The organism is Longimicrobium sp. (genome assembly GCA_036387335.1).
Classification (GTDB): Bacteria; Gemmatimonadota; Gemmatimonadetes; order Longimicrobiales; family Longimicrobiaceae; genus Longimicrobium.
On record DASVTZ010000007.1, the window covers coordinates 1 to 57,215 of the forward strand.

At 67.9% G+C, this 57,215-nt stretch carries 54 protein-coding genes (1 of these 54 running past the window's edge); 25 read left to right on the top strand and 29 right to left on the bottom strand.

The genetic code is table 11. The features are described 5' to 3' along the window. Window positions 1-120 precede the first annotated feature (120 nt). The 3 genes from VF647_00405 (at window position 121) to VF647_00415 (ending at window position 3,124) form a co-directional block, all read left to right on the top strand. The gene (locus VF647_00405; protein HEX8450517.1) at window positions 121-1,257 is read left to right on the top strand and encodes a glycosyltransferase family 1 protein; all 1,137 of its coding nucleotides are present in this window, start codon (window positions 121-123) and stop codon (window positions 1,255-1,257) included. Continuing rightward, a complete protein-coding gene (locus tag VF647_00410; GenBank protein HEX8450518.1) occupies window positions 1,254-2,330 on the top strand; it encodes a lysylphosphatidylglycerol synthase transmembrane domain-containing protein in 1,077 nt (358 codons plus the stop codon). The genes VF647_00405 and VF647_00410 overlap by 4 nt, the downstream gene beginning before the upstream one ends. Before the next feature lie 95 nt (window positions 2,331-2,425). Continuing rightward, a complete protein-coding gene (locus tag VF647_00415; GenBank protein HEX8450519.1) occupies window positions 2,426-3,124 on the top strand; it encodes a sigma-70 family RNA polymerase sigma factor in 699 nt (232 codons plus the stop codon). Between the two features lie 223 nt (window positions 3,125-3,347). Here the strand turns inward: VF647_00415 and tnpA are convergent, their stop codons facing one another. Continuing rightward, the gene (gene tnpA / locus VF647_00420; GenBank protein HEX8450520.1) at window positions 3,348-3,767 is read right to left on the bottom strand and encodes an IS200/IS605 family transposase; all 420 of its coding nucleotides are present in this window, start codon (window positions 3,765-3,767) and stop codon (window positions 3,348-3,350) included. A gap of 324 nt (window positions 3,768-4,091) precedes the next feature. Between tnpA and VF647_00425 the strand changes: the two genes are divergently transcribed. The 14 genes from VF647_00425 (at window position 4,092) to VF647_00490 (ending at window position 19,613) form a co-directional block, all read left to right on the top strand. Next, a complete protein-coding gene (locus VF647_00425) occupies window positions 4,092-5,519 on the top strand; it encodes an NAD(P)/FAD-dependent oxidoreductase (GenBank protein ID HEX8450521.1) in 1,428 nt (475 codons plus the stop codon). Further along, window positions 5,516-6,361: an alpha/beta fold hydrolase gene (locus VF647_00430; GenBank protein HEX8450522.1), complete on the top strand. Its 846-nt coding sequence runs from the start codon at window positions 5,516-5,518 to the stop codon at window positions 6,359-6,361. Before VF647_00425 ends, VF647_00430 begins: the two co-directional genes overlap by 4 nt. Further along, entirely contained in the window at window positions 6,358-7,323 is a 966-nt protein-coding gene (locus VF647_00435; GenBank protein ID HEX8450523.1) for an amidohydrolase family protein, read from the top strand. The genes VF647_00430 and VF647_00435 overlap by 4 nt, the downstream gene beginning before the upstream one ends. Window positions 7,324-7,535: 212 nt before the next feature. Further along, a complete protein-coding gene (locus VF647_00440; protein ID HEX8450524.1) occupies window positions 7,536-8,954 on the top strand; it encodes a tyrosinase family protein in 1,419 nt (472 codons plus the stop codon). After that, entirely contained in the window at window positions 8,947-9,717 is a 771-nt protein-coding gene (locus VF647_00445; GenBank protein HEX8450525.1) for a DUF2182 domain-containing protein, read from the top strand. Before VF647_00440 ends, VF647_00445 begins: the two co-directional genes overlap by 8 nt. Window positions 9,718-9,750: 33 nt before the next feature. Further along, window positions 9,751-11,535 (top strand): M4 family metallopeptidase, encoded by a 1,785-nt coding sequence (locus tag VF647_00450; GenBank protein ID HEX8450526.1) that lies wholly within the window; start codon window positions 9,751-9,753, stop codon window positions 11,533-11,535. 173 nt (window positions 11,536-11,708) lie between these two features. Beyond that, entirely contained in the window at window positions 11,709-12,926 is a 1,218-nt protein-coding gene (locus VF647_00455) for an AAA family ATPase (GenBank protein ID HEX8450527.1), read from the top strand. Beyond that, window positions 12,920-13,528 (top strand): DUF4276 family protein, encoded by a 609-nt coding sequence (locus tag VF647_00460; GenBank protein ID HEX8450528.1) that lies wholly within the window; start codon window positions 12,920-12,922, stop codon window positions 13,526-13,528. The genes VF647_00455 and VF647_00460 overlap by 7 nt, the downstream gene beginning before the upstream one ends. 17 nt (window positions 13,529-13,545) lie before the next feature. Then, a complete protein-coding gene (locus VF647_00465) occupies window positions 13,546-14,364 on the top strand; it encodes a hypothetical protein (protein HEX8450529.1) in 819 nt (272 codons plus the stop codon). 13 nt (window positions 14,365-14,377) lie between these two features. Then, a complete protein-coding gene (locus tag VF647_00470) occupies window positions 14,378-15,787 on the top strand; it encodes an ectonucleotide pyrophosphatase/phosphodiesterase (GenBank protein HEX8450530.1) in 1,410 nt (469 codons plus the stop codon). 31 nt (window positions 15,788-15,818) lie between these two features. Then, complete coding sequence (locus VF647_00475) at window positions 15,819-16,445, top strand: hypothetical protein (protein ID HEX8450531.1); 627 nt, start codon at window positions 15,819-15,821, stop codon at window positions 16,443-16,445. After that, a complete protein-coding gene (locus VF647_00480; protein HEX8450532.1) occupies window positions 16,438-16,809 on the top strand; it encodes a transcriptional regulator in 372 nt (123 codons plus the stop codon). Before VF647_00475 ends, VF647_00480 begins: the two co-directional genes overlap by 8 nt. An 88-nt stretch (window positions 16,810-16,897) precedes the next feature. Continuing rightward, on the top strand, window positions 16,898-17,584 hold the full coding sequence (locus VF647_00485) for a di-trans,poly-cis-decaprenylcistransferase (protein ID HEX8450533.1): 687 nt from the start codon (window positions 16,898-16,900) through the stop codon (window positions 17,582-17,584). Between the two features lie 7 nt (window positions 17,585-17,591). Continuing rightward, on the top strand, window positions 17,592-19,613 hold the full coding sequence (locus VF647_00490; protein ID HEX8450534.1) for a DUF4173 domain-containing protein: 2,022 nt from the start codon (window positions 17,592-17,594) through the stop codon (window positions 19,611-19,613). Between the two features lie 354 nt (window positions 19,614-19,967). Here the strand turns inward: VF647_00490 and VF647_00495 are convergent, their stop codons facing one another. The 3 genes from VF647_00495 to gluQRS form a co-directional block, all read right to left on the bottom strand. Further along, entirely contained in the window at window positions 19,968-21,179 is a 1,212-nt protein-coding gene (locus tag VF647_00495) for a hypothetical protein (GenBank protein ID HEX8450535.1), read from the bottom strand. 274 nt (window positions 21,180-21,453) lie between these two features. Beyond that, window positions 21,454-21,840 (bottom strand): hypothetical protein, encoded by a 387-nt coding sequence (locus VF647_00500; protein HEX8450536.1) that lies wholly within the window; start codon window positions 21,838-21,840, stop codon window positions 21,454-21,456. A gap of 79 nt (window positions 21,841-21,919) precedes the next feature. Continuing rightward, window positions 21,920-22,912 (bottom strand): tRNA glutamyl-Q(34) synthetase GluQRS, encoded by a 993-nt coding sequence (gluQRS, locus tag VF647_00505; protein HEX8450537.1) that lies wholly within the window; start codon window positions 22,910-22,912, stop codon window positions 21,920-21,922. A gap of 105 nt (window positions 22,913-23,017) precedes the next feature. On the opposite strand from gluQRS, the gene VF647_00510 reads away from it, so the two are divergent. Beyond that, the gene (locus tag VF647_00510) at window positions 23,018-23,458 is read left to right on the top strand and encodes a hypothetical protein (protein ID HEX8450538.1); all 441 of its coding nucleotides are present in this window, start codon (window positions 23,018-23,020) and stop codon (window positions 23,456-23,458) included. 110 nt (window positions 23,459-23,568) lie between these two features. Here the strand turns inward: VF647_00510 and VF647_00515 are convergent, their stop codons facing one another. Continuing rightward, on the bottom strand, window positions 23,569-24,126 hold the full coding sequence (locus tag VF647_00515) for a hypothetical protein (GenBank protein ID HEX8450539.1): 558 nt from the start codon (window positions 24,124-24,126) through the stop codon (window positions 23,569-23,571). A 214-nt stretch (window positions 24,127-24,340) separates the two neighbouring features. Between VF647_00515 and VF647_00520 the strand changes: the two genes are divergently transcribed. The 4 genes from VF647_00520 to VF647_00535 all read left to right on the top strand — a co-directional run bounded on the left by VF647_00520 (window position 24,341) and on the right by VF647_00535 (window position 28,673). Further along, entirely contained in the window at window positions 24,341-27,226 is a 2,886-nt protein-coding gene (locus VF647_00520; GenBank protein ID HEX8450540.1) for an FAD-binding and (Fe-S)-binding domain-containing protein, read from the top strand. A 141-nt stretch (window positions 27,227-27,367) separates the two neighbouring features. Then, the gene (locus tag VF647_00525; GenBank protein ID HEX8450541.1) at window positions 27,368-27,646 is read left to right on the top strand and encodes a hypothetical protein; all 279 of its coding nucleotides are present in this window, start codon (window positions 27,368-27,370) and stop codon (window positions 27,644-27,646) included. Then, complete coding sequence (locus VF647_00530) at window positions 27,643-28,071, top strand: HNH endonuclease signature motif containing protein (protein HEX8450542.1); 429 nt, start codon at window positions 27,643-27,645, stop codon at window positions 28,069-28,071. The genes VF647_00525 and VF647_00530 overlap by 4 nt, the downstream gene beginning before the upstream one ends. Window positions 28,072-28,097: 26 nt before the next feature. After that, window positions 28,098-28,673, top strand: coding sequence for a DUF4126 domain-containing protein (locus tag VF647_00535; protein HEX8450543.1), 576 nt, complete (start codon window positions 28,098-28,100; stop codon window positions 28,671-28,673). A gap of 226 nt (window positions 28,674-28,899) precedes the next feature. On the opposite strand, the gene VF647_00540 is transcribed toward VF647_00535, so the two are convergent. The 4 genes from VF647_00540 to VF647_00555 all read right to left on the bottom strand — a co-directional run bounded on the left by VF647_00540 (window position 28,900) and on the right by VF647_00555 (window position 31,153). Beyond that, complete coding sequence (locus VF647_00540; protein HEX8450544.1) at window positions 28,900-29,277, bottom strand: hypothetical protein; 378 nt, start codon at window positions 29,275-29,277, stop codon at window positions 28,900-28,902. Between the two features lie 138 nt (window positions 29,278-29,415). Continuing rightward, entirely contained in the window at window positions 29,416-29,688 is a 273-nt protein-coding gene (locus VF647_00545; GenBank protein ID HEX8450545.1) for a hypothetical protein, read from the bottom strand. Further along, window positions 29,663-30,034, bottom strand: a complete 372-nt coding sequence (locus VF647_00550; protein HEX8450546.1) for a hypothetical protein — start codon at window positions 30,032-30,034, stop codon at window positions 29,663-29,665. Before VF647_00550 ends, VF647_00545 begins: the two co-directional genes overlap by 26 nt. Window positions 30,035-30,226: 192 nt before the next feature. Further along, a complete protein-coding gene (locus tag VF647_00555; protein HEX8450547.1) occupies window positions 30,227-31,153 on the bottom strand; it encodes a prohibitin family protein in 927 nt (308 codons plus the stop codon). Between the two features lie 372 nt (window positions 31,154-31,525). On the opposite strand from VF647_00555, the gene VF647_00560 reads away from it, so the two are divergent. Beyond that, complete coding sequence (locus tag VF647_00560) at window positions 31,526-32,689, top strand: hypothetical protein (protein HEX8450548.1); 1,164 nt, start codon at window positions 31,526-31,528, stop codon at window positions 32,687-32,689. A 20-nt stretch (window positions 32,690-32,709) separates the two neighbouring features. On the opposite strand, the gene VF647_00565 is transcribed toward VF647_00560, so the two are convergent. The 3 genes from VF647_00565 to VF647_00575 form a co-directional block, all read right to left on the bottom strand. After that, the gene (locus VF647_00565; protein ID HEX8450549.1) at window positions 32,710-33,213 is read right to left on the bottom strand and encodes a hypothetical protein; all 504 of its coding nucleotides are present in this window, start codon (window positions 33,211-33,213) and stop codon (window positions 32,710-32,712) included. Window positions 33,214-33,320: 107 nt separating this feature from the next. Next, window positions 33,321-34,535 (bottom strand): DNA polymerase IV, encoded by a 1,215-nt coding sequence (locus VF647_00570; protein HEX8450550.1) that lies wholly within the window; start codon window positions 34,533-34,535, stop codon window positions 33,321-33,323. Between the two features lie 113 nt (window positions 34,536-34,648). Beyond that, the gene (locus VF647_00575) at window positions 34,649-35,395 is read right to left on the bottom strand and encodes a DUF72 domain-containing protein (protein ID HEX8450551.1); all 747 of its coding nucleotides are present in this window, start codon (window positions 35,393-35,395) and stop codon (window positions 34,649-34,651) included. 185 nt (window positions 35,396-35,580) lie between these two features. Between VF647_00575 and VF647_00580 the strand changes: the two genes are divergently transcribed. Then, the gene (locus VF647_00580) at window positions 35,581-36,171 is read left to right on the top strand and encodes a hypothetical protein (GenBank protein HEX8450552.1); all 591 of its coding nucleotides are present in this window, start codon (window positions 35,581-35,583) and stop codon (window positions 36,169-36,171) included. Window positions 36,172-36,285: 114 nt separating this feature from the next. On the opposite strand, the gene VF647_00585 is transcribed toward VF647_00580, so the two are convergent. The 5 genes from VF647_00585 to VF647_00605 form a co-directional block, all read right to left on the bottom strand. Then, a complete protein-coding gene (locus VF647_00585) occupies window positions 36,286-37,575 on the bottom strand; it encodes an amidohydrolase family protein (protein HEX8450553.1) in 1,290 nt (429 codons plus the stop codon). Between the two features lie 168 nt (window positions 37,576-37,743). After that, window positions 37,744-38,529 (bottom strand): M48 family metallopeptidase, encoded by a 786-nt coding sequence (locus tag VF647_00590; GenBank protein ID HEX8450554.1) that lies wholly within the window; start codon window positions 38,527-38,529, stop codon window positions 37,744-37,746. 826 nt (window positions 38,530-39,355) lie between these two features. Then, window positions 39,356-39,631 carry a DUF2277 domain-containing protein gene (locus VF647_00595; GenBank protein HEX8450555.1) on the bottom strand — a complete coding sequence of 92 codons (276 nt, stop codon included), beginning with the start codon at window positions 39,629-39,631 and terminating at the stop codon, window positions 39,356-39,358. Between the two features lie 81 nt (window positions 39,632-39,712). After that, entirely contained in the window at window positions 39,713-40,054 is a 342-nt protein-coding gene (locus VF647_00600; GenBank protein ID HEX8450556.1) for a type II toxin-antitoxin system PemK/MazF family toxin, read from the bottom strand. Then, window positions 40,048-40,296: an AbrB/MazE/SpoVT family DNA-binding domain-containing protein gene (locus VF647_00605; GenBank protein ID HEX8450557.1), complete on the bottom strand. Its 249-nt coding sequence runs from the start codon at window positions 40,294-40,296 to the stop codon at window positions 40,048-40,050. The genes VF647_00600 and VF647_00605 overlap by 7 nt, the downstream gene beginning before the upstream one ends. A gap of 758 nt (window positions 40,297-41,054) precedes the next feature. Here VF647_00605 and VF647_00610 point away from each other — a divergent pair. Beyond that, complete coding sequence (locus VF647_00610; protein HEX8450558.1) at window positions 41,055-42,101, top strand: hypothetical protein; 1,047 nt, start codon at window positions 41,055-41,057, stop codon at window positions 42,099-42,101. A 439-nt stretch (window positions 42,102-42,540) separates the two neighbouring features. Here the strand turns inward: VF647_00610 and VF647_00615 are convergent, their stop codons facing one another. From VF647_00615 to VF647_00670, 12 genes are all read right to left on the bottom strand, one after another. Further along, window positions 42,541-42,945 carry a hypothetical protein gene (locus tag VF647_00615; GenBank protein ID HEX8450559.1) on the bottom strand — a complete coding sequence of 135 codons (405 nt, stop codon included), beginning with the start codon at window positions 42,943-42,945 and terminating at the stop codon, window positions 42,541-42,543. Window positions 42,946-43,832: 887 nt separating this feature from the next. Further along, a complete protein-coding gene (locus VF647_00620; GenBank protein HEX8450560.1) occupies window positions 43,833-44,345 on the bottom strand; it encodes a hypothetical protein in 513 nt (170 codons plus the stop codon). Window positions 44,346-44,687: 342 nt separating this feature from the next. Beyond that, window positions 44,688-45,935 (bottom strand): hypothetical protein, encoded by a 1,248-nt coding sequence (locus tag VF647_00625; GenBank protein HEX8450561.1) that lies wholly within the window; start codon window positions 45,933-45,935, stop codon window positions 44,688-44,690. Window positions 45,936-47,027: 1,092 nt separating this feature from the next. Next, complete coding sequence (locus VF647_00630; protein HEX8450562.1) at window positions 47,028-47,759, bottom strand: hypothetical protein; 732 nt, start codon at window positions 47,757-47,759, stop codon at window positions 47,028-47,030. Window positions 47,760-48,016: 257 nt separating this feature from the next. Beyond that, entirely contained in the window at window positions 48,017-48,391 is a 375-nt protein-coding gene (locus VF647_00635; protein HEX8450563.1) for a DUF5615 family PIN-like protein, read from the bottom strand. After that, window positions 48,392-48,622, bottom strand: a complete 231-nt coding sequence (locus tag VF647_00640) for a DUF433 domain-containing protein (GenBank protein HEX8450564.1) — start codon at window positions 48,620-48,622, stop codon at window positions 48,392-48,394. Between the two features lie 316 nt (window positions 48,623-48,938). Beyond that, window positions 48,939-49,508 (bottom strand): Swt1 family HEPN domain-containing protein, encoded by a 570-nt coding sequence (locus VF647_00645; GenBank protein HEX8450565.1) that lies wholly within the window; start codon window positions 49,506-49,508, stop codon window positions 48,939-48,941. Then, window positions 49,505-50,137 carry a DUF5343 domain-containing protein gene (locus tag VF647_00650; GenBank protein ID HEX8450566.1) on the bottom strand — a complete coding sequence of 211 codons (633 nt, stop codon included), beginning with the start codon at window positions 50,135-50,137 and terminating at the stop codon, window positions 49,505-49,507. Before VF647_00650 ends, VF647_00645 begins: the two co-directional genes overlap by 4 nt. Window positions 50,138-50,319: 182 nt before the next feature. After that, the gene (locus VF647_00655) at window positions 50,320-50,883 is read right to left on the bottom strand and encodes a hypothetical protein (GenBank protein ID HEX8450567.1); all 564 of its coding nucleotides are present in this window, start codon (window positions 50,881-50,883) and stop codon (window positions 50,320-50,322) included. A 368-nt stretch (window positions 50,884-51,251) separates the two neighbouring features. Further along, window positions 51,252-51,410 carry a M13-type metalloendopeptidase gene (locus VF647_00660; GenBank protein HEX8450568.1) on the bottom strand — a complete coding sequence of 53 codons (159 nt, stop codon included), beginning with the start codon at window positions 51,408-51,410 and terminating at the stop codon, window positions 51,252-51,254. Between the two features lie 3,244 nt (window positions 51,411-54,654). Next, window positions 54,655-56,709, bottom strand: coding sequence for a M13 family metallopeptidase (locus VF647_00665; protein ID HEX8450569.1), 2,055 nt, complete (start codon window positions 56,707-56,709; stop codon window positions 54,655-54,657). A 296-nt stretch (window positions 56,710-57,005) separates the two neighbouring features. Then, window positions 57,006-57,215, bottom strand: part of the annotated coding region (locus VF647_00670; GenBank protein ID HEX8450570.1) for a prolyl oligopeptidase family serine peptidase (this coding region is incomplete at its 5' end). The annotated region continues 1,706 nt past the right edge of the window; 210 of its 1,916 annotated nt are in view.

Here is a 57,215-nt window from a genome sequence, read left to right on the forward strand (position 1 = left end):
GCGTCTCCGCGCCTCCGCGTGAGCCATGCTGTTGCCGTTCTTCGCACGACACTGTCAAAGGCGCCAGCGGCGCCGTAGATTGCGCCCACTGCCACCCAGCGAGACCGCACCGGGAACGGGATGAAGGTCGCATACTTCACGGAAAGCCTTCTCCCCCACGTGGACGGGGTGTCGCGCACCCTGGCCCAGCTCTTCGGGACGCTGGAGAAGCGGGGCGTCGACTTCCGCATCTTCTCGCCCTTCAAGCCCGGGCCGGAGATCTCGTGGAGCCACCGCGTCCACCTGATCCCCTACATCCGCTTCCCGCTCTACAAGGACTACCGGCTGGCCTCCCCCATCGGCCACCGCGCCTCCGCCCGCCTCGACGAGTACCAGCCTGACCTGATCCACGTGGTGAGCCCCACCCCCATCAACGTGCGCGCGGAGAAGTACGGCCGCCGCCGCGGGGTGCCGGTGGTGTCGTCGTTCCACACGCACTTCGTATCGTACTTCCGCTTCTACGGCTTCGGCGGGCTCGAAGAGCTGGGATGGAAGATGATGCGGCGCTTCTACGGCAGGTGCGAGGTGGTGTACGCCCCGTCGCACAGCATCATCCGCGAGCTCGCCAGCCACGGAATCCACAACACGGAGCTCTGGTCGCGCGGCATCGACCTGCACCGCTTCTCCCCCGCTTTCCGCGACCCCGGCCTGCGCCGCATGGCCGGCGCGGAGAGCGACGACACCCCCGTCCTCCTGCTGGTGAGCCGGCTGGTGCGCGAAAAGGACCTGGCGGACCTGGTGGCGATGGAGCGCATCCTCCGCCAGCGCGGGAACCGCCACCGCCTGGTGCTGGTGGGCGACGGGCCCATGCGCGAGCAGCTCCAGGCCGACCTCCCCGACGCCCTCTTCCCCGGCCACCAGACCGGCGAGGCGCTGGCCCGCTGGTACGCGTCGGGCGACGTCTTCGTCTTTCCCTCCACCACCGAGACGTTCGGCAACGTGGTGCTGGAGGCGCAGGCCAGCGGCCTCCCCACCGTCGTCGTGGACCGCGGCGGGCCGCCGGACCAGGTGGAGCCCGGGCAGAACGGCTTCATCGCCCGCGCCAACGACCCCGCCGACCTCGCAGACCAGGTGGAGCGGCTGCTGAACGACCCCGCCGAGCGGCGCAGGATGGGCGCCGCGGCGCGCGCGGCGGCAAGCGAGCGCGACTGGTCGGCCATCAACGGACGGCTGATCGACAGCTACGCGCGGGTGATCGCGCGGGGGCCTGGGCGGTGAGCACCGCCGGGGAGGAAGCCGGGGAGAGCCGCCTGTCGCGCGGCCTCAACCGCGTCTTCCGGACCTCGATGATCCTGGTGCCCTTTGGGGTCCTGTTCAACCTGTGGATCTCGTGGGCGGCCACGGACCGCGGCGTCTTCCGCCGCTTCGGCGAGCTGGACCGGCGCTACCTGTACCTGGGGATCGTGCTGGCGCTCCTCCCCTGGATCACCAACACGATCCGCATCCTGGTGTGGGCGCGCTTCATCGGCCACCCGCTCACCTTCCGCGACTGCTTCCGCATCACGCTGGGCGCCGAGCTCGCCTCCTCCGTCTTCCCCACCTCATCCGGCGGCGAGGTGTTCCGCTGGGGAATGATGGTGCAGAAGGGGGTCACCAAGGGCGAGGCCGCCTCCATCGTCACGCTGGGCTACCTGGAAGACCTCTGCTTCTTCGCCACCGCCCTGCCCACGGCGTTCATCCTGTCCCGCGCCTGGGAGCTCCCCGTGCTGCGCCGCATGGGGCGCGAGATGCGGGGCGAGGCATCCGGAGTGCTCCCCGTCGTCGTACTGACGATCGTGGCGGTGGTCGCGCTCTGGCAGGGTGCGCTGCGCGGCTTCCTGGGGCGCCGCGTGCGCTGGTGGAGCCTGCGCCGCGCGGTCCGCACGCGCCAGCGGTCGCGCAAGACGCGCGAGGACTTCCGCAACGTGTTCGCCCTGGTGCGCGAGCGGGGTAAGCTGCGCTTCGCCATGACCTTCGGCGTGACGGCGGTGCAGTGGTCCTCTCGCTACTCGGTGGCGACGGCGGTGGCGTACTTCCTGGGGGCGGAGGTGGACCCGGTGCTCTTCTTCCTCCTGCAGTGGGTGATCTTCACCGCGATGCTCTTCGTCCCCACGCCCGGGGCGGCGGGCGGGGCGGAGGCGGCGTTCTACCTGGTGTACTCGGCGCTGCTGCCCGCCAGCATCGTGGGGATCGCGACCGGGGGGTGGCGCCTCCTGACCTTTTACCTGCAGCTCTCGCTGGGCGCCATCCTGTTCATGATGATGAACGTGGCCGACGCCCGCACCCGGGCCCGCGCCCCGCAGAGGGGTTGACGCGGCTGTTAAATTCGGCTCGTGCAAACACTTGCGGTTTCGTTCAGCGGTGAACCGACCTCGACAAGCGCGGGGTTTTCCCTTATATTGAAGTCATGAAAACCGCCATCGACCTCACCAGTGCCGCCGCGCAGTTCGGCGCGGCCCAGGACGACTCCCGGAGTCGGGGTGTGCGCCCTTCCATGCGTCTTCCGCACGGCGATGCGCCGCTGCGCGAGATGACTGACGAGGACCTTTTCCAGCGCTACACGCAGGGCGAGGAGGAGGGTTTCCGCCTCCTCATGGAGCGCTACCAGCCGCGAATCCAGGGCTTCCTCCGCAAGCGTCTCAACGACGAGGAGCGGGTGGAGGACCTTACGCAGGACACTTTCCTTCGCATTCACCGCGCGCGGGAGAGCTACGATCCCAGCCGGAAGTTCTCGACGTGGATCCACACGATCGCGAACAACCTGCTGAAGAACGAGTTCCGCAACCGCTCGCGCCGCCGGGAGACGACGTTCTCGGAGATGCGCCCGGAGGTTTCGGCCTCGGGTGCGCCGGCCCGGCCGGTGGAGTTCGCGGCCACGGGCCACAACCCGGAGCGCGAGGCGTACCGCCGCGAGCTGCGCGAGGCCATCGACACCGCCATCGGCCGCATGGACGAGCATCACCGCATCCCCTTCGTGATGCGCGAGGTGGAGGACCGCACCTACGAGGAGATCGCCGAGGAGATCGGCATCCCCGTGGGCACGGTCAAGAGCCGCCTCAACCGCGCGCGGAATTCGTTCCGGCTGCTGCTGCCCGTACCGGTGTGAGGGTGGGGTAGGGAGGGGGGTGGACGTGGATGGATGATGGACGGAATGGATCGTGGATCGGCCCGCTTCCCGGGATGGGGGGCGGGCTGGTTTGTGTGTGGGGGGCTGGTTTGTGTGGGGGGCGGGCGCCAAACACCGGGAGCCGGGCGCCGAAAACCGGGGGATAAATCCCCCGGCTGGAACTACGGGAAGACCGCTGAACCGGTCTCGCGCGGCGCGGGGGTCAGGGTGGGGGCGGGTTGGTGAGCTCGAAGGTGGGGCTCAGGGTTCCGTCGCGGTGGTGGCGCTCCTGGTCGAGCACGTAGGCGCGGACACGGGGGACGATGGAGCGGGAGATGGTGAACGCGCCGTAGCCGTCCTGCCATTTGAAGGAGCGCGGGCCGGTTAGCTGATTCGCGAGGTGCGAAGATGCGCCTTTCATCTGACCGGCAAGCTCCGCGACGGATACCGTCGGTGGGGTGCGGAGGAGCACGTGCGCGTGGTCCGCGATCCCGCCGATCGCGAGAATGTCCGCCTTCAGCTTCCTGCACTGGTCGGCAATCGCGCCATAGATCCGCGGCTGCAGCTCCGGCGTGATGATCGGGTGCCGCCGGTGCGTGGCCCAGACGATGTGCAGGTACAACTCCGTATGCGCGCTTGGCATATCCCCCCTTATGCGTGGATGTGATCCGGCCGCCCAATGCCTACCAGACCGCTTCAGCGGTCTTCGCGTTGTTCCAGCCGGGGGCTTTAGCCCCCGGTGCGCGTGCCGGGGTCCCTGCCCCGGTGCCCCTGCGTTCGCGCTCCCCCCCACATCCAAATACCCCGCCTCCCCCCACCCCGCCCCCCACCACCCGATAACGGCCACCCGGCCCTGGCCCCTGCGCGCCGCGCGGCCCCATACTTGTGGAAGCCACGCGGCTGCACGGCTGCACGGCTGCACGGCTGCACGGCTGGCCTACATCGAGCCTGTTGGGGGAGAGACACAATGGCGACACGCATCCTGCGGGTACCGCACGTGGTGATCGTGGGGGGCGGCTTCGGAGGGCTGTGGGCGGCGCGCGCGCTGCGCCGGGCGCCCGTCACCGTGACGGTGGTGGACCGGCGCAACCACCACATCTTCCAGCCGCTGCTCTACCAGGTCGCCACCGCCACCCTGTCCCCCGCGGACATCGCATCCCCCATCCGCCAGGTGCTGCGCCGGCAGAGGTCCACCGAGGTGCTGATGGCGGAGGTGGAGGACTTCGACCTCGCGCGTAAGCAGGTCGTGTTCACGGACGGGGAGCGGATGGACTACGACTACCTGATCCTCGCCACCGGCGCCACGCACGCCTACTTCGGCCACCCGGAGTGGGAGCCGCTCGCCCCCGGCCTCAAGACGCTGGAGGACGCCACCGAGATCCGCCGCCGCTACCTCCTCGCCTTCGAAGCCGCCGAGCGCGAGGAGGATCCCGAGGAGCAGCGCGCCCTCCTCACCTTCGTCGTCATCGGCGGCGGGGCGACGGGGGTGGAGATGGCGGGCGCGATGGCGGACACGGCGCGGCATTCCATCGCCCGCGACTTCCGGCGCATCGACCCGTCCCAGGCGCGCATCGTACTGCTGGAGGGCGGGCCGCGGCTGCTGGCGGCCTATCCCGAGGAGCTGTCCACGTATGCCCGCGAGGCGCTCCAGCTTCGCGGCGTGGAGGTGAGGACGGGGAGCATCGTCACCGACGTGCAGCCCGAGCTCGTCCGCGTCGGCGAGGAGACGATCCGCACCCGCAACGTCATCTGGGGCGCGGGCGTCACCGCGTCGCCGCTGGGAAAGCGGCTGGGCGTCCCCACCGACCGCGTGGGCCGCGTGGAGATCCTCCCCGAGCTGTCGATCCCCGGCTATCCCAAGGTCTTCGTCATCGGTGACCTGGCGAGCCTGAACGGCGCCGACGGCAAGCCCCTCCCCGGCGTCGCGCAGGTGGCGATGCAGATGGGGAGGCACGCCGCGTCCAACATCGTGGCCAGCATCGAAGGGGGCGTGCGGCGGCCGTTCAAGTACAAGGACAAGGGGAGCATGGCGGTCGTGGGACGCAACGCGGCCGTCCTGCACGCCGGGCGGGTGAAGCTCACGGGGATGCTGGCGTGGCTGGGATGGCTCCTCGTCCACATCCTCTTCCTGATCGGCTTCCGCAACCGCTTCTCCGTCTTCTCGCAGTGGGCGTGGTCGTACCTCACCTGGCAGCGCGCGGCGCGGCTGATCACCGGCGAAGTAGGGTCCGAGCTGGCGCCGCACGGCAAGCCGCTCGGCACGCCGGACACCCCGCAGAGCCAGTCTGGCCGCGACGCCTATGCCGCCGCGCGCCAGGGCCAGACCGCCCCCTCCGACACCGAGGCGACTGGCTGGATGAGCGGCGACCGTCACCAGGCCGGTTCGGCGCGGTGACGGCACGCCTGGAGGCATGGCTCGCCGCGTCCGGCGCGCACATGGAGACGGTCGGCTACCCGCGCGCCGGCGGACGGGTGCGCGGGTTCCGGCTGGTGCCCGCGGGCGAGGCGCGAGGCCGCGTCCTGCTGGCGCACGGGGCGGGGAACGATGCGCTCTATCCCCTCCACGCCCTCTGCAAGCCGCTGCTGCGGGCGGGGTTCGAGATCTTTGCGTTCGACCTGGATGGGCACGGCCGGGAGAGCACCACCGTCTTCGACGTGGAGCGGATCGAGGACGCGCTCGCGGATGCGGCGGAGCACGCGGAGGCCGGCGGGCCGCCCCTTCCGCTCCACCTGCTGGGGCACAGTCTCGGCGGGTCGCTCGTTCTGCACGCGCTTTCGCGGCCGGGGTGGGAGCGGGTCGTGTCCGCGGCGGTCATTTCGGCGCCGGTGCGCCTGCGGATCGGATGGGCGGTGCTGGGGGAGCTGCGCGGCGTCTTCGGGCGCGCGGCGCTGGCGCAGCGAGAGCACTACGGTGTGTGGGGCGTTGTGCCGGCGGTGGGTCCGTTGAAGCGGCGCGCGTTTCCGTTTCGCGGTACCGCGGGCGGGTTCGGGTACGTCGCCAGCGTGCAGGCGCTGCTCGAGCGGCTGCGTCTGGACGATGCGGCGGAGCGGATCAGCACCCCCGTGCTCCTCGTCTACAGCCGCGCCGACGGCATCGTGCCGACGGTGCAGGGTGAGCTCCTGGCGAGCCGCATCCCCGGCGCGCGGCTGGAGATGCTGGAGCGGGCGCCGCACTGGTGCGTCCCGTTCCAGCCACGGACCGTGGCGCGGGTGGCCGAGTGGCTGGAGGCAGCGTGAAGATCGACGTCCACACGCACCTGGCGGGGGTGGGCTCCGGCGGAAGCGGGTGCTGGGTATCGCCGAAGTTCAGGCGCAGCTTCATGTTCCGCGCGCTGGGCCGCATCCACGGCATGCGCCCCGATGCCCCTGACGGCGACGCGGAGTGGGCCGCTCGTCTGGCCGCGCACGTACGCGGCAGCGAGATGGACCGCGCCGTCGCCCTGGGCTTTGACGCCGTCTGCGACGCGAGCGGAGAGCCGGACCTGGCGCGGTCGCAGATGGTGATCCCCGCCGGTTGGGTCTTCCGCGTCTGCCGCGAGCACCCGGAGCTCCTCCCCGGCCCCTCCATCAACCCCGCGCGCCGCGACGCGCTGGACCGGCTGGAAGAGTGCATCGAGAACGGCGCCGTCCTTCTCAAGTGGCTCCCCGCTACGCAGGGGATCGATCCCGCCGACCCCGCGCACCGCCCCTTCTACCGCCGCATGGCCGACGCGGGGCTCCCCCTCCTCGTCCACTCCGGCGGCAGCGAGAACACCTTTGCCGAAGTCGACCCGGGGCTCAAGGACCTGGCCAAGATCCGCTTGCCGCTGGCTGAAGGCGTGCCGGTGATCGTGGCGCATCTGGCCGCGCCCGTCCCCTTTCGCCGCGACCCGGACCAGACGCCGCTGCTGCGCGCACTGATGGCCGAGTTCCCGCACCTTTGGACGGACAACTCGGGGATGAACAACCCGGCGCGCTCCGCCACCCTCGGCCGCCTCGCCGCCGACCCGGAGCTTGCCGCGCGCACCCTGCACGGAAGCGACTTTCCGGTGCCCAGCAGCCCCGTCTGGCACGTCCGCCGCCTGGGCGCGCGCCGCGTGGCCGAGCTGCGGCGCATTCGCAACCCGCTGCAGCGCGAGGTCGAAATCAAGCGCGCACTCGGCACGCCGGACGAGGTGCTGGGTCGCGCGGCGGAGGTGCTCCCCCGCCTGGCGCGCTGATCCCGCTCTTCTCCAGACGCCGGCCGGTAGCGGCGCGGTGCGGAGACGCGCCGCGGCGCCGGCAGTTGAAAGAAGACACTTGCTTCACGGAGATTCCGCGTCAGATTGGCGTCTCAGGGGCCGTGCCAGGCGCGGAGACGTGGACGCACCCCTTTTGGTGTCTCCCTCTGCACGTCCACCCCCTCTACCCTCTTTCCCCCTCCGAGGTGGCGATGCGCGTACGACAGGACGTCTGGGATCTGAGCGACGAGAACCCGTGGCACCCGGTGCTCGAGTGGTACGCACGCGGGGTCGCCGAGCTTCGGGCCCGCGACGGCGACGACTTCTCCGATCCCACCTGCTGGCGCTACCTGGCGGCGATCCACGGCGCCGGGAGCGAGCCGGCCTGGCCGCAGGGCGCCACCTGGAACCGGTGCGAGCACTGGAACTGGTTCTTCCTCCCCTGGCACCGCGTCTACCTGCACTACTTCGAAAAGGCGGTGCGCGGTGCCGTCGTGCAGCTCGGCGGGCCCGACGACTGGGCGCTCCCGTACTGGAACTACAGCGATCCCCAGAAGCCCGGCCGCCGCGCTATCCCCCCGGCGTTCCGCGCGCGCACCCTCCCCTCGGGCGAGGACAACCCGCTCTTCACCGACGAGCGCAACACGGACGTGAACGAGGGCGATCAGCTTCACCCCTACGAGGTGGAGCTGGGAGGTTCGCTCAGGACCGCCCTCTTCGCCGGACCGAGCGACGGGATTCCGACCGGGTTCGGCGGCACCGATGCGGGAGCGGGGGCCATGGGTGGGTCGATGGGAACGCTGGAAAAGGCGCCGCACGGCAGCGTCCACATGGGTGTGGGCGGATGGATGGGCGCATTCAACACGGCGGGGTTCGACCCGCTGTTCTGGCTGCACCACGCCAACATCGACCGCCTGTGGGAGGCGTGGCTCGCGGGCATGCCGGGCGCCTCCAACCCGGACACGCCGCGCTGGCTGGACCAGTCGTTCGACCTGGGGCAGGGTGAGCACGCGGTGGCGATGCGCGTGCGCGACGTGCTGGACACCACCGCGGAGCCGCTCGGCTACCAGTACGCGAGCATCGACCTTCCCGCCATCCCGGCCGGGAACGGCGTGTTCACGGCCGCCGCACCCACCCCGGAGGATGCCGTGCCGCACGACTTCCCGCCCGAGATGGTGGGCGCCAACGACCATTCCGTGCCGCTCACCGCGGGCACCACCTCCACCCGCGTGCCGGTGAGCTCCCCCACCGGGGCGATGGCCGCCGCCGTGGAGGAGGGGGTGGAGCCGAAGATCTACCTGCGCATCGAGAACGTCACCGGCCGGCAGCCCGCCAGCTCCACCTACCTGGTGCACGTCAACGTACCGCAGGGCGACGATCCGGCCGCGCACCCGGAGCTGAGCGCGGGCCGCATCACCACCTTCGGCGTGGCCGAGGCGTCGGACCGCACCGACGAGCACGGCGGAAGCGGGATCTCGTTCACGCTGGACATCACCCCGGTGGCGCGCCTCCTTCTGGAAAAGGATGAGTGGGTGGCCGACGAAGTGGCGGTGACGTTCACGCCGGTGCGCCCTTCCGGGACCGGGGAAAGCGACCTGCGCGTGGGGCGGGTAAGCGTCTACTATGCCTGACGCGGCGGCACTCTCCGCCCCCCGCCGGGTGGCGTGGGGATGGCAGGGGGTGCGCCGCCGCGCGTGGCGACACCCCGAGTGGTGGGCGCTGGCGATCTCGGCCGCGGCGTGGGGGGCGCTCGCGGCGATGGGCGTACACCGGGGCGGCGCGGCGTGGACGATCGGCCACGCCGCCGCGATGGGCGCCGCCATGATGCTCCCGCTGGCCGTGCCCGAGCTGCGCTTCGTGGCGCTGGGCAGCCTTTGGCGCCGCCGCGACCGCGCGATGGCGATGTTCGTGGCGGGGTTCCTGGGGGTGTGGACGGCGTGCGGGGCGCTGATCCTTGTCGCGATGCACGCGCTGGTCTCCTGGGCGGGGTGGCCGGTCGCGGCCGGCGCGGCGGTGTCCGGGGCGGCGCTCTGGGAGCTCGCACCCGCCAAGAGCTACCTCCTTCGCCGCTGCCGCCGCACCGTGCCGCTGGCGCCGCGCGGCTGGCGCGCGGACGCCTGCTGCGCCCGCTACGGCGGCACCACGGGGTGGGGATGCCTCACCACCTGCGGCCCCATCATGGTGGTGTGCGCCGCCTTCGCCCACAGCCTTCCCGTGATGGTGGTGCTGTTCGGAGTGCAGATCGACGGCCGCTACGGCACGCGGCGGTCTCCCCGGCTGGCGGCGGGGGCGCTGGTGGGGGCGTGCCTGCTCGCCGCGCTCGCGGGCGGAAACGCCCACTCCGCGCTGCACGCCCGCACGACCCCGGCGCCCCACCACGCGCCCGCCCGCTGACCCGGGCGGCTCCACCCACCCTCCCACACGCCGATGCTCAACGCCATCAGCTTCAACGCCCAGCGCGACCGGGTGGCACCCGTGGCGCCGGAGATGCTGCAGGTTCCGCAGATCGTCTTCGAAAAGGCCGCCGCGGCCGCGGCCGGGGCGGTAGGCGGCGTGTCGGTCTTTTCGCTGGATGCCGCCGCGCCCGCCTTCGAGCCCGCGCCGCTGAGCGTGGAGGCGGCGGCGCGGGGCCACCTGCAGGCGCTGCTGGAGGGGCAGGGGTCCGACCGCCTGGCCGCCATCACCTCGCCGGAGCGGCCCGAGCTGGTGCCGGACCTGAAGCTGGAGCGCCAGCGTGAGCAGGTGCTGATGGAAACGGACACCGTGTCGTTCGTGCAGACGGCCCGCTCCATCCCCGTCTTCGGCACGCGGGCGACCGTGGAAGTGAAGGGGACCGAGCGCACCCTGATGTCCGTGGAGGGGGCGCTGGCGGACGTGCCGGACGTGGACCCGCTCCCGGCGCTCGGGCCGAAGCAGGCGGCCAAGGCGCTGGCGGAGCGCCTGGGGGTGGATCTGTCCGCGGTGACGGAGGCCGGCGCCCCGCAGCTCAACTTCTACGCGGACGAGCAGGAGGGCGGAAGCCGCTGGCGTCTGGTGTACGTCTTCGACCGCGTCGCCGTGACGCCCGCCGCCGCCGACGACGCGATGCAGTGCTGCGGCAGCGTGTCCCCCTTCGTGCCGCGGCGCACCTGCCTGGTGGACGCCGACGACGGCGGGCTGGTGATCTCCTTTAATGCCGCGGCGCACTTCGACGTCCCGGTCGCCTGCCGCGGCGTGGACGTGGACGGGGTCGTGCGCCAGTTCGACGGCCTCCCCCTGCCGGACGGCACGGTGCAGCTGCACGACCCGTGGCGCAACATCACCACCTACGACTACCAGTTCGCGGACGTCAGCCAGGCGCCCCCGTTCCCCCAGGTGCCGGTGAGCAACCCCACGCCGGAGTTCGGCGACGCCTCGCCGGCCGCGGTCTCCGCGCACTACCACGCCACCCAGGTGTTCGACTTCTTCAACGGCGTGCTCAAGCACCAGGGGATCGACGACAAGGGGATGAAGCTGGAGTCGGTGGTCAACTGCTACGTGAGCAGGGAGAACAAGGAGCCCTCGCCCATCTGGCGCAACGCCATGTGGGCGGAGAACCGCATGTGGTACGGGCAGATACCCGTGGAGGGGGGGAACCGCAGCACCGCGCGCTACGTGGACATCATCGTGCACGAGCTTACGCACGGCGTGACGCAGCACACGGCGGGGCTCAGGCTCGTGAACCAGAGCGGAGCGCTCAACGAGTCGTTCAGCGACATCTTCGCGGTGATGGTGCGCAACTGGTTCCTGGGCACCCAGACCCCGGTGGCGGAGTGGGACTGGTCGATCGGGTCCGGATGGAAGGAGCCCGGAACGCCGCTGCGCAGCCTGGCCGATCCAGGCCTGGGGAAGCCGCTCTGGCCCAAGGGGCCGGGCCAGCCGGCGCACATGAACGAGTTCGTGAAGACGCTGCAGGACGACGGGGGTGTTCACGTGAACAGCGGGATCCACAACCGCGCCGCCTACAACCTGATCACCGCAAAGGGTGCGGACGGCAGCCCGGTCTTCACCCCCGAAGAGCTGGCGCGGCTCTACTACCTGACGCTCACGCGGCTCGCCCCGCTGGCGAAGTTCTCGGACTGCCGCCGTGCGCTCCTGAACATCGCCACTACCTACTACCGCGCCGATGCCGCGGCGCAGCAGGCGAAGCTCGCCGCCATCGCGGCCGCGTACGACGCCGTGGGCATCGCGTAGACGTTACGGCCTGCACGACGGCACGGCTTACCCACAGACCGCGAAGACGTACGAGACAGGCGCGAGGCTTTACTAGCTTCGCGCCTTGCGTGCGGTTTGCGGGCGGGCAACGCAGGGATGTATCCTTTAGAGATACGAACGGCACCCCAGCGATCTCCCAGGCCGGAAGGATCATGGAAGGCAAACGGCTCATCCACCGGTTGAAGCTCACGGACTTCCTCTCATACGGAAGCGCCGGGGTGGAGATCGACCTTCAGCCGCTCAACGTCCTGATCGGCCCGAATGCCTCCGGTAAGTCCAATCTTCTTGAGGCGCTGGGGGCATTGCGTGCCGCGCCCGTGGACTTGGCGGCGTATTTCCGGGAACGCGGCGGGATCGGGGAGTACATCCGTCGCGGAGCCGGCTCGTCTGGAGTCGCCCGTATCCAGACCTTCGTGGACTACCCTCAATTCTTGAAACTGGGAGCGGAGCAGAACCTCAGATACGAATTGGCATTCGAGCAGGTAAACTATCGGCTGGAACTTGTGGGTGAGGAGATCGGATCCCCGAGATTCCATGTAGCGAACGCGACGACGGATTACCCCGCCGTGTACCACTCTGGACGTGCGGGGGCCCTGATCGCTGCCTACGATGCCGAGAGCGGCAGCCGTAGGATGATTGAGATTAACCGGCAGGATCTGAAGCCGAATCAATCTATCCTTGCTCAACGCAAGGACCCGGTCGCGTACCCCGAACTTTCCCACCTGGCGGCGTCCTTCGAATCAATCGCCCTTTTCCAGGAGTGGAATTTCGGGCGCCGAAACCTGGCGCGCATGGGACAGGGCGCGGATCTGCCTGTCGACTTCCTGCTCCCGGATTCGAGTAACCTTGTTCTGGTGCTCCACGATCTGGTGCAGCGGCGGGATACCCGCGGAACGGTCGAGAAGTACCTCCGGCACGTGCACGAGGCGGCAGAGCGCATTATCACGAAGATCCAGGGCGGAGTCGTCCAACTCTACGTCGAGGAGCGCGGGGGAGAGCAGATCTCCGCGTATCGGCTATCCGACGGCACGCTCCGCTATCTCAGCCTGCTCGCAATTCTTTGTCATCCTGAGCCACCCCAGCTGATCTGCATAGAGGAGCCGGAGCTCGGGTTGCATCCCGACATCCTCCCGACGATCGCCGAGCTATTGAAGGAGGCGTCCAAGCGGACGCAGCTTATCGTCACGACCCATTCCGACGCCCTCGTCTCCGCGCTGTCGGACGTACCGGAGAGCGTCATCGTTTGCGAGTCTGGCAAGAGCGGGACATCACTGCGTCGGTTGAACGAAGAGCAGCTCGCCACGTGGCTGGAGGAGTATTCGCTGGGTGACGTTTGGCGGATGGGAGAGATCGGGGGCACCCGATGGTGAAGGAGACACGCATCTACGTGGAGGGCGGCGGCAGCAAGGAAAGCAAGGCATTGATGCGGCGGGCGTTCGGCCGGTTCCTGAGCGAACTCGGCCCTGAGGCCTGGGACCACGAACACGATTTGCAGATCGTGGCGTGTGGTTCTCGCGAGGCTACATACGAGAAGTTCCTGCGTGCCCGGAACGAGCACCCCAACGCATTCAACCTTCTGTTGGTCGATTCTGATGGTCCGGTCGAAGCGACTCCCCGCCAGCACCTCACGGCGGGTGGGTGGAAGCTCGGATTTGCGAGGGATGAGCAGGTTCACCTGATGGTTCAGGCGATGGAAGCCTGGCTGATCGCCGATCCGGACACCCTCGCTCGATTTTACGACCAGGGATTTGCACCGGGCGCGCTCCCTCGCACACAAAACGTAGAGAACATCCCGAAGAACGATCTGCTGCCGGCCCTGAAACGTGCCACGCGCGGCACCTCAAAGGGCGAGTACCACAAGACTCGTCACGCCTTCGAGCTCCTCGCGCGGATCGATCCCCGAAAGGTGCGAAGGAGAGCTCCACACTGCGACCTACTGTTTGCCACGATTCACGGTTACATCGCCTCTTGATGCTCTCCTTTCCTTCCGTGAAGGTCCCTAACGCTTGGATACTCGCGGCGCTGGCGCTCGCGGTGCCGGGCCCGGCGCGGGCGCAGCTGCGGCCGCTGGATCCGGCGGAGTGGCGGGCGTTCGTGGAGGGGCCGGAGGTGTGGGTGGAGGCGGGGGGCGGGGCGTTCAGGGGGCAGCGCGCGTCGCTGGCGGGGACGGAGGGGTCGCTGGTGGAGGCGGGGAATTTCCGCGCGGTGTGGAGGACGGGGCGGGTGGTGCTGGAGGCGGGCGGCACCGTGCGGCGCTTCTTCGAGGATGAGGAGCGCTTCGCCGACGCCGACCCGTCCGTCACCGAGGCGGGGCCCGGGCGACAGGATTCCGGCGACTACCGTGTCTCCACGCTGCTGCGGCTCACGCCGGAGCGCGCGCGCGTGCTGGCGATCCTGCGCTTCGGCACGCGCATCCCCACGACGGACAACCGTGTGGGGCTGGACCGAGACGCCACCGACTTCTTTGCGCTGGTGGGGGCGCGGGCGGCGCGCGGCGGCGCATCGCTGGCGGCGGAGACGGGCGTGACCATCAACACAACGCGCCGTCCCGACTTCGAGCAGGACGACCTCATCCTCTACATCGTTCGCGCGGAGTACGACCGGCTCCCCGTCGTCCCCTCACTGACGATCACGGGGCAGCAGGTGGGGAGCGGGCACCGCGAGATCCGCGGCAACGAGTCGCTGGGCGAGGCGCGGCTGGGGGTGCGGTTCGGAAGGCGGAGGTGGATCAGGGTGGAGGGCGTGGCCGGCCTCACCCGCTTCTCGCCCGAGGCCGGGGTGCTGGTGAGCGTGGGGATCGCCCCTTGATGGAGGCCGGGAGATGACACCGTCTCGTACACGCTTCTTCTTCGCCGCTCTGGCGCTGCTGTCGGGCGCGCGGGCGCTGCCGGCCCAGACTCCCGACGTGGTGGTGCAGGAGGAGCGCCGCAACGCGCCCGCGCAGCAGGCGAAGCCGTACGTGGTGCTCGTCTCCATCGACGGGTTCCGGCCGGACTACGTGGAGACGGTGCCCGCGCCCCGCATCGCGCAGTTCCGGCGCAAGGGTGCGGCGGCGCCGTACATGCTGCCGGTCTTCCCCTCCAAGACCTTCCCCAACCACTACTCCATCATCACCGGGATGTACCCCGGCACGCACGGGCTGGTGGGGAACCAGATGTGGGACCCGGTGCTCCGCGACTCGTTCAGGGTCGGCGACCCCGCGACGGAGCTGAATCCGCAGTGGTATGGGGGCGAGCCGCTCTGGGTGACGGCCGAGCGGCAGGGGATGCTGAGCGCGGCGCTGTACTGGCCCGGCTCGCAGGTGCCGATCGGGGGCATCCTTCCCACTTACCACGCGCGCTACGACAAGTCGGTGCCGAGCGGGGCGCGCATGGACCAGGTGCTCAAGTGGCTCCGCCTTCCCCCCGAGCGCCGGCCGCACCTGGTGGCCGTCTACCTCTCCGAGGTGGACGAGGGGCACCATCCTCCGGGCTCGCCCGAGGTGCGCGCGGCCGTCACGCGAGTGGACTCGGTGCTGGACCTGCTGCTGAACGGGATCAACGGGCTCCCCATCGCGCGGCAGGTGAACGTGGTGCTGGTGTCCGACCACGGGATCCAGGACGTGCGCGCCGGCCGCACCCGCTTCCTCGCCGACCACATTCCGCTGGAGGGGGTGCGGGTGGTGGGGACCGGACCCACGACGTCGCTCTTCTTCGACGGCGACACGGCCGCGCTGGAGCGGGCGCGCACGGCGCTCCGCAGGGGACTCCCCGGCGCGGGCGTCTACCGGCGCGCCGAGATCCCCGCGCGCTACCACCTCTCCGCCTCCCCGCGCGCGGGCGACCTGCTGGTGGAGATGCCGGCCCCCGACCTGATCGCCGCCCGCCGCCCCGGGTGGGGCAACGACGACGCGAACCACGGCTACGACCCGGCGACGCCTTCGATGCACGCCTTCTTCGCCGCCGCGGGCCCCGCCTTTCGCCAGCGGACGCGCGTCCCCGCCTTCGAGAACGTGCACCTCTACCCGCTCATCACCACCATCCTGCGCCTGCGCCCCAACCCGGCCATCGACGGCCGCGCCTCCGTCCTGGCGCCGCTCCTGAGGAAAACAGCGGGGCTCACACAGAGACACAGAGACACAGAGAGAAGAACAAAGGAAGTTCTCTGTGGCTTGCAGTTCCCTCTGTGTTCTCTGTGTGAGGCTTTTCTCCTGACCCGGCACACTTCGTGCTTTACATCGCAAAGCACTTGACTGGCGCGCCGAACCCGTGCATCTTGAAACCATGGCAACCATCCACCCGATCCGCCGCGAAGAGACGCCCGACGAGGAGCCCTCGCTCGAGCTGCACGCGAAAGCGATGGAGAACCTCCGCTTCATCCGCGAGACGATGGAGCGGGCGGGGAGCTTCACGGCCGTCAGCGGGTGGGGGCAGGTGGTGATCGGCGTGACCGGCTTCCTGGCGGCGTGGCTCGCCTCGGCGCAGGGTTCGCCGCGGCTGTGGCTCGCCACCTGGTGCGTGGCCGCCGTGGTGTCGGTCGCCATCGGGGTGCTGACCACGGCGATGAAGGCGCGCGCCGCCAAGATGCCGCTCCTCACCGGCCCGGGGCGCAAGTTCACCCTGTCGCTGGCGCCGCCGCTGGTGGCGGGCGCGGTGCTCACCGTGGTGCTCTTCAACACCGGGAGCGTGGCCGTGCTGCCGGGGGTGTGGCTCCTCCTCTTCGGCGTGGGGATCCTGACGGCCGGCGCGTTCTCGGTGCCGGTGGTGCCGGTGATGGGGCTCACCTTCATGGCGCTGGGCACCGCCGCGCTCTTTTCGCCGGCGGCGTGGGGCGATGCGTACATGGCGCTCGGCTTCGGCGGGCTGCACATGTTCTTTGGCACTCTGATCGCGCGGAGGTACGGTGGCTGAGGCGAAGCGCGACACGCGCGACAACCAGGACTTCTCCCTCCGCGCCGTCGTAGGCGGGGCGGAGAGCGGCGCGGCCGAGCTGGACCGGCTGATCCACGAGCGCGTGCGCCTGGGGATCGTCAGCGCGCTCGCCGTCAACCAGTCGCTGTCGTTCAACGAGCTCAAGGACATGCTGAGCCTCACCGACGGCAACCTCAGCGTGCACGCCCGCAAGCTGGAAGAGGCGGGGTACGTGGAGTGCACCAAGAGCTTCGAGGGCCGCGTCCCCCGCACGGAGTTCCGCCTGGCCGAGACCGGGCGCCGCGCGCTGGCCGCGTACCTCGACCACATGGAGGCGCTGATCCAGGCCGTGCGCGACGGCTGACCGCCGCACGGCCTTTTTTTACGTCCGTGCACTTTACATTGCAGAGTGCTTTGGGCGCGCTCGGTACCCGCGAGAGGAGGAGGGGAGGATGAGGGGGATCCACGTGGCGGTGATCATGGACGGGAACGGGCGGTGGGCCAACGCGCGCGGGCTGCCGCGGGTGGCGGGGCACACCGAGGGCGCGCGAGTGGTGCGGCGCATCGTGGAGGCGGCGCCCGACCTGGGGGTGGGGGTGCTGACGCTGTACGCCTTCTCCTCCGACAACTGGGGGCGCCCCTCTCGCGAGGTGAGCGGGCTGATGCGGCTCTTTCGCTCGTACCTGGCGGCGGAGACGCAGCGGTGCGTGGAGAACGACATCCGCATGAGCATCATCGGGCGCCGCGACCGGCTCCCCGAGGCGCTGCGCCGCGCCATCGACGGCGCCGAGGCCGCGACGGTGGATGGCACGCGGATGCACCTGCGCATCGCCCTCGACTACTCCTCACGCGACGCCCTCCTCGCCGCCGCCGCGCGCCTGGGCCCCGACGCCACCCGCGACGACTTCGCCCTCGCTCTCGGCGGCGAATCCCCCGCGCCGGACGTGGACCTCCTCGTCCGCACGGGGGGCGAGCAGCGGCTGAGCGACTTCCTGCTGTGGGAGTGCGCCTACGCGGAGCTGTACTTCACGCCGCGCATGTGGCCCGACTTCGACGCCGGCGCCCTGGGCGAGGCCGTCGCCGAGTTCCACCGCCGCGAGCGCCGCTTCGGCCGCGTGCCGGCCGCCGCGGCGGGGTGAGACGGTGATGCCCGGCTGGTGGTCGGCGAACGACTTCCGCCGCGCGCGGATGGCGCTGATCGGCGCGAGTGCGGCGAGCTTGGTTTCGCACCTCACGCTGGGCGCGGGCGCGCTCGGGCTCCTGGCTGCGGGTGTCCTCCACCTGGGCCTCCTGGCTTCGCTCGGCCTGGAGGGCCGCGGCTGGCTCGCGCACGCGTTCGGCGCCGTGCTCCTCCTGCCGACCTCCGTCATGGTGGCCGTATTTGCGATGTACGTCCTCGGATCCACCAGCCTCGACTACATCGCGCCTTCCGTCGCGGCGGTCGCGCTGGTGTTCGCCCTCGCGCACGCCGCCCAGCTGTGGCGGCTCGCCGGCCGCCCGATTTCCGCCGCTGCACCCGCTCGCGGCACCGGTGACGGACGACTTCTTCCATCCACAGGCCGCGCCGGAGCAACGCGCGGAAAGGATTGCAGCACGATGAACGTGCACGAGACGCTGGACGAGCCCGCCATCCGCGTTCAGGAGGCACCCGCGCCGCTGAGCATCAACACCCGCAACGCGCTGGGGGTGCTGGGCGGCGCGGTGGCGATGGGCGCGCTGGGCGATGCACTCCTCCGCGCCACGCCGTGGGGGATCAACCTGACGCTCTGGACGCTGGCGCTGGTCGCCGCCGCGGTGGGGCTGCGCCGCTGGGCGGGCTTCAACGCCGCCGGACGCGCATGGGTGCCGATGGCGCTGGTGATCGCCGTGCTCATGGCGTGGCGCGACTCGCCGACCCTGAAGGCGTTCGACATCGCCGCGCTCGGCCTGGTGCTGGCGCTGGCGATGCACCGCGCACGCGGCGCCCGGCTCCGCACCGGCGGCATCCTGGGGTACGCGGTTGGCTTCGCGCGCAGCACGCTGGAGACGGTCGCGGGACTGTTCGTGCTCGCGTTCGAGGACGTGCGCTGGAGCGAGGTGGCACGCGGGCGCGGGGCCGGCTTCCTTCTCCCGCTGCTGCGGGGCCTGGCCATCGCGCTGCCGCTGCTGGGGATCTTTGCCGCCCTCCTCGTCGCCGCCGACGCTGCGTTCGAGGGGATGATGAACCGCGTCTTCCGGCTCGATGGGGCCGTCCTGGCGTCGCACCTCTTCCTCGCCTGCGCGGTTACCTGGGTGTCGGCGGGCGTGCTGCGCACTCTCTCGCTCGGCGATGAGCGCGCGGAGGCGGAGGAGCTCAAGGTGCCCGGGCCGTTCCTGGGCGTGGTGGAGGTGGCGACGGTGCTGGGGCTGCTGAACGCGCTCTTTCTCTCCTTCGTCGTCGTCCAGCTTCCGTACCTGTTCGGCTCGTCGCCGTCGGCCGAGGTGTCGCATGCGCAGTACGCGCGGCGCGGCTTCTTTGAGCTCGTGACGGTGGCCGGGCTGGTGCTTCCGCTGCTGCTGGGGCTGCACGCCGCCATGCGCCGGAGCGAGCCGCGGCACGAGCGTGCCTTTCGGTGGCTGGCGGGGGTTCAGGTGGCGCTGCTCTTCGTGATCATGGCTTCGGCCATGCACCGCATGCGGCTCTACCAGGCCGCGTTCGGCCTCACGGAGCTGCGGCTGTACACGACGGCGTTCATGCTCTGGCTGGCGGCGGTGTTCGCCTGGTTCGGCGCCACCGTGCTGCGCGGGCGGCGCGAGCGCTTCACCTTTGGCGCGCTGGTGATGGCGGGGGAAGCGCTGGTGATCCTGCACGCCTTCAACCCCGATGCGCGCATCGTGCACACCAACGCCGCGCGCGTCGTCGCCGAGCGCCCCTTCGACGCCCGCTACGCCGCCGGCCTCAGCGCCGACGCCGTGCCGGGCCTCCTCGCCGCCCTTCCGCGCGCCACCCCTGCCGAGCGCTGCGCCGCCGCCACCCGCATCCTGCGCCGCTGGGGCCCCGCGACGGAGGCCGACTGGCGGTCGTGGAGCCTCGCGCGCGGCCGTGCACGTGGTGCGGTGCGCGCGCAGGCGAAGGAGTTGCGCGCGGCGTGCGCGGGATTGCCGGCGGGCGCGATGAACAGCGGTCAGCACCCGCGCCTGTCGTTCTGAGCGGTCGTCCGAGACGCGGCGAGGGAGGGCAGACACGCAGGTCTGCCCCTACCGGATCGCGGTGCGGAGGGGTGGGTGGGCGGGGCAAGACAGGCGGGCATCGGTGCGGCGTCGGGCACGGGCGGCCACACGGGGCCGCCCCTACAGGGCATCGGTTTGCGCGAGCGGGGGGGCGGAGCGGCGCGGGGCACGGGCGTGATAAATCGCGCCCCAACGGGACATAATCAAACACGCCCCCGCCGCGATGGTTGCGGCAGGGGCGAATTCCCGCCCCCTCTCTCGATAACAGAGGGCGGAGCCCTCTCCTGTTATCGGGAGAGGGGGCAGCGAGGAACGAGCGGGGGTGAGGGCCGCCTACCCCCGCACCGCCCCCACGTTGGCGGTGTTCTCGTACGGCTGGAACTCGCAGCCGGGGCGCACCGGCACGTAGTACACGTCCGGCGCTCTCACGCCCGCCTCGGCGAAGACCGGGACGCCGCGGTACTCGCCCGCCGGCTGAAGCTGGCGCGCGGGAAGCCTGCGCGGGAGACCGTACTTCACCACCCGCCGGTTGCCCATCATGATCGGCTCGTTGTTGATGTACCACTCGGCGCTCGACGCGTACGGCAGCGCGTCGGCTGGGTACGTCATGGCGACCGGGCGGCCGTCCACGAGGGTGTCGGCGCGCTGGGGGTCGTACACGGCGTCCACTTCGGCGAGACGGCCATCGCGCACGACGCAGTAGCGGATGGCGACCGCGGGCGCGGCGGGGGCGGCCTGCGGCGGGGCCGGCGTGTAGGTGGCCACCGGCGTCATGCCGCGCGGCGCGGGGCGGTACGAGATGCCGAAGCGCGCCACGAGGATGTTGGCGTTGCTGTAGTTGTAGTCGATCGCCACCGGACCGCCCTCGAAGCGCGGCTCGCCGCCGAAGCGCGCCGCGTCACGGTCCAGGAAATCGTCCGTGTTCCAGAAGGTGATGTAGTCCTCCAGCCCGATCTGGAAGGCGAAGCCGCTGCGGCCGATGCGCGCGGTGGCGTCCGCGCCCAGGTTCAGCGCGAAGTGCCGCGTCGCCTCCTGCCCCGCCTGCTCCCCCATGAAGATCATCGCCGGCGCCACCGTCACGAAGGCGGACGGGTGGAAGCGGCGGTCGTCCGGGCTGGGGTCCGGGAGGCGCGCCGTGATCCCCGCCTTGGCGAACCACATGGAGGGCGCGTCGGTGATGAACCGCCCCTCGGGGAGCGAGTCGCCCGGGGTGCCGAAGGTGAAGATGTCCTGCGGCGCGGCGCTGTAGGCGACGCCCGCCGTGAAGCCGAGCACGCGGCGGAAGAAGAAGTCCGCGTTCAGCCCCACCGCCGGCGCGCCCTCGCGCTCCTCCTCCACCTGCAGCTCCGCCCCGTTGGCGCCCGTCACGAAGAAGGTGCCGGTGTTGTACGGCACCCGCGCGCCCACGTACGGCGTGATGGCCCAGCGCGAGTGCGGAAGCTGCTGCGGGTGCGGCTCGGGCGAGTACGTCGGGCGCGTCTGTGCCCCGGCGGCGGCCGGTAGCGCGAGCAGCCCTGCTGCGAGCGTGAGCGCTAAGCGCTTCATCGGATCTCCTGTAAGGTCTGGCGGATGTGCGGAGGCCGGGCCGTGGCGAGGGGGCTCGCGTCAGGTGGTGCGTACGGCGGCGGGATTGTCTCGGCGGTAGGGCGAAGATAAGCGTTCCCCTGCGGATGCGGAATAGCGCTCCGTGCGGCGGCGGCTAAGTGCTTTAGGGGCAGGAGATTGGATGCGCGCCCGGCGGGTGGCGCGGGGGAGGGAGCGGCGCGTACGAGCGTGGAACCGGCAATCTTTGCGCACTTCGCGCACGAAGGGCGGGGCCTCAGGGCTGCGCCGCCAGCCAGTCGCGCGCTTCCTCGATCGTATCGAACGCCTCGATGTTGCGGCGGCTGAAGAGGACGACGGCGCGAAAGAGCACCCGGTGCAGCCCCTCCATCCCCACCACCGCGGCGGCGGTGACGTACGGCTTGTTGTGGACGGTGAGCTGCTTGAGCGCCTCCATCACCGGCGGGGTGTAGCGCGCGTCCTTGACGTGCGTCAGCGTGCGCAGCGACGCGGGGGGCTGGCCGGCGACCACCTCGCGCGCGACCTCCACCTCGCGCAGGATCTCTTCCGTCTTCTGAAGGCCGGAAAAGTCGATCAGCAGGATGCGGGCGCCGCGGTGCTCGATGAAGCGAACTCGTGAGGTGGGAGGGCTCTGCGTGGACATGGTGGCTCGGGGGGAGGACTGCGGGGGAGGGTGCTTGTGGCGCGAAAGGAATCGAAGGTTATTCGGAGTTCGCGCGATGTCAAGGCGTTCGCAGCGCCGCCAGCGAGGCGCCCGTCACCACCGTCGGCGCGGCGGGGATGCGGGGGGTGGAGAAGCGGGGGATGAGCTCGGCGGGACGGAGGTGCTCGCCCGGGTCCGCGAGGCCGCAGGTGGAGGCGAGCCAGCCCACCACCTTTTCCGGCGCGACCCCTTCGCCGCGCAGCTCGGCCAGCGAGACGGCGCCGTGCCGCTTGGCGAGGCGCTCGCCGTCCGCGCCCAGCATGAGCGGGACGTGGGCGAAGCGCGGCGCGGGCAGCCCAAGCGCGCGGAAGAGGAGGATCTGACGCGCGGTGGAGCCCAGCAGGTCGCCGCCGCGCACCACGTCGGTGATCCCCATCGCGGCATCGTCCACCACCACGGCGAGCTGGTACGCGGCCACGCCGTCCTTGCGTCGCACCACGAAGTCGCCCGTGTCCGCGGCGGGGCGGAAGCAGGCGCGGCCCAGCACGCCGTCGTCGAAGCACACCTCCTCGTTCGCGTCGTCCACGCGGAAGCGGAGGGCGCGCTCGGAGACCGCCCAGCGCGTGAGGCTGACGGCGTCGGCGGGGACGGGCTGGTGGCGGCACATGCCGGAGTAGCGCGGGCCTTCCTCCCCGGCGTGCGGTGCGCTGGCCGCGGCCGCGATGTCGCGCCGGGAGCAGCCGCAGGCGAAGAGATGGCCGTCGCGGGCCAGGCGGCGCAGGGCGTCCTCGTAGAGCGCGACCCGTTCGGACTGGACGTACGGCGCGTGGCGGCCGCCCACATCCGGCCCCTCGTCCCAGTCCAGCCCCAGCCAGCGGAGCTCGTCGAGCTGCGCCTCCATGATCCCGGGCCGCACGCGTCCGAAGTCCAGGTCCTCCACCCGCATCACGAAGCTGCCGCCCGCGGCCCGCGCGTGCAGCCACGCCAGCAGCGCCGTGCGCGCGTTGCCGATGTGCAGCGCGCCCGTGGGGCTCGGCGCGAAGCGGCCTCGATAGGAGTGCGATTCCGTCATGTGGGGAGAATAAGGCGGTCCGCGGGTGCGCGCACCCGGTGTCACACCCCCGGCGCTCCGCTCGTTCTCTGGCCGACACGAACCTCGAATCAGACGGAGACCGACATGCGCACCATCGCCTTGCTGCCGCTCGCCGCCCTGCTCGCGCTGGGATGTTCCGGGTCCCCCACCGGCTCCGGCCCCGGTCTGCCCGCGGCCGTGCTCCGCGACGCGGAAGGGATCACCTTCGCGGCCGAGCGTCCCGCCTATCGCCGCGGCGACACCGCCACTATCGTGCTGCGCAACGGCACCACGCAGTCGCTCGGCTACAACCTCTGCCACTCGTCGCGCGAGCTGAGGGCGGGCGGCACGTGGTCGCGCATCTCCTCCCTCCGCCTCTGCACCATGGAGCTCCGCATCCTCGCTCCCGGCGCGGAGACGGTGCTGCGGGAGCCGATCACCGCGGAGTGGCAGCCCGGCGAGTACCGCATGGTCACCCGGGTCGAGCGGATGCGGAGCGGCGACGGCGGCGAGGTCTTCACGCCTCCCTTCACCGTCGAGCGCTGAACGGGAAAACGGAACGGCGTCTCACACAGAGCCACAGAGGGAACTGAAAGAACGAAAGAGGAGGCGCGGAGAGATCTCCGCGCCTCCTCTTCTTCGTGCGGACCAGCCGTTCACGGTCCGCCGAGCATCCGGTCCACCCGCGCTTCGAGCGACGGCTTCGTGGCGCCGGAGAGGGCGCTCTCTAGCAGGTCGGCCAGCTCCTCGCCGAAGTCGTCGGGGAAGCGGCGGGCGAGGCGAACCAGCGGGGCGAAGGCCAGCATCACCGTGCGCGGGGTCTCCTCCGGCTCGGCGCCCTCGCCGCGCCAGGCGTCGGCGGCGGGGGCGGACTGCCAGGGCTCCAGCTCGTGCTCGTGCTCTTCTTCCTCGCCGTCGGTGGAGATCCCTTCCGGCAGCTGGTCGACGGGGATGGAGAGGCCGACCATGGCGTGGATCTCGGCGGTCGCCTCCTCCGGCTCCTCGGCCAGGAGGCCGAGCTGCACGGGCGTCTGCAGCGCTTCCTCCAGGATCGCCAGCGTCTCGGGAGGCAGGAGCGCGCGGAACGACGGGCGGTCGTTGCCGTCTGCGTAGAACGCCACGGGGATCAGCTCGGCCTCTTCTGGAAGCAGCCCCTCGTGGTCCACTTCGCGGAGCTCGAGCTCGACGGGTTCATCTCGAAGATATACGTGCATGGGCGGAAAATCCGGTTGCGAGCACGGGCGCACGCGCCTCGCGCCACGGACCTCTGGTACACCCCTTCCGGCGGGGGTTCCACGGTTGCCGGACGATCCGTGCCGGATATGTTACAGAACAGCAGTGCCTAGTGCCCAGTGCTCAGTGCCCAGTAGCTTCGGACGCTCCACTAGGTACTAGGCACTAGGCACTAGGCACTTTCCCGGAACTCCCTTGCCTCTCCCGATCATCCAGTCCGATCCGCGCGCGGCCAAGCTCGAGCGCGCGCTCAAGGAAAAGGTGCGCGGCGAGGTGCGCTTCGATGCCAAGTCGCGCCTCCTGTACAGCACCGATGCGTCGCTCTACCAGTTCCTCCCCGTCGGCGTGGTGGTGCCGAAGGAGGCGGCGGACGTGGAGGCGACGGTCAAGCTGGCGGCGGAGGCCGGGGTCGCCATCCTGCCGCGCGGCGGAGGGACCGCGCTCGCCGGGCAGACGGTGGGGACGGCGCTGGTGATGGACTTCAGCAAGTACATGAACCGGGTGATCGAGATAGACCCGGACCGCAGGCGCGCGCGCGTGGAGCCGGGGCTGCGGCTCGACCGCCTCAACCGCGCCGCGGCGCCGTACGGGCTCCACTTCGGACCCGATCCGGCCACCATCCGCCAGTGCGCGCTGGGCGGGATGATCGGCAACAACTCGTGCGGCGCCCGCTCGCTCGTCTACGGCAAGACGGGCGACCACGTGCACTCGCTGGAGTGCATCACCGCGGACGGACGCTGCGCCCACTTCGGCTCCGTCGCGCGCGAGGATGTGGCGCAGATGCCCGGGCTGGAGGGGGAGATCGCGCGCTCCGTCCTCGGCATCCTGGAGCCGGAGCGCGAGCGCATCCTCGCCCGCTATCCAAAGATCCCGCGCCGCGTATCGGGCTACAACTTCGACGCGATGCTGGAGGGCGACACCCTCAACCTCGCGCAGCTCATCGTCGGCTCCGAGGGGACGCTGGCGACGGTGGTGGAGGCGGAGCTGGGGCTGGTGCCGGTGCCGCCCGCGCGGTCGCTCGTGCTGCTGAGCTTCCGCGAACGCTTCACCTCGATGGATGCCGTCCCCGCCATCCTCCTGGAGCGCGGCCTTTCGGCGCTGGAGATCGTGGACAGCCGGGTGCTGCAGGGCGCGCGCTCGCTGATCGAGTTCCGCGACACCGCCGCCATGGCCGCGCCCGATGCGCTGGGCGTCCTCTTCTGCGAGTTCAGCGGCGACTCGCCCGAGGAGGTCGCGGGGCTGGCGCACGACTTCGCGGCGCGGGCGAAGACGCTCCCGGGCGCGCCCCAGGCCAACGCGTATCTCACCGCGCGCGAGCAGGCGGCGGCGTGGGCGCTGCGCCAGGCGGCGACGGGGCTCCTCTACCTCACGACGCCCAACAAGAACATCAAGCCGCAGGAGTTCGTCGAGGACACCGGCGTGCCCCCCGAGCGGCTGGGCGACTACACGCGCCGCTTCGAGGAGATCGTCAACCGCCACGGCACCACCACGGGGTACTTCGGGCACGCGGGGCAGGGGTGCCTGCACATCCGCGTGGACCTGGACCTGAAGCGCGGCGAGGACGTCCAGCGCATGCAGGGGATCGCGCACGACATCGCCGAGCTCGTGGTGGAGTTCGGCGGCTCCCTCTCTGGCGAGCACGGCGACGGGCTGTCGCGCAGCGAGTTCCTTCCGCTGATGTTCGGGCCGGAGATCATCCGCCTGCACCAGGAGGTCAAGCGCGTTTTCGACCCCGAGGGGCGGATGAACCCCGGCGGCAAGATCGTGCCGCCCTACCAGCGCATGTCCGAGAACCTGCGCTTCGACGCCGTGGCCAACGCCGGCGCGCCCGACACCTGGTTCGACTACTCGGCCGACGGCGGGTGGGATGTCGCGGTGGAGAAGTGCAACGGGATGGGGGTCTGCCGGAAGCTGGACACGGGAACGATGTGCCCCTCGCACATGGTCACCCTGGAAGAGCAGCACGCCACCCGCGGCCGCGCCAACGCCCTGCGCGAAGCGATGCGCGGCAACCTGCCGGGGATGAAGAGCGGGGCCGTGATGGAGGCGCTCGACCTCTGCCTCGGCTGCAAGGCGTGCAAGACGGAGTGCCCCGTGGGCGTGGACATGGCGCGCTACAAGGTGGAGTACCTCGCACAGCACTACCGCGAAACGGGCACGCCACGCGACGCGCTCTTCTTCGGCCGCATCCGCGACTTCGCGCGCGCGGGGAGCCTGGCGCCGGGGCTCGCCAACCTGGGAAGCCGGCTGATGGGCGGCACCATCAAAGGGATCGGGCGGATGGACCCGCGCCGCGAGCTTCCGCCGCTGGCCAGTCATCCGTTCCGCCGCGGGTGGAAGCCGAAGCCGTCCGCCGGCCGCCCCACGGTCATCCTGCTGGACGACACCTTTCACAACTTCTTCCAGCCCGGCCCGCTGCACGCCACCGCCACCGTGCTGGAGCGCGCCGGCTTCCACGTGAAGCTGCCAAAGAAATCCGTCTGCTGCGGCCGCGCCGCCATCTCCAACGGCCTCCTGGACCACGGACGCGCCCTCCAGACGGAGCTGCTGGAGACGCTGCTTCCCGAGGTGGAGGCCGGGGCGATGGTCGTGGGCGTGGAGCCGAGCTGCATCCTCACCCTGCGCGACGAGCTCCCCGACCTGGTCCGCGATCCGCGCGCGAAAGTGCTGGCGAGCGCGTCCGTCATGCTGGAAGAGTTCCTCGCGGCGCTCCCCGACTGGCGGCCGGGCCGGCTGGAGCGGCGCGCCGTCGTCCATGGCCACTGCCACCAGAAGGCGATCGTGGGGATGGGGCCGACGAACGAGGTGCTGGGGCGCGTGGAGGGGCTGGAGTTCTCCGTGCTCGATTCGGGGTGCTGCGGGATGGCGGGGTCGTTCGGCTACGAGAAAGGGCACTACGAGGTGTCGAAGGCGTGCGGCGAGCGCGTCCTCTTCCCCGCCGTCCGCGCCGCGGAGGCCGAAGACCTGGTGGTGGCCCCCGGCTTCAGCTGCCGCCACCAGATCGCCGACTTCTGCGACGGGCGCGCGACGCTGCACACGGCCGAGCTGCTGGCGATGGCGGAAACCGCAACCGCGGGCTGAAGCCCCCGGCTGGAACCACGGGAAGACCGCTGAAGCGGTCTCGGCGCGGCAAGTTGGCGCGCTATTCGGCGGAGAGGAACGTTGTCGGGCGTGGCGGGGCGCGGGTATGTTGGGGTGAACCCTTATGCGGAGTGCTTTGCGATGACCGCCAAGCGGGCACACGACATCGAGCCAGGCACGGCCGGGCCCAAGCGGGTCTACGAGGAAGTGGTGAACTTCATCGCGGCCGGGCCGAGCTCACGCCAGGTGGCGGAGTTCCGCGCTTCGGAAGAGGCGCGCGGCCGTGTCACTGACCTCATCCAGCGCGAAAAGACGGGGGGCCTCTCCACCGAGGAGACGGCTGAGCTGGAGAGCGCGATCCAGCTCGAGCACATCATGCGCCTCGCGAAGGCACGGGCGCGGTTGCACCTTGAGTCGTGAGCAGCACCTACGTCTCGGCGGCGCTTCGCCGGCTCGTCATAGCGCGGGCGCGGTCGGCTTGCGAGTACTGCCTGATCCATGACGATGACACCTTCCATGGGTGCCAGGTGGATCATGTTGTGAGCGAAAAGCACGGCGGTCCCACGGAAGAAAGCAACCTTGCCCTCGCCTGTTCCGTTTGCAACCGGCGAAAGGGGAGCGACATCGGATCGATCATGCCGGAGAGTGGTAGCTTCGTCCGCTTGTTCAACCCACGTATCGATCGCTGGGACGAGCACTTCACGTTCGACGAACGAGTGCTTTCCATCGTGCCGCTTTCCGAGATCGGCACGGTGACGGTCCGGGTGCTGGGCCTGAACGACCCCGACCGCCTTCTGGAGCGCCGCTTCCTGCACGCTGCTGGCAGGTATCCACCCCACCCGTAGTCTCCCTTTACAACCAGAGGTTCAGGATGGAAGCTGCGTCCGCGGCGGCGTTTGGGCTGGTGCTGGCGGCTTGCGCGGGGCTGCGCGCCTTTCTGCCCGTGTTCGGGGCGAGCGTGGCGATTCGCATGCTGAATTTGGAGGTGCCGCCGTCGCTCGGGTGGATGGCGTCGACGACCACGATCATCATCTTCGGCGTGGCGACGGTGCTGGAGGTGCTCGGGGACAAGATCCCCCTCGTGGACCACCTGCTGGATACCGTGCAGACGTTTACGAAGCCGGGGCTGGCGGTGCTGGCCGCGATTCCGTTCGTGCACCAGCTCGCGCCGGAGCACTCGGTGGCGCTGGCGATCATCGCGGGGGCGCCGCTGGCGCTCGGGGTGCACACGGCGAAGGCCTCGGCGCGCGTGGGGAGCACCGCGTTCACCGGCGGCCTCGCCAACCCGCTGATCAGCATCATCGAAGACGTTGCCGCCGTGGTGCTCATCGTGCTGGGGCTGATCGCGCCGATTCTGGCGTTGCTGCTGGCCGTGGCTCTACTGTGGAAGCTGGTGTCGTACGCGCGCAAGATGGCCAGGCGCAGGCGCGCGGCGGCTGTACCGTAGGAGGGGTCCGAGGTACGGAAAGGGTGGGCAGACACGCAGGTCTGCCCCTACCAGGTGCCGGCGCGGGGGGCGAGGGTCACGGGGCGTGGCAATGATGGGATGGGGCGGAGATACCGCCATGACGAGATCCGCCCCTGCCGCGAACATTGCGGCAGGGGCGGCAGTTCTCCCCCTCACCCGCCCTGCGCCCCCGCAGGCGGGGGAGGGGGCCGGGGGGAGGGGGCACTCAGCCGCGCAGGGTCCGATCCACGGCGCTGAGCACGCTCCGCACGCGCTCCAGAACCGCGCGCGAGCGGCTCACCCCGTCCGCGGTGGGGGGCGGTGAGTCGGCGGCGGCGGGGGCGGCGGCCTCGGGCGCGTCGTCGGCGGGGGTGGCGCGGGCAGGGCGGTTGGGCTGCGCGCGGGCGAGCATCGACCTCAGGTCGTCGTCGCTCGCCTCCTCCCAGCCGGCGGGGACGGGGGCCAGGCGCCGCCGCTCCGCCTCGCACTCGAAGCCCAGCCACCCGCCTTCGAACCCCGGGCGCACGTTGGCGGCGGAGCCAGGGTAGGTGTCCCAGGCCCGCCAGAAGTTGCCGCCGTCGTCGGTGAACTCGCGGTACGCCATCGCCCCGTCTGTTTGGCTGCCCCGAACGATCCCCCACGCGGAATATGCAGCGCGACAGACAGCGGCGGAAGGTACTCGTGTAACAAGTGTGACCGTGCTTGACGGGCGTGCCCGGACGCGGCCCGGCGGTCCCCGCGATCAGGCGGGGGCCGCTTCGTCGTTCAGTCGCTGGGCCGCTTCGATGATGCTGCGCCGCCGGGCTGCTCTCTGCGCATCGAATTCACGCCACCGGCTTTCGCTGAGCCCGCCGATCGGGTTCACGGAATCGAGCGCCCGCAGCTTGCGATAGAGCTCCTCCTTCCGGTCCTGGATGCGCAGGTACTCGGCCACAAAGCTGTCCAGTTCGGGGGGTTCCGCACGGGTGTCGATCGAGAGCTCCAGATCCTCATCGCGCCGGCTGTCTGTTGCCATGTTCGCCTCCTTCTCCCGTGGTTGCTTTCCCGTCGACACCCACCATCGCTTCGAGCCTGCGGACCGCGCTCTGAAGCTCGACCAGACGCTTCGCGGTCGCGTCGGCCAGATCTTCGCGCCCGGTCTCGATCTCCGCGCTGAGCACGAGCTTCTGCCCCATGACCTCCGCCTCGCCGCCGATCTTGCTGAAGACGGGTAGATCCGCCAGGACGAGGCGCTTGAGGTGGCTCGGGCGCAGGAAGCGAGCGAGGTACAGCGTAACGATCAGTGTGGCGCCCCACAGGGAGACCAGGACGAAGATGCGGCTCGTCCAGATCAGCGGTACCCACGCGAACACGTCCTTCATCGGGCACTCGCGCCTCCGGGTGGGATTTCCGCGGGCCGTCCGGTGCCCGTTGCATCGAAGGTAGAAAGGTCCGCTAAATCCTACAATACCCGCGCTTTAACTCGTTCGCGCGGAGGCACGACGAGAGCGGGGGGCGCTCCTTCCAGAGCGCCCCCCGCCGTTTTCTGATGCGGCTACGAGTGAGGCGGCCGCTTACTGTCGCGCGGGGAGCTGGATCATGGGGACCGCGTTGCCGCTGACCTGCGGCATCTTGCCGTCCCAGCGCTTGGTCATCTCGTACTGCACCAGCGTGTTGGTGATGCTCTGGCTCAGCAGGCGGTTGGCCTCGGCCTGGGCACGCGCTTCGGCCAGGATCGCCATGGCGCGGCCGGCGGCCTTGATGCTGTCGCCCTGCGCCTGGAACGTGTTCTTCTGCAGCTCGTTCTGCGCGGTCAGCGCCTGCTGCTGCATCACGTTCTTGGTGTTGATGGCCTCCATCACCGCGCCCGGCGCGCGGATCTCGTTGATGGTGAACTGCTTCACCATGAAGCCGTACTGCCCCAGCCGGCTGGAGATGAGCGCCTGCGCCTTGGCCACCGTCTCGGCCTTCTTGGGACCCAGGATCGCCGCGATCTCTTCGCTCCCCACCACCTCCTGCAGCGCCTGCCGGATGGCCTGCTTCACGTAGCCGTGCTGGATGGACTCGATGTCCGTCCGGAAGGTGGAGTACAGCGCCGGCGTCTTGCTGGGGTCCAGCTCGAAGGAGAGCGATACGTCCAGCGAGACCGGCTGCCCCTCGACGCTGTTGACGTTGATCTCGTCGTTCTGCTTCGTCCCTTCCGTGGTGCCCTGCGTCAGCACCAGCGTCTGCATGAAGACCGGGTACTCTTCGATGCCGGTGGAGATCGGGTTGATGAAGTGCATCCCCTGGCCGAGCGGCTTGGGGTCTACGCCGCCGCCCAGCTTGTGGATGACGATCCCCACGTTCCCCGGGTTGATGTACGTCACCGTGGTGGGGATCGCCGCCAGGAGGAGCACGCCGCCGATCAGCAGCGGCGCCTTCCCCAGCACGGCGCCGAACGGGTTGGTGCGGCCGATGCGGCTCGCCGGGCGGCCGGTGGGGATCTGCGTGGTAGGCATACTGTGTTGATGCTCCGCGTTCGTACAGGTGGTGGGCCGCTCCCGTCCGGGGCGCCCGTGCGGCTTCGGCATGACGCCGGGCCACGGAGATTGGTACGATTCCGCAGGGGACCGGTTTCACTCGCTCCGGCGGAAGCGGCTGCGTGCCGCGCCACGGTGCGCGCAAGGGATGCGGCCTCTCCGCGGCGGTCGCGTGGTTCCAGTGTGTGACCGCCGGGGCGCTGAACGCAAGGACTTTGACCGATCCCTTCACCGCGCCGGCCGTGGGTTGCCGTGTGGAAGGATCTTGTGGGGCATCCCGCGGCGCGGCTACTCTGGTGTGCCCGCCGGCAGAGGATCCTGCCCGCTTCCCACGACCCAGGAGCGGTTCCCATGCACTGCCGTTCAGTCTTCCCGCGGTGGCTCGCGGTGATGGTGCTCGCGTCGATCTTCGTCCTGGGCGGCCGGCCCGCCGCGGCGCAGCAGGTGCTCGACAACCGGAGCGTCATCCAGCTGACCGCGGCGGGGGTGGACCCGGCGGTCATCGTGGCTGCCATCGAAGGCTCCCGCTCCGCCTTTTCCACCGGCGTGAACGACCTGGTGGCGCTCAGCAACGCGCGGGTGCACCGCGACGTGATGCTGGCGATGCAGGCCGCCGTCGCGCGGCGCGGGGAGCCCAAGGGAGCGCCGCCCCCACGCGCGGCCGCGCCGCCGGCCCCGGCGCTTCCCACCCACTTCGGAGTGTTCGTCGCGCGGGAAGCGGGGGGCGTCGACCCGATCGCCGAGGGGAGGCTGACCGTGGAGCGAACCACGGACAGCGCCGGGGTCACGACCCAGAAGCTGCGGATGCGGCACGGCCCCGAGCTGGAGGAGACGTTCGCGCTGGGAGCCCAGCCCACCTTCCTCGTCTATCTGCGCGACCCGGCCGCGCGCGTGAAGATGTTCGAGATCGGGACCGGTTCGGCGAGTGTGGGGGTGCCGCTCGGGCGCGAGATTCCGCTGCGCGCGGGTCCCGCCGGCGCCGACCGCCGGGCATTCCGGGTGACGCCCGCCGAGTCCCTCCGGCCTGGAGGCTACGCGTTCGTCATCGACGAAGACAGCATCGCGTACGGTTTCGTGCACGCCAGGGGCAGAGTCAACCCGCCGGCGATGGATGTGGCGACGGCGCTCCGCAGGGCGCGCGCGGCGCGCGCCCTCGGCACCCGGCTGGCGCCCGCCGCCGCCATGGCGCTCGTGCGGGCCACCCTCGCGGAGGAGAAGCTTCCGATCGCCCGCGACTTCGGGCCCGAGGGGGTGCTGATCACCCGCCGCGTCGTGCAGAGCGGCGGGTGGTTCGGCAAGGACGTCGCGGTCCAGTTCGCGGTCCTGGTGCAGCGGACCACGAGCGGGAGCGTGATCCGTGTCGCGCCGGACGTGTACACCTCGGGGCTGCCGAGCGGCGTGGTGAAGCCGGCCCAGCTTTCCCGCACCCCCCTCGTGCCGGGATCCGCCCAAAGGCTCAGCGATCACGCGCAGTCTCTGTACACCGAGATCGAGTTCAATCTCCCGTCTCGCTAAGGGAACGGTGCGCGTGCCGCTTACCGGTGCACCGCGCGGAGCGGCGCCCCCGCGAGCGTCGCGACCGCATCCTCGAAGGCCCTGAACTCGCTCGGCGCCTCCATCTCGTGCTCCAGGCCGTGACGGTCCGGGTACGCGTTGCTTCCGGTGGACTCGACCTTTGCGCCCGCCGCCACGATGCGCAGGCTCCACCCCGAGCCGTCCACCACGTTCTCGGCCATGTAGCGCGGCCGCCAGCGCTGCACCCCCGCGTCCGCCGCCGCATCCCAGAACGCGCGCCACGCCTCCGGCGAGGGCACGGTGCGGATGGTGTCCGGGCGGGTTCCCGGGCGGGTGTCCCACGGCATGCGGACCAGCACCACCGTATCGCCGCGCAGCTCCACCCGGCCGGAGCCGACGCCGAAGCCGCCGACGGAGTATTCGAGCTCCCGCGGCGCGCCGTCGCGGGGAAGGGGTCCGGTCGGATCGTCGCACGAGGTGAGGAGCGCGGCCGCGACGACGGCCGAGATGGCGCGAGAAAGCATGGGTGTTTCAGTCAGGAGTGTCGTGGGTGAAGCTGGCCTCCCACAAACGCCGCTGTGACGCGATTCCTGACAGTCCGCGCTCGCACTGCAACTGCATGGGATTGCTTTTAGGATTCCCGCGGCTCGGTAATGCGTCCTGGGATCAGCGCGTCCTTGCCGAAGCGGGCGCGCAGGCGGTCGGTGATCTCGGAGAGCTTGCGGTCGCGCTCGCTCTCCACGCCGCCGGGGGCTTCGAAGAGGAGCGGCTCGGCGTCCACGTCCTCGCCCAGCTTGGAGACGCCCACGCCCAGCAGCCGGATGCCGCCCCCGCGCTGCTCGCGAAGCTGGCGGAGGAGCTGGCGCGCGACGGCAAAGATCGCGCGGTCCGACTCCAGCGGCTCGGGGAGCGTGCGGCTCGCGGAGCGGTCGGTGAAGTCGGCGTAGCGCAGGCGCACCGTCACCGTGCGCGCCTTCATCCCCTCCTTGCGCAGCGATGCGCCCGTCTCCGTGGCGAGGTACAGGAGGCGGGTCTCGATCTCGCGCTCGTCGGTGAGGTCGCGCGGAAAGGTGCGCTCGTGCGAAACGGACTTCTGCGGCGATCGTGGCGTGACTTCGGAGCTTCCCTCGCCGCGGATGACGGTGTGGAGCCACCGCGCCCGCGCCGGGCCCATCCACGCCGTCAGCGTCGCGAGGTCCAGCGGGAGCGCCTGGTGCACGGTGGTGACGCCGCGGCGGCGGAGCGCTTCGGCGAAGGAGGGGCCCACGCCTGGGAGGTCCGCCAGCTCCCAGCGCAGCATGAAGTCCTGCTCGCCGCCCGGCGGGACCACAAAGATCCCCGCGGGCTTGTTCACCCCGGCCGCCATCTTGGCCAGCATCTTCGACGTCGCGCCGCCGATGGAGACCACGATCTCCGTCCGCTCGCGCACGGCGGACTGGATGCGGCGCGCGGTTTCCTCGAGCGGCTCGTTGTGGTAGAGGAGCTCGGTGCCGGTGAGGTCCAGATAGAACTCGTCCACGCTCGCGGCTTCCACGAGCGGCGAGAACTCGTCGAGTACGGCGCGCACCTCCACGTGCTTGCGCTTCACCATCTCGCCGGGCACGGGGGCGAGGGTGGCGCGCGGGCAGAGCTGGAGGGCGCGCGCCATCGGCATCCCCGCGTGCACCCCGTACTTGCGCGCCGCGTAGCTGGCCGAGGTCACCACGCCGCGTCCATCCGGCCGGCCGCCCACGATCAGCAGCTCGGCACGCCCCGCGCCCTCGGGGTCCGCCAGCTGCGCGCAACGGACGAAGTACGAGTCGCAGTCGGCCAGCAGTATGCGGCGGGGGCGCGCGTCGGTGGACATCGGGTGCGGTTGCGGGTGATCGATGCGATCTCATACACCGGAACGCGGCGGATGGGTGAGGAACTGCATCTCACACAGAGCCACAGAGGGGACCTGCAAGGGGGGAAGGGGATTCAGCGCAGCCGTTCGAGGAGGTCGAGGGCGTTGGTGGTGGCGGCGCCGGAGGCGGTGTTGTCGAAGATGCACCAGGTGGATGCATTCCGCTCCGTGGCTTCTTTCAAGGATGCGGCGAGGGTGTCCAGGTAGGACGGCGGGTAGTCGGAGTAGTAGATGCGCGGCGAGCCGTGGAGGCGGTAGTAGACCAGCTCGGGCCAGCCGCCCGGCTCCGCGGCTTCGGGGACGCGCGCGGGGTCCGCGGCGACGCGGGCAACGCGGTGGTCGATCAGGAGCGCGTCGGCGGGGGTGGCGAACCAGGTGGGGTGGCGCGGCTCGCAGGCGACGGGGCCGGCGTGGCGCTCGCGCAGGGCGCGGAGGAATGCGCCCGCGATCTCTTCATCGAAGGCAAGGCTGGGCGGGAGCTGGACGAGAAGGCACCCCAGCTTCGCGCCGAGTCCCGATGCCTCGCCCAGGAAGCGGTCGAGCGGCTCTTCGGCGCCCACCAGCTTGGCCGTGTGCGTGATCTCGCGCGGGAGCTTGACGGAGAAGAGGAACGCGTCCGGAACGGCATCCGCCCAGCGCGCATAGGTCGTTGGGCGGTGCGGGCGATGGAAGGAGGAGTTGATCTCCGCCGCCGGAAAGACGGACGCATAGCGCTGCAGGTGCGTGCCCTCCGCCGGGAAGCGCGGCTGGTCCTTGAGCGGCAGGCTCCACCCCGCGCATCCGACGAACGCGGGCGGGGCTGGTGTGGGATCGGGATTCATCCCGCCAAACTGAGTCCGGTCCGGCGGGCGCAGCAAGGGGTGCAGGCACGCGGCATCGTTGTGCCGCGCGCCATTATCCGGTATCGTGCAGGAGAGGGCGTCCAACGATGGCACGAGCTCCGCTGTAGGAGTAGTGCCGGCCGTTGCGGACATGCGATCCACTCAACCCTTCTTCAGAGGTCCCCGTGCTCAACCGAAAGATGGCCGCCCTGCTCCTGGTGCTGGCGACGACCGCCGCCTGCGAGCGCAGCGCGACGGGCGCGCGCGACGAGTCTCCGTCCGCCGAGGCGCCCCAGCTCACGGAGTTCGGCGACGGGCTCTATTCGTCGCCGGACGCGGCGGGCACCGCCACTTTCGACCTGAACGCGGGCGCGGGCACCTTTGAGCGCACGCATGCCTGCCCCGCGGGCGGCAGCGTGACCGTCTCCGGCACGGTGGATCGCACGATCGACCGCGCCACGCAGACCGGCACCCTCGCCGTGAGCGCGAAGCGGGTGGAGAACGCGTGCGCCGTCAAGCAGCGCAACGGCGTCACCGTGACCGTCACCGGCCAGCCCAACACCGCGATCGGCGTGACCGCGAGCTTCAACAAGGGCGTGCCCGGCGTCATCACCCAGACGCAAAAGGGCGCCTTCGCCTGGAGCCGCAGCAACGGCAGAAGCGGCACCTGCGCGATCGACCTGACCTCGACCTTTGATCCCGCCACGCGCACCGCGACCATCAAGGGCAGCTTCTGCGGCCGCCCCGTGGACGAGACGCGCACCCGCACGCGCTGATCCAGTCTTCATCGCAACGCAGCAACGGAGGCCGAACCCCCGCCGGGTTCGGCCTCCTCTCGTATCACCCTCCGCGCCTTTCCGTCCCCCTCTGTGTCTCTGTGTGAAACGCGGTTACGGACGCTCCGCGGAACCGGGCCCGCGGAACACGACGCCGTTCTTCATCACCCACCGCACCGCCCGTGTCGCATGGATGTCGCGCGTCGGATCGCCATCGACGGCCACCAGGTCGGCGAGGAGGCCGGCGCGCACGGTGCCGAGCCGGTCTGCCAGGCCGAAGAGGCGCGCGTTGACGGAGGTGGCGGCCATCAGCGCCTGCACGGGCGTCATCCCGTAGTCCACCATCAGCTCCAGCTCGCGCGCGTTGTCGCCGTGGGTGTACACGCCGACGTCGCCGCCCATGCAGATGGTGACACCGGACTGCAGCGCTGCCCGAAAGGAGGCGCGCTTTTCCCGGATGCGCGCAGGCTCGGGATCCACCCCTTTGCGCCACCCGCGGTACTGGAGGATGGCGTCACCCGCCGCGAGGGTAGGGCAGAGCGCCGTGCCGCGCGCCTTCATCAGCTGAAAGACCTCGGCGGTGCCGTTGTCGCCGTGCTCGATGGTGGCGACGCCCGCGGCGGCGGCGCGGCGCATCCCTTCGGGTGTGGAGGCGTGCACCGCGACGGGGCGCCCGGCGTCGCGCGCGGCCTGGACGGCCAGGCGGATCTCGGCCTCGGTGAAGGTGGGGCGCGACGGCTCGTCCGGGCCCCAGCGGTAGTCGCCGTACAGCTTCACCCAGTCCGCGCCGTGCCCGATCTGCCGGCGCACCGCACGGAGGAGCGCGTCGGTGCCGTCCGCCTCTTCGGCGCCCTGCGGAAAGCTCACCTCACTGGCGCCCTTGGGCCCGTAGCTGCCGCTGGCGACGATGGCGAGCGTCGACACCTGCATCCGGGGCCCGGGGATGATCCCCTGCGCGATGGCGTCGCGCAGCCCCACGTCCGCCCAGCCCGCGCCCTCCGTCCCCAGGTCGCGGACGGTGGTGAAGCCGGCCATCAGCGTGGCGCGTGCGTGCACGGTGGCGCGGGCGACGCGCAGTGCTTGCGACTCGCGCAGCACCTGGTCGTCCCACGACGTCTCGTTGTACGGGTGGAGGAGGAGGTGCGAGTGCCCCTCGATCATCCCCGGCATCAGCGTGGCGCCGGGGAGCTCCACTACCCGCGCATCGGCCGGCGCGCGGACTTCGGACGCCGGCCCCGCGGCTTCGATGCGGGCGCCGCGCACCAGCACCACCCATCCCTCGTGCGGCGCGGCGGCGATCCCATCCCACACCCGCGCGGGGCGGATGAGCACGGCCTGCGCGGGCGTCTGCGCGGTGAGCGGGAGGGCGCAGAGGGCAAGGAGAAGCGTGAGGAGCGTTCGCATGGTGCGGCTGTGCGGGGTGGCGGTTCGTCCGTTTCCCCAAGCTACCACGCGCGGCCTGGCACCGAAACAGATGGCCTCACGCGGAGACGCGGAGACGCAGAGGAAAGAACAGCAGAGGGTCCTCCGCGGCTTGTAGTTCCCTCTGCGTTCTCCGCGTGAGGCTTCTCTTTAGACGCACTCCGCAACGGCGGCCTCGTACGCCTCTGCGAGCGCCGCCTTGCGCTCGCGCAGCGGGAGGTAGCCGGTGCGGCGCGCGTGGAGCCAGCGGAGCAGCTCGACCTTCCACTCGGGCGCGTCGGCGAGGGCGGCATCGATGGCGTTCTCCGGGCCGAACACCGCGGATAGATCGCCGACGTCGAGTGCGTGCGCCTCCAGCACGTCGAAGAGGTGAAGGGCGCGCCACGGATCGTAGCCGGCCGCCAGGCACAGGTTGAATCCGTGCGCGTCCGCCTCCGCCTCGTCCTCGGGTCCGTGCAGGCGCCGCCGCGCCATCCACACCAGCGGGGATGCGGTGTCCAGGTGTCCCAGGTCGTGGTGGGCGATCTCGTGCGCCACCATCATCGCGACGGCGTCTTCGTACATGCACCGCTCCATCAGCCGCCGCGAGAGGTACACCCACCGTCCCGGCGCCGTGAACGCGTTGACCTCCGCCGTCCAGAGCACCTCCACGTGCAACCGCTCCTCCGGCGGTCTCCCTGCCTGAAGCCGGTCCGCCACGCGCCTCGCCTGCTCCAGCGCCCATGCTTCGCGCTCGTGGCAGAACCCGTCGGTCAGGATGCGGTGCAGGAACGCGCCGCTCGCCAGCTCCTCGTCGTCGCGCGGGAGCTCGGGCTCGGCGCCTTCCAGCTCGTCCGGCCAAAGCGCGGGGAAGTCCCACAGCGCCAGATACAGCTGCCGGATGCCGCACGCGATGACGGATAGGACAATCAGGAGCAGGATGACGCGCGGGAGCATCGCGGGGACGTGGGTTCGGGACTCCGGCGGACCGCGTTCGGCCAGCTCGGCGCCCGTTGCCCTACGATGTGCGAGGCCGGTGCGTTTCGGTGGAGGATGGCGTGCGGCGGCGGGGATCGGGATGGGGCAGAGGGGGGGGCGGAGCCCCTCCTGACGCATACAGACCAGAGCGTGGCACCTCCCACGATCATCCAGACAGCCACGAGTAGGGGCGTCCGTTCAACGAGTGCCAGCGCCGATCCAGCGAAGCCTACCATCAGCGACCATGCGACGTGGACGGCGGTGAGCGCTTTCCCTTCCGGAGGGCCTCGCCACCGCCACCATGCACCAGCCCCACCCGCGACCATCCAGGCGAGCGCGTCGACGGGCGAGGCATCGGCGGCTAGCTGGAGCGCACCCAGTACGAAGCCGCACGCGCTCAGAACCGCGAACACGGCTCGCGTCGTGGTCTCAGGCGGCGCGATGACGGCGGCAAGTGGAGCCGAGAGCATCAGCAACAGCACGGAGACACCGTACAGAGCCGCAAGGTACCACTCCGTCGAGCTCGCGACGGAGCGGCGGCCGAACGCGTCAACAATGACGTGCAGGATTACCGTGCCCGTGCCGAAATACCCGGCCCAGAGCCCGCACGCGAGCGTCAGCAGCGCAGCCACGCGCCGAGCCGTGTTGCTCGTGGGATCATCCATACCCATTCCTTGCATTGAGTGAAGCGCGCGAGTCACGTTCACCGGATGGGGACCCCGCCTGTACGACGCGCGAACCGCCTCTCATTTCAGCTCGAGCAGAAATCGCCTGTCGAAGTTCGATGAAGGTCCAGCCAAGCGTGTCAGGCAGGGGTGCCGAAGCGCCTCGCCGACTGCAGCCGCGCCTTCCGTGCCTCCTCCTCGCGATTCCGCGGCGAGGACTTCGTCTCGATGGAGTCGATGAGTCGCCGAGCGCTCACGGTGATTTCGTCGACCGCTTGGTTGAACGCCTCTTCGTTCGCGCGTGAAGGGTGTGTGGTCCCGCTCAGCTTGCGGACGAACTGGAGCGCAGCGGCGCGCACTTCATCATCGGTCGCGGCCGGCTCGAAGTTGGCCAGTGTCTTGATGTTACGGCACATGAAGCCTCGCTTGGATCAGGGTATAGCAGCATGCCGATCAGGTCAGCCGCGCGCAGAGTTGGCTGCAACCTGGTTCGGCGACTATCCCGTAAAGAGGTCCGAGAGCGTTCCGAGGACTGACGTCACTGTCTCCGCCGGGAGCTTGCCTAGATAGCGGGTGAGCCGTTCTCGATCTACGGTGCGGAGTTGATCGAGCGCCACTCGCCCTTCTTGCTCCTGAAAGCGACATGCCACTCGCCAGGGATACGGCCGCCCACCAGTGGTCATCGGAGCAATGATGACCGTCCGAAGGTGCTCGTTCAACTCGTCTGGCGAGACAACAAGGCACGGCCGGGTCTTCTGGATCTCGCTTCCGCGCGTGGGATCCAGGTTAACCAGGTATACCGCCCCACGGCGAGGGAGCTTTGGCAGATGCTCTACCACGTCCAATCCTCGGCATCGAACCGGGTAGGCGTAGGCTCGTCGAGCAGGCCATCTTCTCCCTCCGCCGCCATCTCACGTGCGGCGTCCGCCCAGCCGGCGCGAGGCCGTGCCGCCGACTCGATGACGATGCGGCCGGGTTCGGCATGGATCTCCACCTCATCACGGAGGCCAGCCTGCTCAAGCAGGAGTTTGGGCAGGCGTACTCCTCTTGAGTTGCCAACCCGAACAATACGTGTTTTCATGTGCACCTTCCTCATGAGAGTGTGCATACAATGTAATCACGCCGTGCGCCGACGCCAACCTCGGCCGAACGGATCAAGGATGGGGCCGGCGCGCAAGCCTCTCGTTTCCACCGATGTGTGAACGGCCCCGAAATCCTTGCAGCTGGCCTGGGTTCCGTAGCGATTAGAGTCCGAGCGCAGGATTGTGAGCGCGAGGGACTGGCTCCGGGTGCGCCGCGCACGTTCCGGCGTGCTTCGTCTCGCAGCTTCTCGTTGGCCCGCAGGAGCTCACCTTGTACGGTGTCCGCTTGGCCTCTGGGCGGCACATAGGTCTGCCAGATGTGGCGGCCAAGGGCGACGTAATCTTCGTTGGTCACGGTGGCTCTTCGGCTGGCTGTCAGCTGCGACGACCGGTTCGGCGGTGGACGCCGCCCGCCTGTCCAATGGCGGCCGATGCGATGAATCACGCCACATCAAGGATCAGGCTGAGAGCGTAACAGCTTAGAGCCGCCTTTCCCCAGGAACTCATCTTCTTGGGTCGTGAGACACGTCGTTGAGGAGGCCGGAGCTCGAGTTTCCGGTGCTCCAGGGCGCCCCTGCGTCCATACTAACGTTTCCTTGTGCCCCGCAGAAAAGCATCTACCTTGCGACGGGCGGACCAACGTTTCTTGCCTTTCTTTGTCCGCCCGATCACGCCAGACCACGCTAGATGGCAGAACGATGAGGGACCGGGCGCATCCATTCCGCGGGATCCATCAACCCACAATGAGGAGGACGCAATGGCACTCGAGCAGCGCTTCACCCGCCAGGGGTCCAGGCTCCTGTATCGTGGCGCGCCGGCGCGCCTGGCCGGGATCTACCCGCGCCAGAGCGACGCGGCGGGCATCGAGGCCCTGAACGTGGACACCGCCCCGCCGCTGAACGATCTGCGCGCCCGGAAGAACAACTACTTCCGCTTTCCCATGCTGCCGTACTGGCTCTACGGCCAGCCCGGCTTCGCGTACAGCCCGTACTTTCGCGACAACAACGGGACGTGGAAGCTGGACTCGTTCAACGCCGACTACTTCCAGCGCCTGCGGACAATGCTGGCGAACGCGGCGGCGCGCGGCTTCGCGGTGCAGATCACGCTCTTCGACGCGACGGGGCTGGAGTACGAGACCGCCGATCGCGAGACGCGCTGGCCGAGAAATCCGTGGAACGAGAAGAACAACTACTTCAACTTCATCCTGGACGAAAAGGCGCCCGCCGGCGGCCTTCCCGAGTTCTACCACGTTCAGCACAACGCGAAGCAGAAGGAGCTCCAGGCGAAGTACATCCAGCACGTGGTGGCGCTCACCAAAGACTACTGGAACGTCTTCTACGAGATCATGAACGAGCCCGGCGGCGGCGGCAGCGACGCCGCCCGGCGGGACCGGATCTACTGGGCGGACTGGGTGACGGGTGAGATCGACCGCGAGACGCTGGGCGGGCGCCTGATCTTCTACAACGACTTCTCGCTCCCGACCTCTCCCGGCGGGCTCGGCGGGGACGTGAACTTCTGGCGCGCCAACAGAGCCACCTTCCAGTACTACGACCGGCTCGATGGCGTAATCTTCCACGGCGACCCCAACGAGATCGACCCGAGCTCCACGCAGTACGCCTTCCGCGGGGAGAAGATCTTCCTGGCGTCGTCGGACGCGGCGGGCACCGCGAAGCAGGACGATCCCACCTTCAACCAGAATGCCGCCCGGCGCGCGCTGGACCTGGGCATGCCGTACCAGGCCGAAACGCTGAAGCTCGCCGTCGCCGACGTGCTGGGGACACTGAACCTCACGGTGCTGATCTGAAGGACGCCGGACGCGGCCGCCAAGCTCCGCTACGGACGCGGAGGCACGCCTGCCTTCCTCCCTCACGCACTGGTTGATGATTGCCGCGTACACGGATGACGGCACGCTGGCCGGCATGCTCCTGCGCTACCATGCGGGCGACCGGAAGGTCCGGAGCGGGGCCGCGTGCCCACGCCCAAGGAAGCAGGACCGGCGGCACCTTCATCGCGAGTTGAAGGCAGCGAAGCCGTTCGGCGAAGCCAGTCTGAAACACACGGCAGCCGTGGGAGCGTTCCCCTGCGGCTGCCGTGGTGCTTGCCCCAGCGGCCAACGATCAAGTTCAGGCGCGTGCGCCTGACGATCCTTACCTCAGAAACAATCCCTGGCCGCACGTCGCCTGGAACGCCTTGTTCGGCGACTATGTGCACTCCGATGTTCCACCGATCAGAAGCCAAACCCTTTAGCTGTACCCATAACGCTCCCGGAACTTCTCGCAGGCACTGGGATCTGGCACCCATGCCTCCATCGCGGTCAGTTCTGCCCGAAGTGCCGGTCCTAACCACTCTCGCAGGTGGCGCTCCCCAACGTTTGCCGGATCGCTTGCGAGGTATTCAAGAAAAGAAACGGCGATGACGTTCTTCACTTCCTCGTCGCCCTCAGTCATGAAGCAATCCAGCAGATTGAGGGGAGGCCGCAGGGTTGCCTCAGATGCTCCTTCTGCCGCTTGGGTGAGCAACCGTCGGATGTCGCCCATCAAGACGTGGGGTAGAAGCTCGCCTTGATCGCTCAGGTGCTCGGTACGGGCAGCAGACAGTAACGGCGTCACTCTGGCAAGCTCGTCGAAAAGATCGGCTACACGGCGCACGCTTCCACCTTGTCGGGACCGCTGATGGTGCAGGCTGGGTCGATGCCACGGAAAGCCGTCGAACGACACAAGGGTCAGGGGTGCGGGGTTGGCACGCAAGACTTTCATCACGCTATAAGCATGCAAGGCCCCGCATCCCCTGCAGCCGATTGTTAGGCCTGCCGGCGAGGCACTTCCACTGTCCTGCTAAGCAACGTGACTCTCGCCAGCAGAAACCCGCTGCTTGGCTGCCAGCATTGACGTCAGGATTCTCACGAAGACACGCGTCGTCTCCGTGAACGTCTCCACCGCATCCTTCCGCTCTTCCAGAGGCCACATACGCCCACCATTAACGGCAACTTGGAAGTAAACCGTTCCCTGAGAATCATCAGGATGCAACCAGGCGCTCAGCATCCCCGGCCTAGAGAAGTGGACTGAACCGGATGCGATCTTTAAACATGGCTAACCCAGGGAAACGTCTTGGACAATTCTCGGTGGAGATAGCTATCGGTAAGGTTTTCTCCCCCTTTCGATCGGAGTTTATTCAAAGGGACATCGTCCAAGTACGCTCTCAACACTGCATGCGGGTCCTCCGCCAGCATAAACGCGAACAACCGCATGCAGTTGTCAAGATGAATCCGAATGAGAGGCAGAGCGCATATGGGGTTGCACTCCTCCACCATGGTGGCGAAACCGCTCGTTAGCATAATCGAGCGCTGGACCAGACCGGGTATCGCCAAGTCGGACGGCAACGGATGCTCGGGGTCAGTCGCCAGTAGGTCGTGACCGAGCTGTAGCTGCTGTGGGATAGTAGACCGGAGATACGCGACGGCTTCTGCGAGAGTACTGAGGTTTTCGTCCACGGCTGTAGCACTCGTTCTGTTTTCGCCCGGCTCAGCTGGACCGGGTTATCCAATCGGTGCGATGAGTCCGCGCGTTCCTACCGGCGCACACACTCGTCGCAAGCTTTCGAACCGATGCGCATCGTAAACGGGATTCAGCGCATACTCCAATGGCCCAATGATATCGAACAAAACGTTCAAGCCGTCGACCGCCGCAACTGCTCTCAGGAATTTCTTGGAAGCATACCCCGTTTCATAGAGCCGATAGGCCCGAACGAAGTAGACCTTGACCGCTCGCCGGGCTAGGTCAACCTCTTGAGCCCACTCTTCTCCCTGGTCAAGAGCTTGCTTCCACTTTAGAGCGAAGTGTTCGCCGTGCTGTTCCCTGCACTGACGGAGACGCCGGAGTGCTCGCACCATCTCGGGCGTCCCATACTCCGTATAGTAAGTAGAATTTAACTGCCCCTCGGCTACTTGAGAGGCCGCCTTCGCCGCCTGCCAAGCCGCAACAGCAGCCACCACTGTACCGAGTGCGCTGGCGGCAGTAAAAACGAAACTGAAGGATTCTGCGCTGATCATCTCAGGACAGGCTCATGTGGTATCGAATCCGATTTAGATGGCCGTAGATGCCGGGACGTCGAATGCAACCGCGGGTAAGATGACCTGCGGCTGCCGCGACGCTTGCCCAGCGGCCTAACGACACAGGGTCAGCGGTGCGGGGGAGGCGCGCAAGACTTTCATCCGGCTGAAGGCATGCACGGCCCCCCTGCAGCGATTGGCACCCCGCGCGCGAATTCCATGTTGGCCCGGAGCCGCGAGGCTCCACACCGGGGGCCGCCGTATTTACGACTGCAGCCCGTCCCCTGCCGTGCGTCAGGGATGCTTTCTCACGACGATGACCCTGAGCCGAGAGGGATCGGATCAGTGGTTCGGCAGTGAGACTTTCTGGAGTTCCTGCCAGTCGATCCGCCCGGCGTCGATAGGCGTGTCGGTACCGTAATACTGCGTCGGGTTCCGGTTGTCGCGGTAGACGTGGTTGGAGCCGTCCTGTAGCTTCACCCGCTCCCCTGACGTCGGGTCGACGTAGTTGGCCTCGCCCCGGATGCCGTCGATCCGAGTCTCCTGCTGCCGGTCCATCGAGCCCATGCGGTTGTCGAACGCCGCCTTGTCCCGGTCCATCGCCGCCATGCGGTCGTTGTGCCGGGCGGTGTTGGCGGCGCCCTGTTGCTGGATGTCATTCATCCGGGCGTTGTGCCCCCGGGTCATCGCAGCGGTGTTGGCGTCGATCTGCCCCATCGTCGCCTCGTGCTGCTGGCGACTCAACTCGCTGTTCGCCTGGGCACCACGCGTCTGGGCGGCCTGATTCTGTTCCATCCACGTCGGGTTCATCACGATGGATTCCTGGGCGACCACCGTGTGGCCGTGGGCGGTGTCCAGGTCGTCGGCCGTCTGCGTGATTGACGGGATCACCATCCAGGTGGTGTAAGTGTCGTTGCCGATCTGCTGCACGTTCCGGGTGATGCGGCACTCCACCCGGGCCCGGTTGCCATTGGGCAGGATGCCGTCGACCGACCCGCGCGACTCCATCTGTCCGTTCGCGTTCCGCCGCTGCGGCGCGTCCATCTCGTTGCCGACGTTGCGCAGCTGAAACCCGTTCTGCGCCAGGAACGGCAGCAACACCTGCCGGATGTACGTCACGGGCGGCATCGGCGGAAGTTCGTCCGGAAGCCGGGAGATCGGCAGCCCCATCGACTGTGCCATGCCCCGGGTCTGCCGGATCGTGGGGCCGTCCGCGTGGTTGTAGGTGCGCGACGGCAGGTACTCGATCCGGGTGCGACCGTCGGGCGCGCGCAGGTCGAGGTAGATCTGATTCTGCGGCATCGCCCCCACCCAGCGCCGGGTGAACGTCTGCTTCGCCTGCCAGCTGCGCGGCACCTTCATCGCGAAGGCGACCAGGTTGCCCCGTTCAGGGTCGAGCACGCCCAGGAGGCGGTACCCGCCCTCGGCCGGGGATTCGGCGGATGCGTTCATCGCCTGAGGGTCCGAAGATGGGCTGGACGTCCCGTCGCGACCGGTGGAATCGGCGGCGCGGGTACCGGGTTCGGGCCGACCGCGGCAGGCACCCAGGCCCAGCGCGACGACCAGCAGCGACGGCAGGAAAAAACGCATGGTCTTGAACGAATAGGAGGTGTGAGAAACTACGACGCCGACAAGATACATCTACCGGAGCTGTGCACCTAACCATTTGGCAATCCTCCTGTTTGTACCATGCTTTCTTTAAGTCCAAGATTCGGAACGAATATCCGAAGCGTAGCCGCCGAACAACGCAAGGGTCAGGGGTGCGGGGCCGCCGCGCAAGGCTTTCATCCCACCCGAAAGCATGCAAGGCCCCGCATCCCCTGCAGCCGATTGTTAGGCCGCGCGAGGACCGCGGGCTCTTGGTAGCCTTACGGCGGGCATCGACGGCTTGTAGCACAGCAACGCGGCAACGTGATGCTGCACTCGGGCGCGCAGATCGGGATCTTGCTCGATGTCCTCCTGGAACCGCTGAACTGCGTGCCTCAATGCGTCAGCCAACGCCTCGATCTCTACGACCACAGCCCCGTCGTTAACGTGTTGCTGCAGTAAAAGGTCGTTCGGGTGATGAACGTGTCTCCACCTGTAGACCAGGCTCCTTGCCTGTCCCTGGCGAGACAAATCGCTATGCCTGCTATAGGCATGCAAGACGCCGCAACGGGCGGCCCAAAGGTCAGCAGAACTCAGCGCGGTGTGGAGGTATGGAACGAAGTACTTCTCGGCCCATGCCTTGAAGTCTGGACCGCCCCCACTCGCTCGGTTAGTCGGTACCGTTAATCCCGCGAGAGCGTCCATCGCGGAATAGATCAGGGTCACAGCCGAAACGAGGCACAAGGCTTCGATGCACGCGTCGATTCCGCGTAACATACCGCGTTCGCCGTGAACGATCTCGTGAACACTCGGATCTCCCATCATGTGCGGTGCTTGGATAGTAGTTGACGGCCTAACTACTCTCTAACTCGACGGAATTCGGATATGCGCGCAAGAGCTTCGTTGGTGATGTTCTGCACGCGTTTGGGTTTATGTCGGAATCGCTGGGAGTGTTACGAGGAATTAGACGGTTCCAGATAACACCCACGAACGTAGGAGGGGCTATGTGTGCACCTCTTGCCCGGCTAAAGGTTGGTGGAGGACGCGCGGAAGCGCAGTGCGTGTACTGACGCCGATTGGCCGTATAACGCGCTTCTATCGCAGGTTATCCCGACCGGACGGATCGAGGCCGCGCATTTGGCGCTCGCCGTAGGGGCACAGGTCGAGAACGGGGCAACGTGGACAGTCCGGATTGCGGTAGTAGCAGCAGCGTTGCCCGTGCAGCATCAGAGCCTCGTGGTTGTCGTACACCTGCTGGGCATCCCACTGCGGCGGAAGCTGCGCCTCCAGCAGCCGGTGCGCGGGGCCTACCGATACGTTCGCCGGAATCAGCCCCAGCCGTTGCGCCACACGGTGGTGGTGGCTGTCCACGGGGAGTGCGGCCATCCGCAACCGGCTGAACAGGAGCACGGCCGCACTCGTCTTCGGCCCCACCCCGTTGAGCGCTTCAAGCCACTCCCGCGCCTGCTCCACGGACAGGGTCCCGAGGAAGTCCAGCGACAATTCTCCACCACGCCGCACACCGATCTCGCGCAGCACCGCCTGAATGCGGGGCGCCTTTTGCTCCGGCCAGGTAGCGGGCGCGATCGCTTCCTCCACCGCTTCCACGGGCGCGTCCCTGACCTGTGCCCAATCGGGGAACCTGGCCCGGAGTTGACGGAATGCGCGGCCCGAATCGCTGTTCCTGGTGCGGTGGCTGAGGAGCGAGGAGACGAGCTCGCCCATCGGATCGAGCTCATGGAAGAAAGGGATCGGGCAGCCGTACTCGGCGCACAGTCGGTCGTGCACCACGAGAGCTTTCGTGCGGAGATCGTCGTGGATGCTCATCCCCGCTCGCTCGGCAAACCACGCGCCCGCAGCCTGGAAGGCGCACCAGTGGCGGGAAGCAACAACGGCGGGAAGCAACAACGGCGGCCCGGATCACTCTGGGCCGCCGTTCTCCATCGTCACACCGGGCGCCACCGATCCTCACGCGCTGCTCAGGGGCAGGTACGTCTTGTCGCCAGGCGGGACGTTGAAGGGCGGGCGTTAGGAGCCCCGGGATGTCGCCGAGGACGGCGTCTCTTGGCCGCGCTCGGACGACGTCACCCGATCTCCACGAGCTCTTCACCGGCGGCGAGCAGCGCCGCCACCTGCGGCCAGACGGGCATCACGAGCCCGCGTAGCGCGGCATTGCGCACGTTCCCACACGTGACCCATACAACCTGAGGCGGAGATCCCTGCTGCTCCAGCAGCCGAACAAAATCTTCATCCTTCGTGATCACCACTGCCGCACCTCCGGTCCGAGCTGCGGCGAAGATTACGGCGTCGTCCTCGCCCAAGAACCCGATGTCGTTCACATGTGCAGCGTCAACCCCATACTCCCGAACCAGCCAGCGGGCGAGCACAGGCGGAAGTTGGGCGTCAACCCACACGCGGCGGCCCGCGAGTGCTTCCTTTCGCTCTGCGTCCGCGAGCATTTACGCCGCGAAGCGCGGGTGGTCCACTCGCCGCGCCGCGTACAGCAGGCACGCCGCGATGTCGTCGCGCTCGAGATATGGGTAGTCTTGGAGAATCTCAGCTTCGGGCGCTCCGGCGGCGAGCAAAGAGAGCACGTCGGCCACGCGAATGCGCATGCCTCGGATGCAGGGACGACCGCCACACTGCTCAGGGCGGAACGTAATGCGGCCAAGGAGCTCGTCGTCGGACACGGCAGCCTCCAGATTCGTCGGATACAAGATACACGGAGTGGCAGTGTGAAGCGGATTGGTGCTCCTCACATGCGCGCGATGCGCAGTTCGCGCACCAGAACCGAGCAGTGCCTCTCAGAATCTAACCCGCAACCCGAAGATGTGTAAGCAGAAACCGAAGCGGCGGCCCAATCGCTCTGGGCCGCCGTCTTCCATCGGACCAGGACCCGGCCGCAAATCGCCTCGCCGGCTCCTCACGTCCGGCGGCATCATTCGCCGGGTAGCTCCGTCTTCGCTGCAGGCGATTATCAGGCCATGGGGAGGCGCGGACGTGAGCTCACCCGACCTGCCGGACCCAGTCGCGACCAATGCTCTCAATGCGCTCGATCTCAAGTTGTGGGAGGATTCCCGTATGCATGATAATATTCCGCGACATCTCAAGATCGTTGAACCGAGCTGTTACCCACGCTTGGTCAGGAAACAAGTCCGAAAACTCCTCCCAGTTAGCGATTATGATCTGACCGAGGTTGCCAAACATGGTGTAGCCAATGAGCTCGCTCGATCGCTGGGAATGATACCGATTATTCTCCTCCTTCTCCTTGAGCTTCTCAACCGCTGTGCGAATTTTTGTCGGCACGCAGAGGTGCCACCAATCCGCACCCTTACGCTCCAGTAGCCGCTCACTGATAAGTTCTCGCCCAGCGTTTTCAAGACAGAAAAAGGCTATGTAGATCGACGCCATTTTCTGTGCGTTATGCACTATGCGGGGACTAAAGTCCGTCTCCGCAATGCGCGCCACAGGTGCCGTGTTCCGGTTCTGTCGTACGGAAGTACCGGACTCCTCAAGCCGGTCGAGGGTGTCCTCAAGGAGGATGGCATTAAAAACAAATTGCTTGAGCGCTTTCATAAAGCGATGTGTGCGAGGTGCTCCTTCATGCTCTTGAAAATCGCGTTGTACACGGAGATGTCGGTGGTCGCTGGCAAGTGAATTTGGATGTTGTAATGGAATGATGGTTCCCGGGCACCTGCGGGCGGCTCGTGGGGAGTGGCACGCTGAGGTGGTGGTTGGACATCAACTTCCTGTACTTCCACGTGTGGTTTCGACTTGGAGGGCCGGCCTGAAAAATTAGCGAGCGAAGCGAGAGTCTTGAATGTCGTCAGATAGCGCGCAACCGACCTCTCGTCTTTGCCAGTGATTCGACTGATTGCACCTTTTATTTCATCATCGGTTGCATTGTGGATCTCGGTATTTAAGGCATAAAGATCAGAGTAAAGATCTTTCACGCGCTCACCCAAAACCACCTTCCAATCGGTCGCGTCGCGGAGTCGATCATAGTACTCAGTTGGGGAACCGGTCTCTCCAACGAAACCGAGATCCCGCATCACTGTCACCATCGCACGATCATTCGACGCAGTGAAGCCCATTTTTTTGAGAAACTCTCGCGAGAACCGCTCCGGTTTGGCTGCGGAGCGGATCTTCGCCAGAATCGGCTCAATCTTATTATTGGAGATGATGTAGGGGTAGCTCTGAGGCATAGCGGATCCCGGCAGATGGTGAGAAATAGGGAGCGTGGAGGTTTAGCGAAAACATGGCTGGCCCGCAAGCCAGTTAGCCGAGACAAGAGCTTGAAGGTGCGGGGCTGGCAACGTTATCGGCTGGTGAAGAAGCATGGATGGCCCCGCATCCATCAGCCGATTATAGGCGGCCCGTAGCGAGGTCAACAGAGACGCGTCAAATCGATCGGTCCAAGGACCAAAGGGTGGAGTACCCGCAGAGCCTCCTCAAGTCCCTGTAAGAGCGCTCGAATCATTTCCAGTTCGCTAGAAGAGATCTGGGACGGTGAATATGGTCCTGGTGTAATACCAATTGGATACTTCCCGCACTCGATAATTTGCTGTAGGCGCACGAGCAGGCTTTCAAGAGGCTTCTCAACGGTGAGATCGGCCTCTCGAAAGAGTCGAAGTAGGTTGTGGGTCTTGAAGCTTTTGTCTAAGGAGCCATTCGCTGTCGGATTTCTCCCCTTCGCAACGAGAATTGCCTTAATCAGGTTTTCAGTCGCAAACGCATATAGCAGTAAGGCGGGCATCAGCGAAGTATGGAACCTCTGGTAATCGATGGGGAGCGGCGGCCATTGTGAATCTTTGGGCCAGGGCTCGATTGTAGAGTACCTCTGGACTACCACATTCGCTGCGCAGATTAGCTCGCGTGCCACTATCTGCCATACGACGGGTGATGTTCCGGCCTGTCCAAACATCGATGCTTCTGGAGAGTAGTCGGTCATCGCCTGGGAACTGCCTCGCTCAACCATTAGGTGAACAGGACAAGGAGGGGCTAACACATTAAGTAGAATCGATTCGGGTATGCACACAAGGGGTTCGTGGAAGTATCCCCTGCCTGTGCACGGGGTAGGGGAGTTGCCACCCAGTGTTATGCGGAATCTTGGTGGCGGGGCGCCACCTCGTTGCCACGAAGCGCCTTGCGAGCTCGTGGCGGAAGGGTATCTCCAGAACTGTGAACGGATTGGACGCGTACCCCGCTTTCGGAGCGGCTTATCCGAAGTGGCGCCGACGGCGGGCGGCCAAATCAGAAACCAAAACGGGGCCCGGATCGCTCCGGGCCGCCGTCTTCTTGCCATCGATCCGCCAACGCTTACCAGATCCTCACGCGCTGCTCGGGCGGCAGGTACATCTTGTCGCCGGGCTGAACGTTGAAGGCGGCGTAGAACTCCGGGATGTTGCGGAGGACGCCGTTGGTGCGGTACTCGCCCGGCGAGTGCGGGTCGGTCATCACCTGCTGCCGCAGGGGCATCCTCGCGCGGGAGGGTGGAACGTTATGTAACGACTCACATGCTCTGCAGCGAACAATTGGGTGAGATCCAGATCTCGATCTGGCCGGGGCGCGACGGCAGATTAATATGCTTCAGGCGTCGCGAAAAGGCCTTTGAACATCTCTGACGGGCGAAATACGCATCTGCTAACTGCGCGACGCGCTCTGCTGCCTCTCGATCCTTTTTGTGGAAGTACCGCACGTCCGATGATCCAATAGGCCCCGGGATTCGCTGAACGCCTGGAGACGAAAGAAGGGTCGTGTTGAGGTTTGCGCGAAGGCTATCTAGATCGCTTTGTTCTAAGCGTGGGTCTGCTTGTATTAAGACGAATGCCGGAAACGGGTCCTTGATGTATGCTTTGAAGGCGCTATCCAACGACGTGTAGTTCGTGCTTCTTCCTTCGTAGGGAATCAGTAAGTATGTGTATCGTACGACGGATGCTGTCCGACTGCTCGGTTAGTTGCTCGACCTGGAGCAGCAGCGGGCGAGTTTGGGTGAGCACATATATGGAGCTTGCAACAACAAGAACACACATTGTCAGCAAAATCACAAAAATTCGACGCAGCCGCCGCGTCGGATCATGGCTCTCATTCTGCGTGGCCGCGTCCATTACTTTCTCTCCGTCGGGATGTTAGGCGCCTGAGGTATGGGTCGGATGGTATCACGAATGATTCTGTGCAGCACGACCACCGCGCCGATTAAGCCCGTGGCAACCCCGCCTGTCCCAAGCGCCCCTAAGACGGCTGAGGCATTGAAACCTGCAGGGTTGCTCCGCGAGGCATGAATAGCTACGTACAGCATCGCGGCGATTACGAGGGGAATACACGCCACGGCGGTCAGTCCTGCCGCGAGCCGTATCGTATCTTCAACCGGACGGGTTGCTCTGCGTGCCCCACGTGTACCAATCGGTAAGGGAAGGAGACAGGTGAAGAAAAGCTGATTGGAAGCGGCGCCTCGATAGAGAAAGAGCTAGCGACATCCGTTCCGCAAGGAAACATATTGTTCGTTGCCGGTCTTTTCTCGCTGCGGCGGCCGTGAAGTCAAATCGAACGTACGTGCGCCGATGCCTGGATTTTGTCGAAAGGGACCGCGTTAAAGCCGTAAGTGCCAGAAGGCGGGTGGAAGGTGGTGGATCAGATTTGCGCCCGTCACCCGGCGGGATCGTACTCAGCTTGATCCGGACCGGCGCACGAGCGGTCGCCCTCCAGTGGGATCGCGGCGAAGCAAACTTTTGGTGGAACTGATCCGCGCGCTTGTCTTCGTATCGTACAACACGTCGGGCGTTCAAACCAGCGTAACGCCTTCAACATCCGCCCGTCTTCAACGCACCTCACAGCGTGATGGGTGGTATCGGTGCTGAGTCAAGTTTCCCGCCCAGCAAGCTCCGGGTCCGCCTCAAGCATGCCCTGCTCTCCGAAATGTCTTGCGGCCGCCCTCGAATCGGGCTGCTGCCCGTCCGCTCGCAGACGTTGCTCTCGACCGCGAACACGCAGTGAATCCAATCCTCTTCGCGTCTGACGTCAGCTCGGGTCACGGAGTGCTGTCACGATATTCGAACATGCGGGTGAGTAAATGCACGGGGAACCAACTTCAGAGTACAACGAACCGCACTACTTCTTGCGCTTGCGAGGCTTAGCTTGTGGTTTCGGCGCCGATCTGTCCTGCAACAGCTTGTTGCAGCCGCACCATCGGTCAAGAACTCCACGTTTAAGGAGGAACACGCCAAGTGCGATTGGTGGGAATGCCATGTGGAGCTTCGTTTCAATGATCCACCCACAGAGTGATGTGAGCACCGACCACCCATCATCCTCAGCTTTCCGCCACTGGTCCCACTCACAATAGTGCAGCCGAGCGCAAAGCTCCCTTTGCACGGTAACGTCAAGCGATGTTATCAAGAGTTCAAGATCGAGGGTGAGGAGATGGTTAGCCAAAATCGCCCATTCACCACCGTACAATCCCACTCCTTGGTCGTGACGGACGAACGAGGGTAGCTCGTCATCAAACGTGGGAAATTCCAGATGAGCATAACCACCATATCCGTTCGGTTGATTTCGAGGATAGTCCCATCCCGGAAGTAATTTCCCGTCGTGGGCGAGGATAGCAGCGGCTCGGCACTCTGCAAGTATGTGCGCGTCCCGAGGAAACGGCTCAGCCAGCACCCGATTAAGGACTCGGTCGTCCTCAAGGTATGCTCGGAGGATCTGCTGGTCAGCGGGGGATAGCATCATGCCTCATGGGGGTGTCAGACCAGAGAGATGGTAGCTTGAGCGGGGTCGGAGCCCTTCATCATGATAGTAGCGTTAAGTGCCATCGGTTTAGTCTTAGGTACGGAGACGCGCCTTCTGCTGAATCAGTTCAAATGGACGTCGTTTCAACCTTTTCCGTTGTGCAGCTGACAGCGTGGTTGGTCTCGCTCCTGCGCTCACAAGGCGAAACACCTAGTTCAGCGGCAGCAGGAAGCAGGAGTATATCAAGCTGCACAATCATTCAGGCTTGGTGCCAAATGCAAGGCCTTCGTTCGGCGGCGGGTGATCTGATGGAGTAGCTCGCAAACTCAAGATGCTAGTTTAGCTCAGCTGCCAGTCGGCGGCCTCGTGCAGTCAAGATGCTGTGCCTTCGCCCGTGCGTCACGCATCCGCTGTGGGATACGCGCAGAAAGACCCGTGGACGCAGGGCGCAGCTAATCTGGTTCCTGATGATAAAGGTCCTGTCGTTTGCAAAGATGCGAATAGACGCAGACGCGATCTCGGGGTGACTCTGCAGCCGGGCTTTGACCGGCGCATGGTCGAGCCGTTGTTCGGTGGCGCAGGGCTACGGCTACAGGAGAGCTTCTGATCCTATTAGGGAGCGAGATTTGAGGAACAGCTGCCGAACCACCCTCTAAGTAGACGGAATCGGCGTATGCACGCAAGCATTTGCGTCTCGTGTGCGTCCGCGGCGCCTTATGTCGATCTGCCGTAAAGTGAAATGCCGGACCGCGGAATACCAGGTAAGCGCGTTCTCCCTCTGAAATCACTGGGATGGATCGGCACGTTGCCAGCACTCTGATTGCATTTGTGCGCGCTCGTGCGGAACGAGCCAAATATGCACGCGGAATCGCGGAATAACGCTCCTGAGTAAACTGTTGTGCGGATTCGTGCCGCGCGCGTGTGCTGGCCGCGCCAAACGAAAAGTCGGCGGCCCGGATTCGCTCCGGGCCGCCGTCTACCATCCATCCACCAAGGCTTACCAAATCCTCACGCGCTGCTCGGGCGGCAGGTACATCTTGTCGCCGGGCTGGACGTTGAAGGCGGCGTAGAACTCCGGGATGTTGCGGAGGACGCCGTTGGTGCGGTACTCGCCCGGCGAGTGCGGGTCGGTCATCACCTGCTGGCGCAGGGCGTCCTCGCGCATCAGCGTGCGCCAGATCTGCGCGAAGCCGATGAAGAAGCGCTGGTCGCCCGTGAGGCCGTCGATCACCGGGGCCTCGCGGCCGTTCAGCGACTTCTTGTAGGCGCGGTACGCCATCGCGATGCCGCTCAGGTCGCCGATGTTCTCGCCCAGGGTGAGGCGGCCGTTGAGGTTGAGGCCCGGCGCCGGGCTGAAGGCGGCGTACTGCGCCACCAGGGCGTCCGCACGCTGCTTGAAGGCGTCGTTGTCCGCCTCGGTCCACCAGTCGCGCAGGTTGCCCTCGCCGTCGGAGCGGCGGCCCTGGTCGTCGAAGCCGTGGCTGATCTCGTGGCCGATCACCGCCCCGATTCCCCCGTAGTTCACCGCGTCGTCGGCGGCCGGGTTGAAGAAGGGAGGCTGCAGGATCGCCGCGGGAAAGACGATCTCGTTCATCGTCGGCGAGTAGTACGCGTTCACCGTCTGCGGGGTCATCCCCCACTCCGCGCGGTCGATGGGCTGCCCCAGGCGGCGCACCATGCGGTTGTGGCCGAACTCGGCGATGCGGCGCAGGTTGCCCGGCAGGTCGCCCGGGCGGATCGTGAGCGCCGAGTAGTCACGCCACTGGTCCGGGTAGCCGATCTTGACGTTGAACTTCGCCAGCTTGGCCTGCGCCTGCACCTTGGTCTCGGGGCTCATCCACTCCAGGGAGTCGATGGCCGTCTGGAAGGCGGAGCGGAGGTTGCCCACGAGCTCCTGCATCCGCGCGCGGCTCTCCGGGCGGAAGTTGCGCTGCACGTACAGGCGGCCGGCGGCCTCGCCCAGGGCGCCCTCCACCAGGCCGACGCCGCGCTTCCAGCGGGGGCGGTTCGCCTCCAGCCCCTGCAGCGCCTTGCCGCGGTACGCGAACTGGGCGTTGACGAAGGGCGAGCTGAGCGCCGACGCGTAGTTGTCGACCAGCTTGACCGTCAGGTACTGGCGCAGCACCGGCACCGGCGTGGCGGCGATGATCTGGTTCATCGCCGTCATGTAGTCCGGCTGGCGCACGACGACGCCCGGCGTGCTCTCCGCGCCGACCGCGCGCAGGAAGCGGGTCCAGGAGAAGCCCGGCATCATGGAGTCGAGCTGCGCGACGGTGCGCAGGTTGTAGCTCGCCTCGCGGTCGCGGCTGCGGGCGCGGTCCCACTGCTTCTCGGCCAGCGCCGTCTCCAGCGCGAGCACGGCGCGAGCGCCCGCGGCGGGGTTGCGGTCGCCGGCCAGGCGCAGCAGCGTCTCCACGTACGTCTGGTACGCGGCGCGGGCGGCGACGAGCTTGGCGTCCTGCTTCAGGTAGTAGTCGCGGTCCGGAAGCCCGAGCCCGCTCTGCCCCGCGGAGGCGATGTAGCGCGTGGCCTGGCGGGCATCCTGCCCCACGCCGAAGCCGAACGGCGTCTGCACGCCGATGCGCTGCAGGTGCGCAAAGAGCTCCGGGAGCGCGGCGCGGTCGCTGAGCGCGGCGATGCGGGCCAGCTCGGGGCGGATGGGCGTGATGCCGGCCGCCTCGATGCGCGCCGAGTCCATGAAGCTGCGGTACAGGTCGCCCACCTTCTGCGTCTCGGAGCCCGGCTGCGCGTTGCGCGCGGCGGCGGCCTCGTCGATGATGGCGCGGAGCGACTCTTCGCTGCGGTCGCGCAGCTCCACGAAGGAGCCGAAGCTGGAGCGGTCGGCCGGGATCTGCGTGGTCTTGAGCCAGCCGCCGTTCACGTAGCGGAAGAAGTCGTCCTGCGGGCGAACGGTCGTGTCGAAGTTGCGGCGGTCGAAGCCGAGCGCGGGGGTGCCCGTCTGCGCGGCGAGCGTGCCGGCGAGGCCGGTCGCCACCAGCGCGCCCACGACGCCGAGGCGCCGCGGCAGGCGGAGCTGCTTGGGAGGTGTCATTCGATTGGCTTTACCTGGGGGAAACAAAAGTTCACCATCGCGACTCGTTACCCGCGACGATGGCGGCGGTTCCTGATGGTTCCGTGGTGCGTTCAGGAACGGCTGGTCTCACGCGGAGGCGCGGAGACGCAGAGAGAAAAGAACAGAGGCTCACACAGAGACACAGAGCCACAGAGAGAACAGCAATAAGGGTTTTCTCTGTGGCTTGCAGTTTCCTCTGTGCCCCTCCGTGTGAGGCTTTTCTCCGCTGTTCTCTCTCCGCGCCTCCGCGTCTCCGCGTGAGGCTGCTGTTGCTTTTACCGTGTGGCCGCCGGCTGCGGGGCCGGAGTGCGCGGGCCGGCGTTCTTCACGTAGCGGTCCATCCAGCGGATCATCTCCGCCAGCGTGTGCATCACGGATTCACGGCCGCGGTAGCCGTGCGCCTCGTACGGGAGGACGACGTAGCGCACCGTGGCGCCATGGCCCTTGAGCGCGGCGTAGAAGCGCTCGCTCTGGATGGGAAAGGT

Coding starts and splice junctions, on each gene's coding strand:
- VF647_00655 (HEX8450567.1), bottom strand. CDS start 50,883: ATGACCGACTACTCTCCAGAAGCATCGATGTTTGGACAGGCCGGAACA.
- VF647_00425 (HEX8450521.1), top strand. CDS start 4,092: ATGGCGACACGCATCCTGCGGGTACCGCACGTGGTGATCGTGGGGGGC.
- VF647_00620 (HEX8450560.1), bottom strand. CDS start 44,345: ATGATCAGCGCAGAATCCTTCAGTTTCGTTTTTACTGCCGCCAGCGCA.
- VF647_00560 (HEX8450548.1), top strand. CDS start 31,526: ATGCACTGCCGTTCAGTCTTCCCGCGGTGGCTCGCGGTGATGGTGCTC.
- VF647_00610 (HEX8450558.1), top strand. CDS start 41,055: ATGGCACTCGAGCAGCGCTTCACCCGCCAGGGGTCCAGGCTCCTGTAT.
- VF647_00590 (HEX8450554.1), bottom strand. CDS start 38,529: ATGCTCCCGCGCGTCATCCTGCTCCTGATTGTCCTATCCGTCATCGCG.
- VF647_00645 (HEX8450565.1), bottom strand. CDS start 49,508: ATGAAAGCGCTCAAGCAATTTGTTTTTAATGCCATCCTCCTTGAGGAC.
- VF647_00650 (HEX8450566.1), bottom strand. CDS start 50,137: ATGCCTCAGAGCTACCCCTACATCATCTCCAATAATAAGATTGAGCCG.
- VF647_00535 (HEX8450543.1), top strand. CDS start 28,098: ATGGAAGCTGCGTCCGCGGCGGCGTTTGGGCTGGTGCTGGCGGCTTGC.
- VF647_00490 (HEX8450534.1), top strand. CDS start 17,592: ATGCCCGGCTGGTGGTCGGCGAACGACTTCCGCCGCGCGCGGATGGCG.
- VF647_00635 (HEX8450563.1), bottom strand. CDS start 48,391: ATGCTCGCGGACGCAGAGCGAAAGGAAGCACTCGCGGGCCGCCGCGTG.
- gluQRS (HEX8450537.1), bottom strand. CDS start 22,912: ATGACGGAATCGCACTCCTATCGAGGCCGCTTCGCGCCGAGCCCCACG.
- VF647_00555 (HEX8450547.1), bottom strand. CDS start 31,153: ATGCCTACCACGCAGATCCCCACCGGCCGCCCGGCGAGCCGCATCGGC.
- VF647_00570 (HEX8450550.1), bottom strand. CDS start 34,535: ATGTCCACCGACGCGCGCCCCCGCCGCATACTGCTGGCCGACTGCGAC.
- VF647_00460 (HEX8450528.1), top strand. CDS start 12,920: ATGGTGAAGGAGACACGCATCTACGTGGAGGGCGGCGGCAGCAAGGAA.
- VF647_00545 (HEX8450545.1), bottom strand. CDS start 29,688: ATGGCAACAGACAGCCGGCGCGATGAGGATCTGGAGCTCTCGATCGAC.
- VF647_00665 (HEX8450569.1), bottom strand. CDS start 56,709: ATGACACCTCCCAAGCAGCTCCGCCTGCCGCGGCGCCTCGGCGTCGTG.
- VF647_00625 (HEX8450561.1), bottom strand. CDS start 45,935: ATGCGTTTTTTCCTGCCGTCGCTGCTGGTCGTCGCGCTGGGCCTGGGT.
- VF647_00415 (HEX8450519.1), top strand. CDS start 2,426: ATGAAAACCGCCATCGACCTCACCAGTGCCGCCGCGCAGTTCGGCGCG.
- VF647_00500 (HEX8450536.1), bottom strand. CDS start 21,840: ATGTCCACGCAGAGCCCTCCCACCTCACGAGTTCGCTTCATCGAGCAC.
- VF647_00515 (HEX8450539.1), bottom strand. CDS start 24,126: ATGCACGTATATCTTCGAGATGAACCCGTCGAGCTCGAGCTCCGCGAA.
- VF647_00450 (HEX8450526.1), top strand. CDS start 9,751: ATGCTCAACGCCATCAGCTTCAACGCCCAGCGCGACCGGGTGGCACCC.
- VF647_00525 (HEX8450541.1), top strand. CDS start 27,368: ATGACCGCCAAGCGGGCACACGACATCGAGCCAGGCACGGCCGGGCCC.
- VF647_00455 (HEX8450527.1), top strand. CDS start 11,709: ATGGAAGGCAAACGGCTCATCCACCGGTTGAAGCTCACGGACTTCCTC.
- VF647_00595 (HEX8450555.1), bottom strand. CDS start 39,631: ATGTGCCGTAACATCAAGACACTGGCCAACTTCGAGCCGGCCGCGACC.
- VF647_00475 (HEX8450531.1), top strand. CDS start 15,819: ATGGCAACCATCCACCCGATCCGCCGCGAAGAGACGCCCGACGAGGAG.
- VF647_00605 (HEX8450557.1), bottom strand. CDS start 40,296: ATGAAAACACGTATTGTTCGGGTTGGCAACTCAAGAGGAGTACGCCTG.
- VF647_00565 (HEX8450549.1), bottom strand. CDS start 33,213: ATGCTTTCTCGCGCCATCTCGGCCGTCGTCGCGGCCGCGCTCCTCACC.
- tnpA (HEX8450520.1), bottom strand. CDS start 3,767: ATGCCAAGCGCGCATACGGAGTTGTACCTGCACATCGTCTGGGCCACG.
- VF647_00575 (HEX8450551.1), bottom strand. CDS start 35,395: ATGAATCCCGATCCCACACCAGCCCCGCCCGCGTTCGTCGGATGCGCG.
- VF647_00550 (HEX8450546.1), bottom strand. CDS start 30,034: ATGAAGGACGTGTTCGCGTGGGTACCGCTGATCTGGACGAGCCGCATC.
- VF647_00470 (HEX8450530.1), top strand. CDS start 14,378: ATGACACCGTCTCGTACACGCTTCTTCTTCGCCGCTCTGGCGCTGCTG.
- VF647_00440 (HEX8450524.1), top strand. CDS start 7,536: ATGCGCGTACGACAGGACGTCTGGGATCTGAGCGACGAGAACCCGTGG.
- VF647_00585 (HEX8450553.1), bottom strand. CDS start 37,575: ATGCGAACGCTCCTCACGCTTCTCCTTGCCCTCTGCGCCCTCCCGCTC.
- VF647_00660 (HEX8450568.1), bottom strand. CDS start 51,410: ATGCCCCTGCGGCAGCAGGTGATGACCGACCCGCACTCGCCGGGCGAG.
- VF647_00495 (HEX8450535.1), bottom strand. CDS start 21,179: ATGAAGCGCTTAGCGCTCACGCTCGCAGCAGGGCTGCTCGCGCTACCG.
- VF647_00630 (HEX8450562.1), bottom strand. CDS start 47,759: ATGAGCATCCACGACGATCTCCGCACGAAAGCTCTCGTGGTGCACGAC.
- VF647_00485 (HEX8450533.1), top strand. CDS start 16,898: ATGAGGGGGATCCACGTGGCGGTGATCATGGACGGGAACGGGCGGTGG.
- VF647_00540 (HEX8450544.1), bottom strand. CDS start 29,277: ATGGCGTACCGCGAGTTCACCGACGACGGCGGCAACTTCTGGCGGGCC.
- VF647_00405 (HEX8450517.1), top strand. CDS start 121: ATGAAGGTCGCATACTTCACGGAAAGCCTTCTCCCCCACGTGGACGGG.
- VF647_00445 (HEX8450525.1), top strand. CDS start 8,947: ATGCCTGACGCGGCGGCACTCTCCGCCCCCCGCCGGGTGGCGTGGGGA.
- VF647_00510 (HEX8450538.1), top strand. CDS start 23,018: ATGCGCACCATCGCCTTGCTGCCGCTCGCCGCCCTGCTCGCGCTGGGA.